Consider the following 56291-nt stretch of genomic DNA (forward strand, 5'->3'; position numbering starts at 1 on the left):
CTGGTCGGGCCGCTGATCGATGCCAGGGCCTATCAGGCGATGCAGACGGCGCTTGCTGCCGCGCAAGACCACGGCGGTGCCGTGGTCGGCGGCGAGCGCGTCATGGTTGGCGGCTGCGAACAGGCCTATTACGTGCGGCCCGCATTGGTGGAGATGGCGGCGCAGGCCGAGCCGGTGATGCAGGAGACCTTTGCGCCGATTCTCTATGCGATCCCGTATCGCGATCTCGGCGCGGCGATCGAGATGCACAACGCGGCGCCACAGGGCCTGTCTTCCTCGATCTTCACCAACGATCTGCGCGAGGCCGAGCTGTTTCTGTCCGCATCCGGCTCCGATTGCGGCATCGCCAATGTGAATATCGGCCCGTCCGGAGCGGAGATCGGTGGCGCCTTCGGCGGCGAGAAGGAGACCGGCGGCGGCCGCGAATCCGGCTCGGATGCGTGGAAGGCCTATATGCGCCGCGCCACCAACACCGTGAACTACGGCCGCACCTTGCCGCTCGCACAGGGCGTGAGGTTCGATATCGGGTGAGTTCGGCGCATAGACGGAAGGACGGGCGCCCCGGTCGCTTGCGCCGCCGGGCCATCAGTTCTGGGGAGATAGATCGATTCCAGCGAACGCGGCGCGAAATCCGGGATCGGCCCACAATTCACGCATCGCCTTGTGCATGCCACCCTCGGACAAATGGATGGCATCGACGAAATTGTCCGGATCGTCGTCGATCGGCGAGTGAGCGAGATCGAACAGCGGGATGCCCAGGCGAGCGAGCCACGCCCTGGTCTTCTCGCTTTCGAAGTCTCGCCAGGTGCCGGCTTGCGAATGGTAGGACTCGTCGTGGTCCAGCAGGTCGACCCCGGCACGGATCAGGGGCAGTTGCACGGCAATGAGCCTGATCCCGCGCTCGCGTGCGATTTCGGCAAGCTGCGCGATCGGCGTCTGCAGGCGCGCGGACATTGCGGCGCCGGCCGGGACCGAGCTCGCGAAGAAATCGGCCGAGCGATAGTGCTGATGGGCGGAGTCGATATGTCCTGCCGAATAGACATAGGAACCGTCGCTGCGAAATCCCTCCTCGGCGCGGACGCTTTCGGGGCCGATGAAATTCGTCGGAGCGCTGCGATAAGCCTCGAACGGGACACGATTGGCTGCGGCGTTGCGGAGGAATGTGCCGAGACTCGCCATTGCATAACGGAACGGACGGTCGTGGATCATCGTCCGCGTCGTCGCGAACCAGCGCTCCCATCGCTCGGTGAACAGGAAGTAGTCGAGCTCCAGGATCGCAACGCGTGGCCGGGACTCGCGGGTTGCCCGGTCGAAGACGTCCAGGAGCTGATCGGTGGTCCAGGCGGTGAACGACAGGTTGTAGAAGCGCGCGGGCCGGAACATCTCGGCGCGGAAGCCCCCGGCGCGCGAGCTGCCGAAACACATGATCTCGGGCTGCTGCTCTGCGACCCGGGCGAGCTTGAAGGCGGCATTGTAGCGCAGGTCGACCGGCAGGATAACGGCATCCGGATTGCGGGTCTGGATCGCTGCGAGTTGGGCCGGTGTCGCGAGCGCATGGAATGGATGCGCCACCCAGATCAGCGCCACCGAGAGCGGCAGAACGAGGATGAGGAACAGGACGGTGATCACCACGATATAGCGCCGAACGATGGTCGCGTCGGATCGGACAAGGGGCGTCGTGGCCGCATCGTCGGTGCGCTCGCGGGCGTCGTTCGATCTCATCAGAACCAATATCCTCGGTCCGCTGGGACGCGCAGCTTACGGCGATTCCGGCGGGCGACAAGAGCTCCGCGCGGCGCGCTCACCGGAGCCGGGCGAGGTGAACCCGATGGATTACGCCTTCTTCCGGCAGCAATGATGCTGGAACTGCTTTGGAGATTCGTGCGTTGCGCTCTGACGAAGGCGTCAAGGAGGTCGGTAATAGCCGCAGCAAGGTCGAGCGGCGGCGTTCGCGGTGAACTCAGTGCGGCCGCTTTGGCGGCTGCAGCGATCCTTTGGTCCAGCCGATCGCCTTCGGTGAGTACAGCGGATCGGGACCGTCGCAGGTCGGACAGATCAGCTCCGGCTCTCCGTCGTTCTGCTCGCGCGTGGCGAGCGGCCTGCCGCAGGTCGGACACGGCTTGCGTTGTGGCGGCTCCGGTGGCTTGGCCAAGGTGCGATCTCCCCATCGGGTATCGAGCGTAGGCGAGAGCGGCTCCGTTGTGGAATCACTTATGTGAGTATCCGCGGTGCCGGTCCTTGCAGCCGCCACAGCTGCCGGCTCGGTAGTATTGGACTGCCGTTCGGGTCCTCTGAGTCCGAACCGCGATCATGTCACGTCTTTATCGCAGTCCGGGCATGTGTCTCCGATGGAAGCCAGTACGTCTTCGACAGCAGCGATCGCCACTTCTTTAGAGATTCCCGGTGGCATCTCGTCGCAGGCCATGATGCGTGCGCGCGCACGGGTGTGCGGATCGGCGCGATCCTGCATCCAGCCATGCGTCTCGCATTCACGGATGGCGCCGGCCTCCAGCAACACCGTGATCGCCCAACGCTCCAAACTCTTCATCGCAGAGCGCTTACGATAGGCATCTGCACCTCGCTCCGAAGAGAATCTGCCGTGCCCCTCTGCTGTTCCTCCTCCGCACAGGGCAGGGATTCCCAATTGCAGGCTCCGCTCAGCGCGGGACGGAGCGACCGGTCTTACGAGGCGAAGGCGAGGCCCGCCATCATCAGTCCGATTGCAGCGATCCAGCCGCCCAGCGCCCGGAGCGCGATACCGCGCCAGGCTTTCGAACTGTCGGCGAGCGGTCCACGGAAGGCGAGCGTCAGCGCCATGATCAGGGTGATCGCGGCATAGCCGGCGCAGGCCAGGCCGGACGCAAACAGCAGCCGATCCGTCTTGGGGGCGAGGTCGCTGGCATTGGCCGCACCGCGCAGCACGGCCATCGCGAAGGCCATCACGCACAGCAGGATGGTCGGCACGCGTGCAGCAGCGGCCAGCAGCAGGCCGAGCACGACCGCAATAACGGCGTCAACCGCGGGATTGGCAGCGATCGCTCCGATTCTTTCGCCGAGCGCGAGGCCTGCCAGCAGCCCGATCGGAAACACCAGCACGAGCCAGCGCCCGCGCAGTGCACCTAGCGATCCCGCGAGCAGGCCTATGGCGAGCCAAAGCAAGACGTCCTGCAGGTCGGTAAGAGGGTGCAGCGCGCCGGCATAGAAATCGCCCAGCCGAATCGCGACGATATGGGCGTCCGCCGCCTGCGCCTGCGCGAGCAACAAGGCGGGTGCGATCAGGCCGGGCTTGAGAGCGCGCCTCATGCGAAGGCTCCGAGGCTATGAACGAGAAAATAGCCGCCGAGCAACGCGATGACGGCGCCAAGGCCCTGCACTACGCGCTCGCCGGCCGGCCAGCGCGTCAACGTGCCGATCACGATGCCGCAGAGATGCAACAGGCCGGTGGCGACAACGAAGCCGATGCCATAGGCAAGCGGGTTGGCGGAGCCGGGCAGCTCGGCGCCATGGGCGTGCCCGTGAAACACCGCGAACACTGCGACGACGGCCGCCGCAGCAGCAAATGGCAGCTTCAGCCGCAGCGCGACGACACCGCCAAGCACCAGCGCCGAGAGCGCGATCACGACCTCGGGCATCGGCAGCGCTACATGCATGATGCCGAGCACGCCGCCGAGGGCCATCACCAGCGGGAAGGTGATCGGCAGCACCCAGATGGCGGGCGCGCCGAGCTGCGCGCCCCAGATGCCGACTGCGACCATGGCGATCAGGTGATCGGCGCCGGTCAGCGGGTGCAGCAGTCCGGCGGCAAGGCCGCCGCCGACATCGGCCTGCTCATGCGCCAGCGCGGGTTGGGTGAGGAGAGCGGCAGCCGCGGCGAGCGGCAGCGTGCGGAGATGTCGCAGTGACATGATTCGATCGCGGGTCATGTGGAAAGGACGATGAGGAGGCGGCCGATGAACCAGAACATCGCGACCGATCCGATGGCATAGGCGGGCAGCGCCTCGCCCCAGTTCGGCAGCACCGCATTCAGCCGGCGGTGCGCCCAGATCAGCGCAAGCACCAGGAGCACGAAGGCGAGCTGGCCGATCTCGACGCCGATGTTGAAGAAGAGAAGCGCCGGTGGCAACAGGCGGCGCTCGAGCCCGAGGCCGGCGAGCGCGCTCGCAAAGCCGATGCCGTGCACGAGGCCGAAGGTGAAGGCGACCGCCCATGGGTAGCGCGCGGTCAGGCCGATCTCGCCCCGCTGCTGCTTGATGATCTCGACGCCGACAAAGACGATGCTCAATGCAATGCAGGCGTTGAGCGGGCGTTCCGGCACGCCGATCACGCCAAAGGCAGCGGCGGCGAGCGAGGCAGAGTGGCCGACGGTGAAGGCCGTGATCGTCTTCACCAGGCGCCAGCCGCCCTTCACGATCCAGATCAGGCCGAGCACGAACAGCAGATGGTCGGCGCCGAGCAGGATGTGATCGATGCCGTAATTGATATAGGTCTTGGCCAGCTCGAGCCAGGTGTCGAGCGTCGGCGCGTCGGTGCCGAGCACCGTGACCACCGGGTTCGCCGTCGAGATCGTGTAGCTGCGCGGCTCGCCTTTGAGCGGAATGATCTTGATCAGCGCCGCCGACATGTCGGCGCCGAGATTGCCGATCGTGATCTGGCCGACCAGCCCCTTCTCACCGCAGTTCAATTCGGGCAGGCGCAAGAAACAGTGGGAGGGGACCTTGAGGTCGACATGGTCGGCGCCGGCGGTCGGCTCCATCGTCCAGAGCCCGATGAAGGCGCCGGGCCGGACTTCGCGGAATTCGAGCACGCCCAGCGACGCTTCATGGGCGAAGAGCGCGCGAGGAACGGTCAGGGCCGTGAGAAGCAGCAGCGCGATCCGCAGATACCGAAGGCTGATCACGGCTCGTACCGCACTTTGTAGTTGGCCCTGAGCCGGGTCACCGCCTCCCACGCCTGCTTGCGCGTCTCTTCGGTGTGCCACATCTTCGCAGCATCGTCGCGGACATCGTCGAGTTTCGCCGGCGTGCCGGGCTCGCGCGAATCCAGCCGCACGACATGCCAGCCGTCCTTCGACTGCAAGAGGCTCCACTCGCCGAGCGACAGTTTCTGGAGCCCGTCGCTGAAGCTCTGGCCGAACGCGCCGGCAAGGCTGGCGACCGGGCGGCCGAGGATCGCGCGGGTCTGATCGCGCAGCTCTTCGGATTCGCGCTGTGCGCGGATGTCCTCGAGCTGTCGTTGCGCAATAGCCTGATCGGTCGCGGGCGTCAGGTAGAAGCCGACGCGCTCGGGCGCGTCGAAGCGGGCGTGGTTCTCGGCGAACCAGGCCTGCAACTGCCCTTCGGTCGGCTGCGGCACGCGGACCTGGTCGAAGATCAGAAGTTGCAGCTTGAACGCGACGCGATCACGGATCATCTCGTCACCGCGATCGACGCCGAGAGCCTTGCCCTCGCGATAAAGGATTTCACTGGCGACCCAGGCGTCGACCATCTTCTGAATGTCGGCGTCGCTGGGCTTGCGCTCCTTGTCCTCGTCGAAATTGTCGATGAAGGACTGGCGCATCGCCTTGGTGACGACGATGACCTTATCGTCCTTCGCAGGCGGGTGAAGAACCCTATCCCCCGCGAAGATCAGGCCGCCCAGCACTGCGAAATGCAGCAGCGGCTCGCGAGCGAGTTTCTGCATTGCTGCGTAGAACGTCGAGCGTGTGCTGCGCGCGATTCGCTCATCTTGCTTGCTGCTGCTGTGATCGGAGGGAACGGCAGAGGTGATATCAAAAGTGTGTGTCGCGTTCGACATCGCTGGCGAGGCCATACTTCTTACAATTCCGCGAGGGAGCAAGTGCGGCGCGTATATGCAACGGGCAAGTCGCTGTTGTCACCCGACAATCGGCGCTGTCATAAAAATTTCGCAAGCCCGTTCGGCGGTGCATTTCTCCACGAAGGCGGTCTTCCTAATAAAACCTTCAACAAACTGTCTCGGAGATTTGATTTGGTCCGGCCCGCGAAGAATTGGCGCGCCGCGTCTGCGTGGGCGCTTTCGTTTTGCACTCGTGAAAATACTGTAGGGGCGACTACATGGTTCCATCTTCCAGGAAGATCCTGCTGACAGCGGCCTCGGTCTCGCTGGCCTTGACGCAGGGTGCCAGCGCCGATGAGCGCTGGGGCGAAAAGCATGAAGGGCACAGGGGCAATCCCTATGTTGCCGGCGATATGCACAACCACAATACCTGCACCGACGGTTCGGTGGCGGCCGGCTACTCGATCGATCGTTCAGTCGGCACCGGCACGGCCGCCGCGGGCGGCAACAACTTCAACCTCGACTGGTTCACGCTCGGCAACCACGGCGGTTCGGGCAACCGCGACTGTCGCTTCAGCGATACCAGCGCGAACATCCCGGGCGAAACCACGACCACCTGGAGCCAGACGCTCGGCCAGACCATCGACGGTATCACCATCACCAGTCTGAAGGGCACGCCGAACGGCAGCGGCACCGGTCAAACGATGTGGCGCTGGCAGTCGATCAAGGAGGTCGAGTATCCGATCATCGTCAACCGCACCTCGATGTACGACAAGGTGCTGGTCGAAGGCCTGGAGTGGATCGTTCCCGGTCATGAGCACACCGACGTCGCGGTGATCGCGGGCCAGAATCCGCGCGGCTACGGCAATGCCGACAAGATGGCCGAGTTCGAATACCGCTATGATCGTGCGGACACCGACGCAATCGGCCCTGTCGACGCCAGCAATAAATCGATCTGGAGCGGCAAGGACAACGTCAACAATTCCGGTACTGCCGGACACGGCAAGGCCATCGCCGGCATTCAGTGGTTGCAGGCGAACTACCCGCTGACCTCCTATGCGGTTCCGACGCATACCGAGCGCCAGGGGCCGTTCAATCCGAACAGCTCGGCCGGCTACAACATCGAGCACTTCCGCGACTTCAACAATGCGGGCCCGACGGTGGCGTTCGGCATCGAATCGCCTGGCCATATGGCGCAAGGCGGTCTGAAGGGCGGCTCGGGATCCTACGGCACCGGCGCAGTCGGCGGCGGCACCTACGGCATGGCCGGCGTCTACACGGCCAAGGTCGGCGGTCTCTGGGATGGCATGCTCGGCGAAGGCCGCAACACGTTCGTCTATGTGAGCTCCGACTGGCACAATCGCGGCGCCTTCGGTGCGCGCGACGCTGCGACGACGTCGGACTTCATTCCGGGCGAGTACACCAAGCTCTACGTGCCGAACACGGAGAACTTCCGTGCACAGTCGATCATCGACGGCATGCGCTCGGGCAATTCCTACTCGGTCAATGGCGACATCATCGGACCTGACCTGAAGTTCCGCGCCAAGGGCGAGTGGGATTTCAACTGGAAGACGATGGGTGAAACGCTCCAAGTGTATCCCGGCGAAAAGATCGTCGTCGAGATGCAGCTGACGATCCCGGCCAAGAACAACAGCCCCTACAGCTTCAACAACCCGCTGTTGGCGCAGGTCGGCATCAACCAGCCGCTGAATCAGCCGTCGCTCGATCACGTCGACCTGATCACCAGCGACATCACCGGTGTGATCCAGCCGGGTGCTCCGGGCTACGCGGTGGCGAACGCCGGCGGCACCGCCGGTGCGGCGATCGTCTACAATGCTTCGGCCAAGATCGCCAAGCAGATCAATGCCACCACGATGAAGAGTCAGAAGCTGAAGGACGGGTCCACCCGGCTGAGCTTCACGACGACCTTCACCGCGACCAAGACGCCGTTCTACATCCGTGCACGCGGCACCAACATCCCGGTTGCGACGCCGAACGTCACGGACAGCGCCGGCAACCCGCTGCTCGACGTCAACAATACCAACGTCAGCTGCACGGATGCGGCCTGTCCGGCGCATCTCGACGTCGTCAACGGCGTCAAGAAGGTGACCTACGACGTCCAGGCCTACTCCAATCTCTGGTTCTACGCGAACCCGATCTTCGTCCGGCCCTTCGGCTCGCCGAAGCTTCTGGTCGAGAAGAATGCCGAGCTCGCGCGTAAGTTGGCCGGAGATCACCACCACCATAACGACTGGGATCATTGGGGGCATTCGGGTCAATGGGGTGACTGGGCCTCGAACGACCGGGACGACAACGACCGAGACTGAGTTCTAGAGCGTCGGATCCGGCGGGGCATCGTTGCCGGTGCCTCGCCGGATAGATGGTTTCACTTCCTGCGCCGGATTTGCGTCCGGCGCTTCTCTTTGGAGAGCGTGTCTTGCGAGAGCGTCCCGATATTGTTTGGAGAATACTTGCCGGTATCGTCTTTATGGCCGTCGGCGCAACAGCCTCGGCAGAGGAAGAGCCGACGCGAGAGGCCTGCGACGCGGCCGTATCGGAAGCTCGCGTGCTGGCCGAGACGTTCCCTGCCGAGGATGTGTCGCGCTATTTCGCCGAGCGGCACCTGCATCAGGCGCTGGTCGAGGCCGGCAATGGCGAGTTCGACGATTGCCTGGAGGCGGCCGAACGGGCCACCGTGGAGCTGCGCGAACGCCGCCACAGCCTGAAGCCCGGCGAGCGCCTCAACGTGCTGCAGGCGAACGAAATACCGCCGCGCTGAGAGCAAGGCATCGATGTGCGGCCGGGCTGCGCTGTCATTCGGGTGTCATGCTCCTGCGCACATTGTCCGCCCGAGTTCAATCCGCCGGACGCCTTGAATCATGGATCAGATCGAGCCGCTTTTTCCGATTCCCTTGATGCGCTCGCCCGGTCTGTTGAGTGCGGAGCTGAAGGACGCTGCCGTGGCGGCCATCCGCGGCGCCAAGATCGAGACCAATCTGCGGTCCGGGCAGCTGTTCCACACGCAAGTCGCCGATCCCAGTAACAACAACCTGTTTCAGACCATCGCGGAGCTGGCGGTTCCGAAGCTGGTCGACTTTGGCGAGCTGTTGTTCGGCGAGAAGCTGAAATGGACCGTCAAGGAGATGTGGACCAACATGCTGGAGACGGGCGGCAACCAGACTTTGCACGCCCATGCCAACAGCTTCATCTCCGGCATCTTCTATCTGACGCCGTCGCATCCAGCCAGCAATACAGTGTTCGTGCGGCCGCCCGGCGGCTATGACTTCTCCTTCCGGCATCATACGCGGAGTGCGGCAGTCGGTCCGTACAACGCCGGCAAATACATGGTGCCGGAGGTCGAGGCGGGCGACCTCGTGCTGTTTCCGAGCTATCTCTATCACGAGGTGCCGCGAAACCAGGGCGACCAGCGGATCACGATCGCCTTCAACGCCATTCCCGATCATCTCGATTGCTGGGGCTATCGGGTCACCTTTGCGCCATAAACCAATGAGCGCTTAGCGGCCGAACTCACGTGCCAGCAGCTCGCGCGCATCGCTGCGCGCCGGCGCAGCCGCGGCGATCGCCTGCAGCAGGTGCTGTGCTGCAACTCGGTCGGAGCCCAGCAATGACCTGGCCATGCCGATCAGCGGTCCATAGGCCGGATCGAATTCAGGGCTGAGGCGGAGCGCCGCCAGGAGACCCGGCGACGCGGCCTCGATCAATGCCTTGCCACGCGGGTCTCCGGGCAGGGCGGCCCCGGCCTCCAGGAAACGATCGCGGGCGCGCCAATAGGCGCGCAGCCTCTCGCCAAGGTCATCGCGCTGCGACTCCGCGAGCAACTCGGCGGGATCGGGCTGGATGGTTCTGATCACCGAGAGCAGCAGCGACCAGGGCGGCGCCGTCAATGCGACGACATTTCGGCGCGCATCAAAGGTCACGAAGGGATAGTCGTCGGTATTGTGCGGACCTTCGCCCGCAAAGGCGGTAAGCGCGTGCGGTCCGCCGACATACTGTCCGAGCAGATCGATCGGCGTCTCGAAGCCGAGCGGCTCCAGCACGGTGCGATGGCTGGGATCGCGCAGTCGCGCAGCTACCGCGGCGAGATCGAGATCACCCGCACCGGTCGGACCGATCAAGGCCAGCATCGGTGTGCGAACGCTGTAATGATTGAGCCAGGCCGATCCGTTCGGATAGATCGCCAGGAAGCTTCTGATGATCGCGCGCAAGGACGGCAGGTCGAGCTGATAGAGCGGCAGCCACTGGCAGAAGATGCCGCCCTGCGCGAGCCGGCGTTTGACAGCTGCAAAATGCTCGGTCGTGTAGAGCGCGCCGCTGCCATCGAGCGCCGGGTGAAACAGGTCGGCGACGATGACGTCATAACTGCGGTTGTCCGCAACAACATAGCGGCGTGCATCCGCGACCGTGATCGGCGGCATGCGATCGTCCGCCGCCGGATTGGCAAAGTAGGGCAACAGCTCCACCACTTCGCGCGACAGCTCGACGCCGTGGACGTTGACGCCCGGCATATGCGCAGCCCCTATCACCGTGGCGCCGGTCCCGATGCCGAGAAACAGCGCGCTGCGCGGCGCCCGATGCAGAAGCAGCGGCAACGTCGCCTGGCGATAATCGGAACGGCTCGAACTGGTGCCGCCCATCCGGAAATGGCCGTTGATTTCGAGATAGCGCGTGCCGGAGGCATCATCGACCACGCTTGCGGTGGCCATCGGTCCTTCGCGCATCGCGAGCAGCGAACCGCCCGCGGGAACGCGTGTGAGCAGCGGTGTCGGACGGAGCCCCAGCACCAGCGCGGCGAGGACGGGCGCTGCCGACCACGCCAGTGCCATCCGACGCGGCGGCAGGAGCAGGAGATAGCCGAGCGCGACGGGGAGCAGCGCCGTCCATGCGCCGAGCCCGGGAATCAGGATTTGTGCGGCAACCAGTGGCGCCAACGCCGCCCCGATGCTGTTGATGCCGACCGCCCATCCGAGCGACCCGCGCTGATCGCGCGCATGCTGGGCCAACTGCCCGAACAGCGCGCCCATCGCGGCTGCAGGCAGCAGGAACAGCGCCATCGCCACGGCAAGCTCACCGATGATCCCCAACTCACGCGCTAATTCCGCGATGTACGGGATTGCCGGAATGAGGAACGCCGTGACCAGACAGGCGAACGACGTTAATCCCAGCAGCCGGCCGTCACCGCCGTCGCGCGCGCCGCCGGCCATGCGCTGCCAGATCAGTCCGCCTCCCGCGGCGCCCAGCAGATAGGCCGCAAGCAGGCCGGCAAATGTATAGACCGTATCCTCGAGTACCTGGGCCGCGAGGCGCACCACCAGCACCTCGAATGCGATGCCGAGAAAGCCGGTCGCAAACAGCGTCAGCATGAGCCGCAGATCGCCGATGTTCCGGGGCTGTGTTTGTGCGTCTTTGGGCTCGACCGGCTGTGCGACTCGAGTCAGCGCAAGCACGCCGAATGCACAGAGCAGATTGATGCCGGCGAGAGATAGAAGCGTGCCGGAGAAGCCGACCGTAGGGATCAGCAGGAAGGTGGCGGCCAACGTGCCCGCAACGGCGCCAGCGGTGTTGGCACCGTAGACGCCGGCGCTGACGCGCGGATTGCCCTGCAACTCGCGCGTGATCCGTTCCAGGGCGGCGAGCGTGCCGCCCATCGCGACCGTTGCAGGCAACAGCGCGAGGGTTGGAAGGGCGAAGCTTGCAGCCCACAACAGGGCTGGCGCCGGCTCCGTGCCGAGCAGGGGGGCCAGCGCGCGGCCCGCAGCGGGCAACAGCCAGATTGCGACGACGCCCCACAGCCCGATGACGATTTCGAGTGCGGCATAGGCCAGGGCCGGCGAGCGCGTGCGCCGGATCAGGCCATCCAGCACGAAGGCGCCGAGCGCGAGGCCAGCAAAAAAGCCAGCGATCGCGCCGAGCACGGCCATCATCTCCGTGCCGAGGGCGAGGCTGAGCTGCCGCGTCCACACGATCTCGTAACCGAGCCCGGCAAAGCCCGAAGCAGCGACGATCGGGAGTAGGGCCCAGCTTGCCAGGGCTCCGCGCCTCTCAGATGCCGCAAGACTAAGCCCGGTTGCTTTGAAAGCTTGCGAAGCTGCCGAATTGCGATCGGTATCAGATGAGACGGTCGTCATGAGCGTGCTTGGGAACCTCACAGCGGCACGCTGCAACCCGCTGCGTATCCCGTGCGTCCGTGTCTTATGGGCGCGCCATTTGACAGAAATATTAAACGGCCGCTTGCGGTTGGCTCCTCCGCTCGCCATGCTTGGATATCGACAATAATCAGTGCAGGTTGCGGAGATCATGCAGATACGCCCGAGCGAGGATTTGCTGCTCGTCATCGACATCCAGAATGATTTCTGTCCGGGAGGGGCTTTGGCCGTCGGCGATGGCGATGCCGTGGTGCCCATCGTCAATCGCATCGCTCAGCAATTCGATCACGTGGCGCTGACCCAGGATTGGCACCCGGCAGGCCACGGCTCGTTTGCCTCGAGCCATCCCGGTGCCGCGCCATTCGAGACGACCGCCATGCCTTATGGTCCGCAGACGTTGTGGCCGGATCACTGTGTGCAGGGCACGCCGGGCGCCGCGTTCCACGCCAGGCTCGACACCGATAGAGCGCAGCTGATCATCCGCAAGGGCTTTCGTCGCGCGATCGATTCCTATTCGGCATTTTTCGAGAACGACAAGATCACCCCGACGGGCCTCGCCGGCTACTTGCGCGAGCGCGGACTCGCGCGCGTGTTTCTGGCCGGGCTCGCCACCGATTTCTGTGTGCACTATTCGGCGATGGATGCACGGCGGCTCGGCTTCGAGGCCGTCGTGATCGACGCCGGCTGCCGGGCAATCGATCTCGGTGGCTCGTTGGCGCGCGCCTATGCCGAGATGGGCGAGGCCGGGGTGCTGCGGATTGCCGATCTTGCCTGATCGAGAAGCGACGGCTTACGCCGCCGCATCGACATTCGGATCGGCGATCGCGCCGGCAACGCGCACACGCACGCGCAGCGCATTGCCAGGGAGATAGGCGATCGGCATGTCCTCGACATCGACCGTCTTCAGGCTCTCGCGCGCGGCGCCGGCCTGCACCGCGCGATCCTCGGCGATGCCGCGTGCCGCCGCAATCGCCTCCTCGCGGGAGAGATCGCGGAATACCTGGTCGGCCTCGCCGCTGACTTGCGCAATCGCCGCGCCCACCGCATTGGCGCAGTCGCCGTGCGGCACCCGCACAATCTCGGAAATGCCGGGCAGCCGATCGGGGACCAGGAAAGCGCCGCCGCCGACCGCGAGCAGCGGCACATCGCCGGCCTCGGTTTTCATGCGGTCGATGTCGTCGGCGAGCTTGCGATGGGCATCGGCGAGCGCGGCCTCGATCAGACCCCTGCCCAGCTGCGCGACGCGCGTGCGGTCGCCGATGTCGACGAGGCCTGCTGCAACCGCGATATCGGTGGCAGTGAGCCTGCCGCCGCCAAACACCAGCGCGTCCTCCGTCAGCCGGTAGCCGACACTGAGCGGGCCGACGCGGACCGGATCCTCATCCACATGGCTGCCGCCACCAAGGCCGATCGAGAGCAGGTCGGGCATGCGGAACAGCGTTCGGACGCCGCCGACCTCGACCACCGCATTGGCTTCGCGGGGAAAGCCGTGGCGCAACTGGCCGATGTCGCTGGTCGTACCGCCGACATCGACCACCATTGCATCGTCGAGGCCCGAGAGATAGGCCGCGCCGCGCATCGAATTCGTGGCGCCTGAGGCGAAGCTCATCACCGGAAAAGCCGTTGCGATCTCCGCCTGCATCACGGTGCCGTCGTTCTGGGTCAGGAACAGCGGCGCATCGATGCCGGAATCGGCTATCGCCTTGCGAAAGGCGGCCACGGTCGTCACCGCGAGATCGTGAAGCGCGGCATTCAAGAGCGCGGCGTTCTCGCGCTCGAGCAGACCGATGCGGCCGAGATCGTGCGACAAGGTGACCGCGACGTCCGGACAGATCTCGGCGAATATCTCGCGCGCGGTGGTCTCGCAGCTCGGATCGAGCGGCGAGAAGGACGAACTCACCGCGACCGAGCGCAGCCCCCGGTCCTTGACCTTCCGTGCAGCAGCCTTCAATCCGGCGACATCGAGCGGCATGAAGGGGCGGCCGTCATAGTCGTGGCCGCCTTCAAGCATGAACACTTCGCCACTCACCAGGGCGGCGAGATCGGCCGGCCAGTCGCAGAAGGGAGGCAGAGAGGCGGAGGCGGGCATGCCGATGCGGACCGCGCCGATCTTCTGCACGTGCCGACGCTGCACGACCGCATTGATGAAATGCGTGGTGCCGATCACCACCGCATCGACCGGCACCGCTGCCGCGGGCTTCGTGCGCAGCAGCTTCAGCGCGGCGAGAATGCCCGAGGTGACGTCGGCGGTGGTCGGGCATTTGACGGAATGAACCACCTTGTCGTCCGCAATCAGGACGGCGTCGGTGTTGGTGCCACCGACATCGATACCAATACGCTTCATCAATCAAACTCCGGGGGGCGCAAACAGCGACCTAAAATCGAGATCATAACCAAAGGCGCGCGGGCCGACGAATTCGAGCCCGCGAGGGCTGGTCAGCACCGCGGGCGCGGGCAGCGCCACCACGGTGACGCGCTGGCCGTAGCGGACCGTCTCAGTGCCGATGCCGTGGCCATTGACGCTGTCGAGCACGCAGATCAGGTCCGGCGACATCGCGATCGCCTCGCCATCGCGCCAGGCGACGATCCATTCGTTCTGGAACGACAGCTTCAGCTTGGTGCCGCGATCGGCATCACTGCCCTCCACGACCGCGCTGCCACGCAAAAAACCTTCGGTGGTACGGCGCGCCACGTCGACGATCTTGCCGGTGAACAGCCTCTGGCCGCCCTCGCAGGCAAGGACCGCCGCGATGGGATCTTCGTGACGATGATTGGCCTCTTGCACCGCTTGGCCGATGCGGATCGCCTTCGTGGTGGTGAAATGAATGCCCCAATCCTTGACCTCGCGCCCGGTGCGCGGCGCCTTGCTGGTGGAGGCGATCGAGCCCATTTCGACGCAGATCTTGCGGCTCGCCCGCTCCATCCACTTCCAGCTCGGGACCTTGGTGACGACGGCCTCGATGCCGCGGGGATCGTAGAGCGTGCAGGGGTAGGGGCGCAGGTCGCCGATTGCAACCGACGTCATCTGCGCCTCTGGGAAGGCGCGGCCCATGCAGTCGGCGTCGACCACAGGAATGCCGAGATGAGCCGCGGCCATCAGCGCCTGCACGCCGTTGCCGCCGCCGATCTCGACCGACATCACCGCACGGAACTTGATATTGTTGATCTCCTCCTGCATCCGCACCGCGCGCGCGATGCTGCGGCTGTCGGCGAGCCGCTCCTGGCCGACCAGCGGCGCGCCCATGTTGGAGACCACCGCGACCCAGTCATCATCATCGAGATCGAGCGGCGACATCAGCTGCACGCGATGGCCTTCGGCATAGAGCCGGCGCAGATTGAGCAAGCCAAGGTAAGGACTGCCGCCGCCGCCGGTGCCGAGAATCCACGCGCCGACCGCCAGCGCCTCGATCTCTTCGAGGCTGATCGTCTTCCGTTCGGCCGCGCTCACGAGATCAGCTCCTCGATAACTCGTGCGGCCGCCGCGATCGACAGGATCACCGGTCCCGGATAGTGCTGACGCACCCGCGCCTTGTTGGCGCTGCTGTAGCTCATGCAGTCGAGCACCACGAGATCGGGCTGTCTGCTCGCCATCTCTTGCGCGGCCGCGTCGACCGCCGCATCGTCCGAGCCGGGCTGCAGCGTAACGCCGACCACCTCGACGCCTTCGCGCTGCCATTTGCCGGCGATCAGCGCGGTCTGCTCCGGCAGTGGCGAGAACACGCCAAGCCGGCCCTTCGGCAGCACGGCTTCGACCATCCGATGCAGCACCGCGGAGGGCAGGATCACCAGGCCATCCGGCGCAAGGTTGGGGAATTTGCCGGTGCAGGCCAGCATCGTCACATCGATGCCCTCCTGTTTGAAGCGTGCGAGCTGCGCGTTGGCGCGACCTTCGACCGCCTTTTTGCTGATACGGACATTGTCGCCATTGGGCAGCAGCGTGAACAGCGAGTCGGCGCCATCAACCGGCGGGATCGCATCGATCTCCTCGCGGCTCATGCCATCGAGCGCACCGCGCAATTCGATCGCAATCCCTGGCGACAACACGGCGGCGATCTCCGCCTGCACCGAGGGCCGGGGGCTCTGTCCGATCACCACGACGCCCATGCGCCGGTGTTGAAGTGGCATGTTCATGTTCAGAACTAATCCTTGAGGATGACGAGATCGGCAGGCGTCCAACCCAGCGTGACCGGAGCGCCGGGTGCATAAAGCTGCGCTGCGCCCGCATTGGGCTGCTGCGCCAGGACGCGATGGCCGCTCTCGAGCGCAATGCGATAGAGCACGGCGCCGCCGAGGAAATTGGTGCTCTCGACCGTGCCGTTCGCCGCTGCGCCTTTGACTGATCCCGTCGCATCGTTTTGCGGAGCGATGCGGATCTTCTCCGGCCGCAGCGCCACCGACAGCACGCCGCCATCAGCGGCGGGGGCGTCGGGTAGTATCAGCACCAGGCCGTTGCCGGCCGCAATCCCGGCTTTATCGCCGATCGAGACGCACGGGCCGCGAAAGATATTGGTGTCCCCGATGAAGTCGGCGACGAAGCGCGTCTGCGGGCGATCATAGATCTCGACCGGCGTGCCGACCTGTTCGACCCGGCCCGCATTCATCACGGCGATGCGATCGGACATGGCCAGCGCCTCTTCCTGGTCGTGGGTCACGAAGACGAGCGTCAGTCCCAGGCTCTTCTGCAGCTGCTTGAGCTCGAACTGCATCTGCTGGCGCAGCTTCTTGTCGAGCGCGCCGAGCGGCTCGTCGCAAAGGAGCACGCGCGGCTCAATCACGATGGCGCGGGCCAATGCCACGCGCTGCTGCTGGCCGCCGGACAGCTGCGCCGGCCGGCGATCCTCCATGCCGGAGAGTTCAACCATGGCCAATGCGGCCTTCACCTTGGTCGCGATCGTCGCTTTGTCGACCTTGCGCATGCGCAGGCCGAAGGCGACGTTCTCGGCGACGGTCCGGTGCGGGAACAGCGCATAATTCTGGAACACCATCGCCATGTCGCGCTTGTGCGCAGGCATGTAGGTGATGTCCGTGCCGTCGACGCGAATTTCGCCCGAGCTCGGGGTGTCGAAACCGGCGATCATGCGCAAGGTGGTGGTTTTGCCGCAGCCGGACGGGCCGAGCAGCGAGAAGAATTCGCCCGCCCTGATATCCATCGCGACCGCATCGACGGCGCGGACGCCGCCGTCGTAGACCTTGCTGACCTCGGCGATCTCGATGGCCGCGCTCATGCCCGGAAGATCCGGTTGACGCGGCTGTCGATCGCATCCTTCTGGGCGTTGTACCATTTCCAGTCGACCTGGATCAGCTTGGAAACCTTCTCCGGCGTGGTCAGGAGCTTGGCGTCGTATTTGGCCTCCAGCTTCACCTTCTTGTTCGCGGGCGAATACCAGACGGTCTCGGCAAGCCGCTTCTGTACCTCGGGCCGCAGCATGTAGTTGACGTAGGCGTTGGCGAGCTCCTTCATCTTGCTGCCGGGCGTGATCGTCAGCACCTGCTCCAGCGATAGCACGCCTTCGTTCGGCGTGATGAAATCAATCGGCTGGTTCTGCCCGTCGTAGCGGTAGATGCCGGAATCGTGGATGACGCCGAGACCGACTTCGCCCGACAGGAAGAGCTTCTCCATCGCGCCGGTGAAGTCGACCAGCTTGATCGGCTTCAGCTTTTCCAGTGCCGTATAGGCGGCATCGAGATCGGTCTGCCCCTTGCCATAGAGCGTGCCGCACATCATCAGGAAGGCCTGCCCGAGGCTGTTGACCGGGATCACATACCCGCCGCGGACGCCGTTATACTTCGCGTCCCACAATTCCTTCCAGGAGGTGATGGGACCGTAGCCCTTATCGGTGCGCATTCCGAGCCCGATGGCGCTGGTGAAGATGCAGATTCCGGCGATCTTGTCGCTCACGGCATAGGGGTAGACATCGGCAATGTTCGGCACCAGCTTCGGATCGATCTTGGGTTCGACCAGGCCCATCTCGACCGCGGCCCACTGCTCGTTGGAGTTGGTATGCAGGACGTCATAGATCGGCGCAGAGCGCGAGCTCGCCTGCAGCTTCGGCAGGAACGGCAGCGCCGTGTCGGTCCTCAGCTTGCATTTGAATTCCTTCTCGAACGCCGGTCCGATCTCGGCGCTCATCACGTCGCCCCATTTGCCGCCCCATCCGGTGATGTTGAGCACCGGCTCCTCGGCGCGCGCGACGTAGGGCGCGGCGAGGAGGCCTGCGCCGAGCGAAGCGCCGGCGGCGAGCAGATGGCGACGGCTGAGATGCGGGCGCGATGAGGGCGTCATGTCCAAGATCTCCGTTACAGTTTGACGGTGGAGCGCAGGCCGACGGTACGGTCGAGCGCGATAACGACGAAGAAGGCGAGCAGGATGGAGACAACTGAGGCGGCGCCGATGGTGCCGTCAAGGTCGAACTTCAGATAGTTGAACAGCGTGATCGGCAGCGTCTCGTTGCCTGGCGACACCAGGAACAGCGAGACCGGAAACTGATCGAACGAGACGATGAAGGCGAAGATCGCGCCCGCGAGCACGCCCGGCTTGACCAGCGGCAACGTCACTTCAAAGAACGTGCGCGCTGGGCTCGCGCCGAGATTCTGCGCGGCTTCCTCCAGCCTGATATCGAAATTATGCAGCACGGCGAGCGTGGTGCGGACGACGTAAGGGATAGTGACCAGCGTGTGGCCGGCGACGAGGCCCCAGAGCGGCCGGCCGACATCGAGCAGCACATAGGCCTGGAAGAGGGCGAGGCCGGTGAGGATCGCCGGCAGCATCAAGGGAGACAGCATGGTGGCGATGATGACCCGCGCTCCCGGAATATTGCCGCGCGCGATCGCGAGCGCGGCAGAGGCGCCGAGTACAGTGGCCGCCACGGTCGTCAAGACCGCAACTTCCAGGCTGAAGATCAGCGCGTGCATGAAGTCGCGTGCCGAGAAGAACTTCTCGAACCAGCGCAGCGAGATGCCGACGGGCGGAAACTGGATGAATGGCGTGGGATTGAGCGCGAACACGAAGACGATCGCGATCGGCGCCAGCAGGAACACCAGGACCGCGATGTTGGCCGCAAGATAGATGGTGCGGCCGGTGCGCCGTGGGACAGGCCGACGGCTCGATGCCCGAACCGCGGGGCTCGCGGTCGCGAGTCCCTGTTGCGCCATGGTCCGCGAGGGCGTCACTGATGTCGTCATCCATCACCCTCTTACTGCAGCTCGCGCTGACCGGAGAACAGTCCAAGCATATGGTTGTAGGCGATGACGAGCATGAACGAGATCACGAGCAGCATCATGCCGAGGGCCGCGGCAAAGCCGATGTTGAAGTTCGCCGAAATCTGCTGATAGATCAGGATCGGCAAGGTCATGATCTGGAAGCCGCCGAGCAGGATCGGCGTCACATAGGCGCTGATCGCGAGCGCGAACACCAGGAGCGAGCCTGCGAGAACGCCGGGCAGGCTCAATGGCAAGGTCACCTCGAGAAAAGCGCGCAAAGGGCTGGCACCGAGATTTTCCGCCGCCTGTTCGAGCCGCTCGTCGATGCGGCCGATCACGCCGGTCAGGGTCAGCACCATGAACGGCACATAGATGTGGACCAGTCCGATGATGATGCCGGTCTCATTATACATCAGTTGCAGCGGCTTTCCGATGAGGCCGAATGAGAGCAGGATCTGATTGATCACGCCCTTGTCGGACAGCAACGTCATCCAGGCGAAGGTGCGCACCACGATTCCTGTCAGCATCGGTGCCAGCACCGCCATCAACAGCAGGGCATGCCCGGTCCGGCTCTTGATCCGCGCCATCCAATGCGCCAGCGGATAGCCGATCACGAGCGCGATCAAGGTGGTCCAGAGTCCGATCCGGATCGTGGTCCAGACCACGTCGAGATAATAGCTGTCCTCGACGATCCGCGCGTAATGCTTGGTCGTCCAGGCCACGTGAGGCATCACCACCGGATTGCCGGTGAGCAGGCTCATCACGGCCATGAGCCCGATCGGCAGAAAGAAGAACAGCGCGAACAGAAGCGCACTCGGCAGGATCAATAGCGCGAGGCCGTTGATGGGGGGCCCGGCGGTGCGGCGCATCAGGATGCCAATCCGGCGCGGCGCTCCAGGGGCTGTCCGAGCGGATCGCCGGTCAGGCGCCGCAACTTCTCGGCCATGGCGGCAAGCTCGCGGCGGACGATGGCGCGCTCGATTTCCGTCGTTGCCTGGACCGAGTAGGAGATCGCGATACCGATCAGCTCGCGGGTATCGCCGCTCGCCAGCGCGAAGCCCTGCGAGCCCACGCCCTCGATCGCCTCGTCGGCGGCATCGGAGACGCCGGTGCGGCGGATTTCGTTCAGGCGAGCCATTAGCTGTTCGAAATTCTGCGGCGAGTTCGCCGGCACTTTCGGATAATCGAGCGGCACCCGGGCGCGGATCTCGGGGTCCGACAACCGCGCCAGCATCGCGCGGCCGTTCGAGGTGATGATCGCGGGTGTTCGCTGCCCCGGCGGATTGACGACACGCAGCGGATTCGATCCCGGCACGATGCGCAGGACCACCTGCTGGTAGCCGTCAAGCACCGCGATGTAGCCGGTGTGGCCGGTGCGCGCGCAGACCTCGCGGAGCTCGTTCTCCGCCGTGGCGATCAGATCGTCATGGGCGCGGTGCAACCGTCCCAGCTCGAAGGTCAGCAAGCCCGGTCGGTAGCGGCGGCTAATCGGGTCCTGCTCCAGCAATCCGCAGTCCCGCAACGACCGGAGCAGCCGCGAGGTCGAGCTCTTGGGCTTACCGGTCAGCGCCTGGACGTCGGCGAAGGAGAGGTTCGGCCGCTTGGTGGAGAAGCAGCGCAGGATGTCGATAGCGGAGGTGAGGGCGCTCATGGTTGGATCCATTCAGTTCCAAATTCCGGAACGTGGTGCCGAATTCTAGGATTGAGGTAATGCGATCCGCAAGACGAAATATCCAGCAACGGGTGATGCACGATTGCGCAAGCCGCTGAACAACGTCCGCGTGTGGCGTGCGAGGGGCCGGTCAGGGCGGTCGGGTGGACCGGATCCGGCTGATCGTCGCAGCGATGTCCTGCCAGGCCGGCTTGTCGGGCGCGAATTGGCGGCGGAGATAGGAGACAAGATCGGCCAACTGTGCGTCGCTGAGATGCGCGCCGAATGCGGGCATGTAGCCGAGATCGGATGAAGCGGGCTTGGTGATGCCGTGCAGGATCACCTGGATCAGATTGTCGGGCGTTGCACCGTGCAGATTGCTGTTCAGTGACAGCGACGGACGGCTGCCGAATAGCGCCAGGCCACCGACCTCGTGACAGACCGCGCAGGCGCCGAGATAGAGCCGTGCCGCAGGGGAGGAAGCGGAGGTGACCTTGGTTTCGGCCTCGAGCTTCTCGGCGCGCTGCTGGAGTGTGGCGGTCCCGGGTTGCGCCTCCTGGAATGAGGCGAGATAGATCGCCATGGCGCGGATGTCAGCGTCGGGAACGCCGGTCAAATCCTTGACGATCGGGGCCATCGGTCCGGCCGCCACACCATGGAAGCGCGACTGACCGGTGCGCAAATACGCGTAAAGCTCGTCCTCGGTCCACGGGATCGGCGCTGCGGACAGCGAGGTGAGCGCCGGCGCCTCCCAACCCTCGGCAAAGCCGCCGGCAAGATAGGCGTTGCGCTGCTCGGCGCCGAGCGCGTTGCGCGGCGAATGGCAGGCGCTGCAATGGCCGAGGCTCTCGACCAGATAGAAGCCGCGATTCCACTGTTCGGATTTGGTCGGATCGGGCTTGAACGTGGCCGTGTCGTGGAACAGCGCGTTCCAGCCGGCGACCAAGGGGCGCAGATTGAAGGGAAAGCGCAGTTCGTTCTCGCGTGCCTGCTGACGCACCGGCGCCTGTGCCATGAGATAGGCGTAGAGCGCCTGCAGGTCGGCCTCGCTGGTCCGGGCGTAATGGGTGTAGGGGAAGGCGGGATAGAGCTGCCGGCCGTCCCGGTGCACACCCTCGCGCATCGCGCGCTCGAAGGCCGGATAGGACCAGGCACCGATGCCAGTCTCGGTATCGGGCGTGATGTTGGTGGTGAAGATGGTGCCGAACGGCGTCTCCAAACCGCGGCCGCCCGCATTGACGATTCCGCCGTCTGCGGTGTGGCAGACCGCGCAATTGCCGAGCGCCGCCAGTTGCTCGCCGCGCGCGATCGTCGCGGCCGAATAAACCGACGGATCGGGCGGTGCGATCGGAGCGATGGCGCGCCAGGGCATGGCCGCGGCGACGATGCTCACCGCCGCCGCACAGGTCGCGGCTATGCTTGCAACGAGCCCAGTGCGTTTGGCGAACGGCTTGGTCCAGATGGGACGTGATTTGTCTGCAGTGGGGCCGGCCAACGATTGACTTGCCGGCGTCTCCGCCGGCGCACCGCGCAGCCCTTGCAGGATGCGCTCCGGCGTGAACGGCGGTTCGCGGAACCGCACGCCGGTCGCATCAAAGATCGCGTTGGCGATCGCAGCTGCGCTCGGCACCGAGGCGGATTCGCCGACGCCGAGTGGCGGCTGATCCGGCCGCGGCAGCATCAACACGTCGATCTCAGGCACGTCGGGGAAAGTAATGATAGGGTAAGCGCCCCATTCCCGCGCCGCTACATGGCCGCGCGCGAACGGCACTTGTTCCATCAGTGCTCGGCTGGTCGATTGGATGACGTTGCCTTCGATCTGATGGCGTACGCCATCCGGATTGATCATCAACCCGGAGTCCTGTCCGGCGACGACGCGGGTGACGCTGACATCGCCGGTCGCGGTATTGACGGCGACGTCTGCGATCCATGCCGACCAGGCTGCGCCGTAGCCCGGAAATTTGCTGTGCACGTAGAGCGCATAGGCAAAGCCGCGTCCGCGCACGACATCGTTTTCAGGCGTCTTCTCTTCCCGTGCCGGCCGCGGCACCCAGCCGGCGCGCTCGGCCACCGCGTTGACCAGCTCTCTGGCGCGCTCGTCCTTCAGATAGCGCAGCCGGTATTCGATGGGGTCGGCACCAGCTTCTGCCGCGAGCTCGTCGATATAGGATTCATGCGCGAAGGTGTTCGGCAATGCCGAGACGCCGCGAAACCAGGAGGCGCGCACGATCGGCGGCATGTCATGCGCGGTGACGCGCATATGGTCATAATCATAGGGTGGGATCGCGGTGCGGTCGCCCATCTCCGACACGATGGCGTCGGGAGAGACACGGCCGGTCAGCAGCAGCGCCAGCGTCGGGGCGCCGTTCGAGGGATAGCGCGTGGCGAAGTCGTAGGCCGCGACCGAACCGTCGGCGGTGAGGCCGCCGCTGACGTCCATCAGCTGCGCCGTACCTTTGGGCTCCCAGAGATGCTCCTGCTCGCGCGTGAGTTGCACGCGCACCGGCCGACCCACCGCGCGAGAGAGCAGGAGCGCATCGGCGCTGACGTCATCGGCGCAGTTGCGTCCGTAGCAACCGGCCGCCTCGAGCCTGATCACCTCGATGTCGTGCTCCGGCCGCTCGATCAGCCGCGCGAGATCGCTGCGCAAAATGTGCGGGTTCTGGGTGCCGGAGTAGACCTGGACGTGATCCTTGCGATAGTCGGCGACCGCGCAGGATGGCCCGATCGAGCCATGCATCTGATAGGGCCAGAGATAGGTCCGCCGGATCGGCTTCGCCGCAGCGTCGATCGCGCTCTCGACGTCGCCCTTGTCGAGCAGCTTGCGCGGCCGCGAGGGATTGGCGCGCAGCGCGGTTTCGACGTCGCAGAGATCGCGCAAAGCGGGTGTTGGCTTCCAGCTGACCTTCAGCTTTTCAGCGGCGAGAGCCGCATTCTCCTCGCGCTCGGCGACGACGCCGACGAAGTCACCGATCACAACGACATCGATCAGTCCCGGGACGTCGCGGACCGAGTCTCGGTCCACGGCCTGCAGGCTGGTGCCGACGAATGGCCCCGCATCGACGCCGGCGTAGGGCGGCCGGATTACACGGCCATGCAGCATGCCGGGGACGCGCACATCGTGCACATAGGTCAGTTCGCCGGTCGCTTTTGCCGGCAGATCGACGCGCGGCATCGATTTGCCGACGATATTGTAAGCGCCGGCGAGTTTCACCGGCGTGTCATCGGTGAGTTCGAGCCGGATCGTCTCATCGCCGATCAATTCGCCATAGCTGAGCGTGCGGTTGTTGGGGCCGCGGATCAGGCCATCCTCGACCGCGAGATGATCGACAGCGATGCCGAGCCGTTCGGCGGCGCGCGCCAGCAGGAAATGGCGCGCCTGCGCCGCCGCCTTGCGCAGCGGTACGGCCGTGATCTGGATGGTTTCGCTGGCGATCGTCGCGCCTTGATTGGGCACCCGAGTGGTATCGCCGAGCACCACGACCACGCGCGCAAAGGAGACATCGAGCTCCTCGGCGACGATCTGTCCGAGCGCGGTGCGGATCCCGGTGCCGAGATCCACGTGACCATTATAGGCCGTGACCTCACCGGCGGCCGTGATCCGGATGAAGGTTTCGGACCCATCGCCACCAGCGGCCGAGCGCACCACCGACAGGAAGCCGGCGAGCGCGCCTTTCACGTCTGATCCGCTCTTCGTCATCGATCCAGCGCCTCGAGCGCATAACCGGCGGCGCGCATCGCAGCGCGCATGATCTCGACATGGGCACCGCAGCGGCAGAGATTATAGCGGAGCGCCTCGCGGATCTCGTCTTCCGAGGGCTGCGGGTTGACGGCGAGCAGCGCCTTCGCTGTCATGATCATGCCGTTGAGGCAATAGCCGCATTGCGCAGCCTGCTCGGCGATGAACGCCTGCTGCACGACGTCGGGGTGCTCACGCGAGCCGAGTCCTTCCAGCGTCGTGACGGTGCGGCCGACGCAGCCTTCGACGGGAATCACGCAGGAACGTGCCGCCCGGCCGTCGATCAATACGGTGCAGGCGCCGCATTCGCCGAGACCACAGCCATATTTCGGGCCGTTCAGCGTAAGGTCGTTGCGCAGCACGTAGAGCAAGGGCGTATCGGGCGCGGCCGCGACATCATGCGCTTGGCCGTTGACGGTCAGGCGGAGCGTGACTGGCGTCATCCCTTCGGTCTCAACATCTGCTATCGTTAACAAAGGTTGCGGCGCGGCTCATCTGCCGAGCGTATCGTTTGTATACTAACATGCAAGGGGCGCGTTTCGCACTGCAGCGTGTGCACGATTTCTCGTCATTGGGCGAGGCAAACTGATCGTTTATCCGGCAAAGCGGTTTTTGCGTTGCGGCGGCGCTTGACAGTCGGTCGCTGCGAACATCATCATTCGTATACGAACGAATTTGCCGCGGCAGCTTCGTTCGGTCACGTGACGATATCGCGTGACGACCATGGCTTCGATTGGGCTTTTCGCATGACGATTGAGACGGCGAGCGAGAGTGCTGGCGACAAGATTCGCTGCGATGCCTGCCCGGTGATGTGTTACATCAAGCCGGGCGCGGCGGGCGCCTGCGACCGCTACGCCAATCAGGATGGCGTGCTGGTGCGCGTCGATCCGCATATCCTCTTGGAACGCACGATGTCGCATGGGGGACGGCTAGTGCCGTTTCAGGCGAGCGGCGACTGGGACGGCAAGATCGTGCATCAGCCGGAACTGTTCGTGACCGCGATCGGCGCCGGAACCACCTATCCCGACTACAAGCCGGCGCCGTTCATCGTTTCCTCGGAAGTCGATGGTGTCGACATGGTCACCGTGGTGACCGAGGGCATTTTCAGCTATTGCGGCGTGAAGGTGAAGATCGACACCGACCGCTATCTCGGGCCTGAGGCCGCGACGGTGCGTGTCGATGGCGAGGCGATCGGCCATGTCACGACCAGCGAATATGGCTCGCAGATGCTCTCGCTTGGCGGTGTGCATCATCTGACCGGCGGTTCGAAGAAAGAGGGGCGTGTCACCTGTGACGCGCTGATGGACCTCAGCAACCGCAAGCCGGTCGAACTGGTCATCGACGGCGGTGCCGCGGTCGTGGTGCAGGCGGGCGCTCCGCCGGTCGTCAACGGCGTCAAGGAAGAGCGCATGCGGGTCGGCTGCGGCTCGGCCACGATTGGGATGTTCGCCAAGCAGTGGCAGGGCAAGGTCGACGAGGTTGTCGTGGTCGATGACCACATCACCGGCGTCTTGTCCGAGCATCAAGCCGGCAAGCTGCTCGATATTCCCGGAACGGGAATCAAGATGAAGGGTCGGCGCTCGACGCCGGGCCGCTATTTCCAGGTGGCCCATCCCGGCACCGGCTGGGGCGGCACCGATATTTCCGATCCGCTGTCGATCCTCGGGCCGTTCGATCCGAAGACCGCGCGCCCAGGCACGACCATGCTGATGGTCTCCACGACCGGCGAGCATGCGGGTTATTACGTGTTGGATGACGCGCTGAGGCCGGTCGAACAGGAGATGCCGCCAGACCTTAAATTCTCTGTCGAGCGCATTCAGGAGAATTGCGAGCCGGCGCTCTGCACCGTCCTGTTCATGGCCGGCGCCGGCGGTTCGCTGCGGGCTGGCGTGACTGACAATCCGGTCCGGCTGACGCGCTCGGTCAAGGACGCCCTGACGCGCGTGACCTCGGGCGGCGCGCCGGTCTATGTCTGGCCGGGCGGCGGCATCACCTTCATGGTCGATGTCACGCAGATGCCGGCTGGCGCGTTCGGCTACGTACCGACCCCGGCGATCGTGGCGCCCATCGAATTCACGTTGAAGCTGTCCGATTATGCGGCGCTTGGCGGCCACATGGACTATGTGCAGTCGCTGGCCTCAATGAAAGATGTCTCGAAGGATATCCGTCACTTGCCCTGGCCGGTACGGAGCGCATGATGAGACGGCCACAGATCGCATTGCTGCCCGACGGTTGCCGGCTGCATCTGCAGGATGGGCCGATCGATCTGATCATCGGGGCCGACGGTGACCAGGCCGAGATCGGCCGCGCTTATCAGGCCGCCGTGCTGCGCTTCACTGGCCTGCTCGACGAGCTCTGCACGGAATTGCCGGAGCTGCGCCAGGCTGCCGATCCTGTCTGCTGCAGGCTGCGCGGTGTCGTCGCCCGCCGTATGTACCATGCCGTTGCGCCTTACGCTGCGAACCATTTCATCACGCCGATGGCGGCGGTGGCAGGCTCTGTGGCCGAGGAGATCCTCGGTGCGATGCTTGGCGCTGCGAAAGTTTCGCGTGCCTATGTCAACAATGGCGGTGACATCGCGCTGCATCTTCTGGACCCCGCGTGCTTCAGCGTCGGTCTGATGGACCGCCCGGATAGTCATGGCGTCCTGCGGACGATGACCATTCGTGCCGACGATGCCAGCCGTGGCGTCGCGACGTCCGGCCGCCACGGCCGCAGCTTCTCGCTCGGCATTGCCGATGCGGTCACCGTGCTGGCGCGCACCGCCGCGCAGGCCGATGCCGCGGCCACCATCGTTGCGAATGCGGTCGATCTGCCCGGTCATCCCGCGGTCGTCCGTCGGCCCGCCAATGAGCTGCAGCCGGAGTCCGATCTCGATCACCGTCTCGTCACATGCGAGGTCGGCGCGCTCTGTAATGATGAGATTGCCGCTGCGCTTGCGCACGGCGAGGCCATGGCGCGACAATTGCTGGCAGCCGGGTTGATCGAAGGCGCGGTGCTGCAACTCGGCGGCGAGATGCGCCAGGTCGGTGCGCGGCCGATCGACATCGGCCGTCCGGACCGGTTGCAGGCGGCCGCGGCGTAAGGTTTGATACATGTGGGTTCAGAGGCAGGGTAGCGAACGATGAGTGCCGTCATCCGCAAGATCGTCACCGTAGTCGAGGAGGTCCATCTTGAGATGGGGAAGACGGTTTCGCCGCCGACCCGTCGCGCGGCCGCCGTGGCCGTCATCGAGAACCCGTTTGCCGGGCGTTATGTCGAGGATCTTTCGCCCTTGATCGCGATCGGTGAGGAACTCGGCGAACTGCTGGCGAAAAAGGCGGTTGCCGCGCTCGGCATCGAGGGGGCCTCGGCTCATAGCTATGGCAAAGCCGCTGCGGTCGGTGCCGACGGCGAGTTGGAGCATGCGGCCGCGATCTTGCATCCGAAGATGGGCGCGCCGGTGCGCAAGGTGCTCGGCAAGGGCGCGGCCCTGATTCCGTCGTCCAAGAAGCGCGGCGGGGTCGGCTGCACGCTCGATATTCCGCTCGGGCACAAGGACGCCGCCTTCGTGCGCAGTCATTTCGATGGCATGGAAGTGCAGATCAACGATGCGCCGCGTGCCAACGAGATCATGGTCGCATTGGCGGTGACCGACAGCGGCCGTCCGTTGCCGCGGGTCGGCGGTCTCACGGTCGCCGAGATCAAGGGTGACGACGGGTTGCGTTAATTTCCAAGTTAACAGTTGGAGGCTGAAGGATGCGACGGAGATTTCTGCTTGCGGCGGGCCTGGCCATCGCCGCGGCCGGCACGGCCAGGACGGCCCTTGCCGAGGACGTGATCAAGATCGGCGAGATCAACAGCTATTCGCTGCTGCCGGCCTTCACCGAACCCTATCGCAAGGGCTGGCAGCTCGCCGTCGAGGAAATCAATGCTAGCGGTGGCATCAATGGCAAGAAGCTCGTCGTCGTCTCGAAGGACGACAGCGGCAAGCCGGCGGACGCGCAAACGGCGGCCAACGAGCTGGTGTCGAGCGAGAATGTCGCGATGCTGGCGGGCACCTTCCTCTCCAATATCGGTCTCGCCGTCAGCGACTTCGCCAATCAGAAGAAGGTGTTCTTCCTGGCGGCCGAACCTTTGACCGACGCCATCACCTGGTCGAAGGGCAACCGCTACACGTTCCGCCTGCGGCCGTCGAACTACATGCAGGCGGCCATGCTGGTGGAGGAGGCTGCCAAGCTTCCGGCCAAGCGCTGGGCAACGATTGCGCCGAACTACGAATATGGCCAGTCGGCGGTTGCCGTGTTCAAGAAGCTGCTCTCGGAGAAGCGCCCTGACATCCAGTGGGTGGACGAGCAGTGGCCGCCGCAGGGCAAGATCGACGCGGGTCCGGTGGTGCAGGCGGTGGCTGCGGCCAATCCGGAAGCCATCCTCAACGTCACCTTCGGTGCCGACCTCGTCAAGCTGGTCCGCGAGGGCAACACCCGCGGCCTGTTCAAGGATCGCAAGGTGGTGAGCTTCCTGACCGGCGAACCGGAATATCTCGATCCGCTGAAGGACGAGACGCCGGAGGGCTGGATCGTCACCGGCTATCCCTGGTACAGCATCAAGACGCCGGAACATGATGCGTTCCTGAAGGCCTATCAGGCCAAGTACAACGATTATCCGCGGCTCGGCTCGATCGTCGGCTACGAGACCATCAAGTCGGCGGCGGCGATCCTGAAGAAGGCCGGCTCGACCGATGCGGACAAGCTGGTGGCTGCGGCCGAAGGGCTCTCGGTGCCATCGCCCTTCGGCGAGATCACCTTCCGCAAGATCGATCACCAGTCCACCTTGGGCGCCTTCGTCGGTAAGACGGCGGTGAAGGACGGCAAGGGGATTATGGTCGACACCGCCTATCGCAAGGGCTCGGACTATCTGCCGCCCGATGCGGAAGTCGCGAAGCTCCGGCCGAAAGAGTGAGCGCAGCAAGCTCGGTCGTTCGGGCAAAGCGGGGGCCTCATGGTTTGAGACGCGCGGCGTCGCCGCGCTCCTCACCATGAGGGTTTGAGAGCCTATTTCGTTGATCCTCATCCTGAGGAGGCGCGAAGCGCCGTCTCGAAGGATGAGGCCCGGACTTCAAGATTTCCTGACGCGGACCGCTCATGGCCTTCTACATCGTCCAGTTCCTGACCGGCCTTGCCAGCGCGGCCTCGCTGTTCCTGGTGGCGTCGGGACTGTCGATCATCTTCGGTGTCACGCGCATCGTGAACTTCGCGCATGGCGCCTTCTATATGCTCGGCGCCTACGTCGCCTTCACGCTGACCGAGCATTGGTCCGGCGCGCTCGGCTTCTGGGGCGCTATCGTCGCGGCAGCGCTGGTGGTCGCGGCCGTCGGCGTCGTCGTCGAGATCATCCTGCTCCGCCGCATTTATCACGCGCCGGAATTGTTCCAGCTGCTGGCGACGTTCGGACTTACTTTGATGGTCGAGGACCTCGTGGTTCTGATCTGGGGACCGGACGATCTGTTGGGGCGTCGCGCGCCCGGCTTGAAAGGCGCGGTCGATTTCTTCGGTCAGAATATCCCGAGCTATGATCTGTTCCTGATCGTGCTGGGGCCGGTCGTCCTTGGCGCGCTCTGGCTTTTGTTCCAGCGCACCCGCTGGGGCATCCTGGTGCGCGCGGCCACGCAGGATCGCGACATGGTGGCAGCGCTCGGCGTCAATCAGAAATGGCTGTTCACCAGCGTGTTCGCGGTCGGCGTCTTTCTCGCGGCGCTTGGCGGCGCGCTGCAGATCCCGCGCGACGCGGTGCATCACGCGATGGATCTGCGCATCATCGTCGAGGTGTTCGTCGTCGTCGTGATCGGCGGGCTCGGCAGCATCATTGGCGCGTTCGTGGCCGCCGTGCTGGTCTCCGAGCTCAATGCCTTCGGCATCCTGATTTTCCCGACCATCTCGCTGATCCTGGTGTTCCTGGTCATGGCGGTGGTGCTGGTGGTGCGGCCCTGGGGCCTGTTCGGCAAGAAGGAAGCCCCCGCGCGCCGCACACCGGGGCTCACCGTCATTCCCTGGCATCCGTTGACCCCGGTCGAGCGGCTGGTTGCGCTGGCTGCGCTCGCGCTTCTCGCACTGCTCCCCTTCGTCGGCGGCAACTACCTGCTGACGGTCGGTGCCGAGGTCGCGATCTTCGTGATCTTTGCCGCCAGCCTGCATTTCTTGATGGCGGTCGGCGGGCTCGCTTCGTTCGGCCATGCCGCCTATTTCGGGCTCGGCGCCTATGGCGTCGCCTTTCTGGCCAAGATGGCGGGATTGCCGATGGTCGCGTGTCTGCTGCTGGGGCCGTTGCTCGGAGCGATGGGCGCGATCGTGTTCGGCGCGTTCGCGGTGCAGCTCTCGGGTGTCTATTTCGCGATGCTGACGCTCGCATTCGCCCAGATCGTCTGGTCGATCGCATTTCAGTGGGTGGCCGTGACCGGCGGCGACAACGGCATTTTGGGCCTCTGGCCGGAGAAATGGGCTGCCTCGCCGTCGCACTTCTATTGGCTGGCGCTCGGCGTCGCTGCGCTGGTGGTGAGCGTGCTCAGGCTGATCACCTTCTCGCCGTTCGGCTACGCGCTGCGCGCGATGCGCGACTCGCCGCTGCGTAGCGAGGCGATCGGGATCAACGGCAAGCTGATCCAATGGACCGCGTTCGTCGTCGCGGGCACCACGGCCGGCGTTGGCGGTGCGCTGTTCGCCTATCTCAAGGGCAGCGTCTTCCCCGACAACATGGGCATCTCATTGTCGGTCGATGCGCTGGTGATGGTGCTGCTCGGCGGCGTCGAGACTGTGGCCGGCCCGATCTTCGGTGCCATCGTCTACAAGGCGCTCAACATCTGGCTGGTCAGCCAGACCGACTTGTCCAAGCTCGTGCTCGGCATCTTCATCGTGCTGATCGTCGTCGTCTTCCCGAAGGGCATCGTCGGCATGTTCGAAAGCCTTGCGTATCGGCGCCGCAGGACGGCGGCGAAACCGCCGGTGCTCGCGGCCAAGATGGAGAGCGCGCAATGAGCCTCGGCGTTGCGTTGCTCTCGGTCGAGGGCCTGACCAAATCCTATGGCGGCATTCACGCCGTCCGCGGCGTCTCCTTCATGCTGCAGGCCGGCGAGATCCTGGCGCTGATCGGCCCGAATGGGGCGGGCAAGAGCACCTGCTTCGACATGCTGAATGGGCAGAACGTGCCGGACTCCGGACGCATTTGCGTGATGGGTGAGGACACCACCGGCCGCAAGCCACGCGAGGTGTGGCGGCTCGGGGTCGGCCGCACCTTCCAGATCACCGCGACCTATCCGACCATGACGGTGCGTGAGAACATCCAGGTCGCGCTGGTGTCGTATCATCATCGTTTGTTCGACTTCTGGAGCCCGATGGCTTCGATCGATCGCGGCGAGGCCGACCGGCTGCTCGATCTCGTCGGCATGGCCGGCTATGCGGAACGGCCCTGCGGCGAACTCGCCTATGGCGACCTCAAGCGGCTCGAGCTTGCGATCGCGCTTGCCAACCACCCGAAGCTGCTGTTGATGGACGAGCCGACTGCCGGCATGGCGCCGCGCGAGCGGGTCGAGTTGATGCGGCTGACCGCGAAGATCGCGCGCGAGCAGTCGATCGGCGTGCTGTTTACCGAGCATGACATGGACGTCGTATTCGAGCACGCCGATCGCATCCTGGTGCTCAACCGCGGCACCTTGATTGCGCAAGGCTCGCCGGCGGAGGTGCGCGGCAACCGCGAGGTACAGGCGATCTATCTCGGCGAAGGCCTGCTTTACGATGCGCGCCACCGCGAGGGGGCCTCGGCATGAAGCTCGGCGTCTCCAATCTGAATAGCCACTACGGTCCGGCGCATATCCTGTTCGACATCGGGCTTGAGGTCGGAGAGGGCGAGGTGGTGGCGCTGCTCGGTCGCAACGGCGCCGGCAAGTCGACGACCTTCCGCTCGATCGTCGGCCTGGTCGAGCTGCGCGAGGGGCAGATCATCTTCGAGGGCAATGATATCTCGAAGGCACCGACGCACGAGATCGTGCGCGCAGGTCTCGGCTACGTTCCAGAGGAGCGGCGCATCTTCACCGACCTCTCGGTCGAGGAAAATCTCGAAGTCGGCCGCCAGAAGCAGCGGCCGAATGCGCCATATTGGACCCGCGAGAAGCTCTATCAATTGTTTCCCAATCTCGGCGAAATGAAAAACCGTCCGGGCGGGCGCATGAGCGGCGGCGAGCAGCAAATGCTGACGATCGCCCGCACGTTGATGGGCAATCCTTCGCTGGTGCTGCTGGACGAGCCGTCCGAGGGCCTGTCGCCCAAGATCGTCGAGCAGATGGTGGACGCGATCCTCACCATGAAGAAGGCCGGGGTCTCGATGATCGTGTCCGAGCAGAACCTGCATTTTGCGCGGCTGATCTCCGATCGCGCCTATATCATCGAGCGCGGCCGCATCTGCTTCTCCGGCACCATGGCCGAGCTTGACGCGCGGCCCGACATCCGCGACGCGCATCTGTCGATCTGAGGTAAGAAATCAAATGGCAAAGAGCGCCGCGCCGAAACGACCAGGTAAGGCTTCGACGAAGGTTCTACCTAAGACTGTGGCAAAGTCATCCCGCACGCCGTACGTCCTGGACGAGCAGATCGGCTTCATCCTGCGCCAAGTCTGGCAGCGCCATACCATGATCTTCGCGCGCGACATCGGCACCAATTTGACGCCTACGCAATGGGCGGCGCTGTCGAAGCTCGCCGAGACCGGACCATGCTCGCAGAACCAGCTCGGGCGGCTGACCGCGATGGACGTTGCTACCATCAAGGGCGTGATCGACCGCCTGACCGCGCGCGGCCTCACCGAGACCACGCGCGATCCGCAGGACGGCCGGCGACTTTTGGTGAGCCTCACCCGTGCCGGCCAGCAGCTCGCGGACAAGACCGCGCCGCTCGCGCTGGCAATCTCCAGGGAAACACTGGCGCCGCTCGACCCCAAGGAGCGCGAGACGCTGCTTTCGCTGCTGAACAAGTTGCGCTGAGTCCGTTGCGCCGTCATTGCGAGCGAAGCAATCCAGAGTCCGGTTAGAAATCCGGATTGCTTCGCCGCTTACGCTCCTCGCAATGACGTTGCTCACATCGGGATTTCCGGGTTCGCGCGCGCCCCGGAATGACGGTGCGTGGCGCCGAAGAACTACTTCGCCATGATCTCCGGCACCTTTTCCGCCGGCGGGGTGTTGCGGCTGCGCTGGGTGCGGACGATGCCGTCGATGATGGTCATCCCGACGCCCGGCAGGTCGCCGAGCTGCACGCTGTCGAGCAGCGTCTTGGCCGGCGAGTGCTGTGCCTTATCGAGCAGGACGAAGTCGGCGGAGCGGCCGACCTCGATCAGCCCGCAATCCAGCGCGCGCATCCGCGCCGTGTTGCCGGTGGCGAAGCAGAACGCGATCTCCGCCGGCACCTCGCCCAGCGAGGACAGCATCGAAATCATGCGCAAGATGCCGAGCGGCTGCACGCCGGAGCCGGCCGGCGCATCGGTGCCGAGGATGATCCGGGCGAGGTCGCCCATTTCGCGCGCGGTACGCAGGGTGTACAGCGCCGAGCGCTCGTTGCCGTTATGCACGAGTTCGAGCCCGCGCTTGCAGCCCTCGCAGATGCAGCGGATCTGATCGTCGGGGAGGGCAGTGTGTCCGCCGTTGATGTGGCCGACCACGTCGGTATCGGCCTCCAGCACGACGTCCTTGTCGATCAGGCCCGAGCCCGGGATCGAGGGCCCGCCAGTATGGATCGTGCTCTGGATGCCGTATTTGCGGGCCCAGCCGACCATCTTGCGCGCGGTCGGGCCGTCCTTGACGCCGCCGAGGCCGACCTCGCCGAGCAGCTTGACGCCGGCCGCCGCAAGCTCCTTGAAATCGTCCTCGACCATCTCGCATTCGATCACCGGCGCACCGGCATGCACCTTCACGCCGCCCGGACGCAGCGTCCAGAACGCGCGCTGCGCAAAGATCGCCATCGCCTTCAGCCCGACCACGTCGCGCGGCCGTCCCGGCATATGCACTTCGCCCGCCGAGATCATCGTCGTGACGCCGCCATGGAGATAGGAATCGATCCAGTTGATCTGGTTCTGCCGCGGCGTCCAATCGCCGGCCACCGGGTGCACATGGCTGTCGATCAGGCCCGGCGCCACCGTGGTGCCGTGCGCATCGACGATCGTCGTGGCGCCTTCGGTGTCCACGTCCTTGAAGCGGCCGACCGCGGTGATCTTGCCGCTCTCGGCAACGATGGTGTCGGCGTCCAGAATGGGCCGCTCCAGCGCGCCCGACAGCATCAAGCCGATATTGCGGATCACCAGCTTGCTGGGGCCGGTGGCTTGCGGCGCGTCATGGGCCATCGAACGTTCCTTTCCTCACGAAAGCGGTTGTCTCGGACTCTGCGCCGGGGCGCGGCGCAGCATCAAGCCGGATTGTTCATTCGTACACGAATGAACGTGACCGGCAAGCGGCCGTGCTGCATGAAGAATCGGCGCAGCCCGCCTGTCGGCGCGGCAATTCGTATGGTGCCGCTGGACGGCATTTGCGCGATCCGGCATCAACAGCCGAGACTGGTCATCATGGTGCGGGTAGGGACATGACGGACGACATTCAGACCATCTGTGCGGGCGGCCTCACGGCCAGCATCAAGGCCGATGGCGCCGAGCTGTGCTCGCTGAAGACACCGGAAGGGCTGGAACTGCTCTGGCAGGCCGGGCCGGCCTGGCCGCGTCATGCCCCCTGGCTGTTTCCCATCGTGGGCCGGCTGAAGGGTGACGAGCTGCATCACCGGGGCCGGACCTATCCGATGACCCAGCACGGCTTTGCCCGCGATCTTCGTTTCGCCTGGCGGGAGTGCGAGGCCAGTTCCTGCTCGCTGCTGCTGACCGACAGCGAGACGACGCGAGCGCGCTATCCATTCGCCTTCCGCCTGGCCGTGAGCTACCGGATCGAGGCCGCTAGCCTCGACATCGCCGTCACAATCGAAAATCCCGGCGCCGAGGTGTTGCCGGCCTCGTTCGGCGCCCATCCCGCGTTCAATTGGCCGCTTTCCCCGGAGGCGCCGAAAGACAGCTACCGGCTGATCTTCGCGCAGGATGAGTTGGCCCCGATCCGCCGCCTGGCCGGCGGGCTGACGCGTGTCGCGCCCGAACCCTCACCGGTCCAAGGCCGGGTGCTGCCGCTGCGGGAAGCCCTGTTCGCCGAGGATGCCGTCATCCTGGATCGGGTCGGTAGCCGCTCGCTCCGCTATGCCGGAGACCGCGAACCGGCAATCGGCATCGCCTGGGAGGGCTTCCGCGAGCTCGGCATCTGGTCGAAACCATCCGGCGCACCGTTCCTCTGTGTCGAGCCGTGGCGGGGCTATGCCAGCCCGGTCGATTTCGACGGCGAATTCGTCGATAAGCCCGGTCTCATGCATATCGCGCCTGGTGCGGCGGAGAGCTTGCGGCTTCGCATCGCGCTCTGCAGCGCGATCTGACGTCCTGTGAGCATCGCGACGACCGTGGGTTAACCCTGATTTTTAATCGCCGTCTGGAAATGGCCGGGGCGCAACTTAGATGAGTTGCGCAGCGGGGCCGTACTGATCGAGGGCGTCCAGAGGGGCCGGCCATCCGGGGGACTGAGCTGTTACTTGAACAACAGGCTCGGCAGGACCCCATCAGCACGTATGAGTGGCTGCTGCGGTGATCTGATTTCGCGGGGCGGGGCGCGTATTGCGGTACGCGTATTCAGGAGGAAGCGATGGTCCTGAAAATGTTTGCGGTTGTTGCAGGCGTCGCGCTGTTCGCCGGGACGGCGGCGTTGGCGGGCGAGTACCGCCCGGACGATTTCTTGCAGCTCGAACTCTCGAAGGCGGTGCTGTCGCCGACGCCGCTCGGCCCCGAGGCGCATTTCGAGCCGGTTCCGATCGAGGCCAAGGGTGATCACACGGTAGTCGCGGCACAGCCCGACACCAAGGCCGATGTGCCGCGCGCGATTGCCACGCGGCGGATTCACGTAGCCAAATCCCACGACAAGTCCCATGACAAGTCGCTTGCCGCCTCACGCCGTGCCTCGGCCGAGCCGGCGGTAACGCGGCCGCGCGGTGCGGCTCGCGCCCGGCTTGCCCACCGTCGCGGCAACCCATTTGATGCGGAAGCGATGGACACCCGGATCCAGACTTGGCCGTGCAGGCCCGGCAACGGCGCCATCTGCAACTGGAGGTGAGGGCGCATCCCCTGGAAGTGGCTCCGTGATGCCGATTGGAACCCCCTCGCATCATCTTGATTGCTATCTGCTGCACGAGCGCTTGATCTCTCAATCCGCTCGCAGGCAGATTGATCTGCACCCGCCAACACGTTGATTATCCAGCCAGTCGTCATCGCTTGCGCTTTGCACGTTCGGCGCTGCGCTTCCCGAGGGCCTCCATGGACAGCATTGAAACTCAGGGCATCCGCCTGCCGCGGCTTGGGCTCGGCACCTACCGCATGCAGGGCACCGTGTGCCGCGAGGCGGTCGAGAGCGCGCTCGCGCTCGGCTACCGCCATATCGACACCGCCGAGATGTACGCCAATGAGGATGCGGTCGGGGCTGCGCTGGCTGCGGCGGGGGTGCCCCGCCAGGAATTGCACGTCACCACCAAGGTCTGGCCGGAGAACCTCGCACCGGATTCGATCCGCCGTGCGTTCGACACCAGCCTGAAGAAGCTGCGCCTCGATTTCGTGGACCTCTATCTCATCCACTGGCCGGCCCCCGGCATGGATCTTCCGGCCGCGCTCGAGACGCTGATGTCACTGAAGGAGCAGGGACGCACCCGCGCCATCGGCGTCGCCAATTTTACCGTCGCGCTGCTCAAGCAGGCGGTCGAGCAGGTCAAGGCTCCGATCGCCTGCAATCAGATCGAGTATCACGTGATGCTCGATCAGAGTAAGGTCATGCGCTACATGGCCGAGCGCTCGATCCCCTTGGTCGCCTATTGTCCGCTGGCGCAGGGCCGCGCTGCGTCGAACGAGACCCTGATCGCGATCGGCAGGAAACACAATGCAGGTGCGGCTCAGGTCGCGCTGAAATGGCTGTTGGATCAGAAGGGGGTAGCCGCGATTCCGAAGGCTGCGCGCAAGGAGAGCCAAACAGCCAATCTCGACGCCCTCAAGCTTCAACTGGACGATGAGGATCGCAAGACCATCGCCGCGCTGCCCAAGGATCAGCGCTTCGTGAATCCTGGCTTCGCGCCGGAGTGGGACTGAATAGAATAAGTCCGAGGGTTTGCGCGCAAGAGAATGGCCCCTGCAAGGGGCCATTCTGGTTTCGGCGCTCGCGATCAGTAGCCGTGGCGGTGCCTGATGACCACGGTGCGGTCGTGGTGGTGGTAGAACGGCCGATGCCACTCGCGGTGCACGCGGTATTCGGCACGCGCGCCGTCCCAGTGATGACGATGACCGCGCTTGATGACCACGGTCTCCGCGCTGGCAAGTGACGGCAGCGCGATCACCATCGCGCCCAGAGCGGCAAGAGCCAAGCCAAGCTTTTTCATGTCGTCCTCCTCCTCAAGCTTTGGTGGACGATAAACTTCGCGTGTGGAGGAAACGTTCCGCTGGAACTAACAGCAAATTCCTGAACGCTTGTTCAGGCCGAGTGCGGTATTGCTTTAGCTGACGGAAGCCGGCGCGACTTGGTGCGGCGCCTACTCGCACTTGCGCAAGGACGGCGTGGGCTTGCCATTGGCAACGAAGCGGCCGTCGCGGATCGTGTAGCTGCCGTCAGTACTGCGATTGAAGATGGAGCGGATGCTGCCGTCGGCCTGCTTCGTGACGCCGTTCTCGCGCGTCTGCCGATAGCGCGGCATCGTGATCGACAGCACCAGCGTGTGATCGGGTTCGATCCGGGCGCCCGTAACCTCGTTGTTGTCGGAGGAGTCGAGATCCCGCCGGTAGATCAGGTGTCCCTCCGATGTGGCTTCGTAAGAAATCGTACTGCCTTGACCTTGTCTGGGCGGCTTTGCGCAATCGACCGCCCAGGTCCCGAGCAGCCCCCAATCGCGCGCGACCTCGACCGCAGTTTCCGCCGCGACGGGCGGCGCGAAACAGATCAGCAACACTGCGGCGGAGAGCGGTCGGGGATGCAACACGGGCAATCTGCTTCGTAGTGAGGTGAGCGACGAGAGCCAACGTAACGTGCCACGCCAACAGTGCAATGCCTCCGCCTCCGTTCCCGGATCCGACTTCGGTCGGACGCATTGCTGCAAGCGCTGTTGATCGCCTCTAGAGGCGCGTCTTATCCATATTTGCTGATCGGATTGGCACGCCGAACTCCTGGCGGCAGACCTCGGCAAGAATGGCCACGCCGTCGCGGATCTCCTGGTGCGAGGGGCTGGCAAAGCACAGCCGCAGCCGGCTTCCGGCATGAACCGGATCGGTCGACCATTCCGGTCCCGGATTGATCGCGACGCCTGCCTTCAGGGCCGCTTGGGCGAGCCTCATGGCATCGACCTGGTCCGGCAGCTTGACCCAGAGGAAGATGCCGCCGTGCGGCGCTGCGAATTCGGCCGCCGTGCCGAATTCTGCGTTCAGCGCGTCCATCAGGGTTTCCAGCTTGGCGCGCAGGCCACGGACGAGCCCTGGCACGTGGCTGTCGAAATGCGCCGTGCAGTATTCCGCGAGCAGCATCTGCTCCAGCGCGCCCGAGCCGGCGTCGGTCTTCAAGGCCAGCATGATCGACATGAGCTGCCAGGGTGCGACCACGAAGCCGACCCGCAGCGCCGGAGCGACGGATTTCGAGAACGAGCCGATATGAATGACGCCACCATGCTCGGCGAGCGCGTGGATCGCGCGCGGCCGCTGGCCGTCCCAGGTGAGATCGGCGTAGCAGTCGTCCTCGAAGATCGGGACACCATGTTGTTCTGACAGGCGCAGCAGCTCGAGCCGCCGGCTCTCCGGCATGACGGTGCCGGTCGGGTTCTGAACGGTCGGAATGGTATAGATATATTTCGGCCGGATACTGCGGGCCTTGAGCCCGGCGAGCGCCGCTGCCAGCGCGTCCATCCGCATGCCGTGCTGATCGAGCGGGATCCCCACCGCCTCGACGCCGAGCCTGGCGAGCCGGGTCAATGTGCCTTGATAATTGTCCCGCTCGACGATCACGGTATCTCCGCGTGCAAGCAGCGCCTGGTTGATGAGATCGAGCGCCTGCAGTGAGCCCGAAACCATCATGATGTCGTCGGCGCTGCAGGAGATCGCAGCGTCCCGCCGGAGCTTCTCGGCAAGGAAGGCGCGCAGGGGCCGATATCCCTGGGGGCCGTGCCCGAGCCCGTAGGTGGCAAGCCCGCGGCCCTCGCGTACGAGAACGGCGTCCGCCGCTGCGCGGAAATCCTCGACCGGGACGCCATCCGGATCGTTGTTGCCGCCGACAAAGCTGTATTTTGCAAGGCCGTTCCAGCGTGCCGCAGGTGCCGGCAGGCCGGCGGGCAGCAGGGGAGAAAAATCGAATAAGGCCATGTGCGGCGCCTCCCTTGTTCTTGTTTGCCGCCGATCCTAAACAACTCCGCGAAGATTGTCCCGACATGGACGTCGATGCGCGCGTTTCGCATGGCGGAAGCCCTGCCAACAGGCCTCTGGCGCCCCCCGGCGAACCCGGCTAAAGCACCGGGAACCAAGTGAGATCTGTGATGGCCGATTCAATCCAGGAAGTTTTGCAGGCGTTCGCCAGGGGCGAGCTCGTGGTCGTGACTGACGACGATGATCGCGAGGGCGAGGGGGATCTGATCGTCGCGGCGTCGTTCTGCACGTCGGAGAAGATGGCGTTCATCATCCGCCACACCTCCGGCATCGTCTGCGCCCCGATCACCACCGAAGAGGCGCGGCGGCTGCGGCTCGACCCGATGGTGGCGTACAATGATTCCGCGCACACAACCGCCTTTACCGTCTCGATCGACTACAAGCCGGACGGCGGTACCGGCATCTCGGCCGAAGAGCGCGCTTCCTGCTGCCGCGCGTTGGCCAATCCGAACGCGGGCGCCAATGACTTCGCGCGTCCCGGGCACATCTTTCCCTTGATCGCGCGTGATGGCGGCGTGCTGCTGCGCTCGGGCCATACCGAGGCGGCCGTCGATCTCTGCAAGCTCGCAGGGCTGCCGCCGGTCGGCGTCATCTCCGAGTTGATGAATGACGACGGCACCGTGATGAAGGGCGAGCAGGTCGTCCGCTTTGCCGCCGCCCACAAGCTCAAGCACGTCACCATCGCCGATCTGATTGCCTATCGGCAGGCGCGCGAGAAGCTGATCGAGCGGGTCTCGACCTTCACCACCGACAGCCCGATCGGGCCCTTGCAGGGCTATGCCTATCGCTCGCCATTCGACCCGATCATGCACGCAGCCTTCGTGTATAACGGGATCGGCGACGGCAGGAACGTGCTGACCCGGCTGCACAAGCCGAACATCGTCAAGGATCTCATCACCGGTCCGCAGCGGGTCCAGGAGGTGCTGCAGCACTTCAAGAAGGCCGGGCGCGGCGTGCTGGTGTATTTGCGCGACGGAGCGGCCGGCGTGCCCGTCGAGCCGGTCGGCGAGATGCAAACGGCGGAGGCGGATCGTCATCGCCAGTGGCGCGAGGTCGGCGTCGGTGCACAGATCCTGCGCGATCTCGGCATCACCTCGATCCGGAACCTCACCTCGTCGGTGCACGACTACAAAGGCTTGTCCGGATTTGGCATCGAGATCGTCGCCAACGAACGCCTTGAAGGCTGAAACCCGACGATTTAACCTCCATAACTGCCAAGATTAACTGCCAAGATACGCAGTCATGACGCGAAAGGATTTTTCATGAGCGTGCGCCCCCAGGCGAAGGACAAGCCGTCCCAGGCCGGCTTCCAATGGGATGATCCGTTCATGCTGGACGATCAGCTCACCGAAGACGAGCGCATGGTGCGCGACACCGCGCGCGCTTATGCGCAGGACAAGCTGTTGCCGCGCGTGACCAAGGCCTATCTCGAGGAGAAGACCGATCGCGAGATCTTCAACGAGATGGGAGAACTGGGGCTGATCGGCATTACGCTCCCGGAGGAATATGGCTGTGCCAATGCGAGCTACGTCGCTTACGGCCTGGTCGCGCGCGAGATTGAACGGGTCGATTCCGGCTACCGCTCGATGAACTCGGTGCAGTCCTCGCTGGTGATGTACCCGATCTACGCCTATGGCGACGAAAACCAGCGCAAGACATATCTGCCGAAGCTCGCGAGCGGCGAATGGGTCGGCTGTTTCGGCCTGACGGAGCCGGATGCGGGCTCCGATCCCGGTGGCATGAAGACCCGCGCCGAGAAGGTTTCGGACGGCTACCGGCTGACCGGCAGCAAGATGTGGATCTCGAACGCGCCGATCGCCGACGTCTTCGTGGTCTGGGCCAAGTCGGCCGCCCATGACAACCAGATCCGCGGCTTCATTCTCGAGAAGGGCATGAAGGGGCTGTCGGCGCCGAAGATCGGCGGCAAGCTCAGCTTGCGGGCCTCGATCACCGGCGAGATCGTGATGGACGGCGTGGTGGTGCCGGAGAGCGCGCTGCTGCCGAACGTCTCCGGACTGAAGGGGCCGTTCGGCTGTTTGAACCGCGCCCGCTACGGCATCTCCTGGGGCGTGCTCGGTGCGGCCGAGGACTGCATGCACCGCGCCCGGCAATACACGCTCGATCGCAAGCAGTTCGGCCGGCCGCTCGCCGCCACCCAGCTCGTGCAGAAGAAGCTCGCGGACATGGAGACCGAGATCGCGCTCGGCCTGCAGGCCTCGCTCCGCGTCGGCCGGCTGATGGACGAGGGCAAGATGGCCCCGGAGATGATCTCGATCGTCAAGCGCAACAATTGCGGCAAGGCGCTGGACATCGCGCGCATGTCGCGCGACATGCACGGCGGCAACGGCATCCAGATCGAATATCACGTGATGCGCCACACCGCGAACCTCGAGACGGTGAACACCTACGAGGGCACGCATGACGTGCACGCGCTGATCCTGGGCCGCGCCATCACCGGCATCCAGGCATTCGGGTAGGTTGTCGCTATCGCTCCGTTGCTCTTGCTGTCATCGCCCGGCTTGATCGGGCGATCCAGTAAACACCGGCATATCGAGTCTCATGCACGCCGCGGCGTACGGGATATCCCGCTTTCGCGGGATATGACGAGCCGAGAGCGGAGCGCCCGTTTGCCCCTCGCGTAAGAAGGTGCTGCAATGGCCGAGGACGACGTCCCATTCAACCGTAATTTCCCGCTCCAGCCAGGGGTGGTGGAAGAGGTTCGTCCCGGCATCCGCCGCGTCCTCTGCAACAATCCGAGCCCGTTCACCTTCACCGGCACGGTCAGTTACATCGTGGGCAAGGGCAAGGTCGCGATCATCGATCCCGGTCCCGACAACGAGGCCCATGCGGCGGCGCTGCTGAATGCCGTGCGCGGCGAGACCGTCACGCACATCCTCGTCACCCACACCCATCGCGACCACTCGCCGAACACCGGCCGGCTGAAGGCTGCGACCGGTGCAACGGTTTATGCCGAAGGGCCGCACCGGGCCTCGCGGCCGCGCTATGAGAGCGAGAAGCACAGCCCGGAGTCCGGCGCCGACCGCGACTTCGATCCGGATGTACGGGTTGCCCAGGGCGACGTCATCGAAGGTGACGGCTGGCGGCTGGAGGCCGTTGCCACGCCCGGCCACACTGCCAATCATCTCGCTTTTGCCTGGCCTGAGCGAGGTGCGAGCTTCGTCGGCGATCACGTGATGGGCTGGTCGACCTCGATCGTCGCGCCGCCGGATGGTTCCATGGTCGACTACATGGCCTCGCTGGAGCGGCTCGCGGCGCGGCCGGAGGAACTTTATTTCTCAGGTCATGGCCCCGAAATTCCCGAGGCTCCGCGCTACGTCCGGTTCCTGATCCGGCATCGCCAGGCCCGCGAGGCCTCGATCCTGCATCGACTCGGCAAGAGCGAGGCCGACATTCCGAGCATCGTGCGCGCCAGCTATATCGGCATCGATCCGCGGCTGACGACCGCGGCCGGCTATTCAGTGCTCGCGCATCTGGAGGACCTCGTCGCTCGCGGCGTGGTTGCCACGGAAGGCGATCCGGTGATTGGCGGGACGTATCGGTTGGCGAACGATTAGCTCGTCACTTCTTCACCGTCTTCGCCGGCAGCTTGGCAGGCGGCGGCGGGATCACCTTCTTGACCGGCTTCTGCGCCTCGGCGTCGCCGGCCGTGTTGAGATCCTCGATGAATTTCGTCACCCGCGCTGCGTTGCTGCCGAGGTCGGAATCGAAATAGCGTGAGGCCGAGCGGATATCGATCCGGGCATCTTCGCCGTCGGGTTGCACGCGAATGGAGATGTCTTCACGGAAGCCCATGATCGGGGTGCGCGCGATCGCCTCGATCCGCCCGATTCGGCGCGGCGGCTGCGGCGCCCGCTCGTCGACGATGAACCATTTGCGGCGGGTGACCAGCTTCAGCACGATCGCGTAGGCGCGCTCAGGCGACAGTTCGAGCTGCACCGGCTCGATATCGGGATAGGCCTTCTGCTGCTGCTCGGCCGCATAGAGCCCGGCATAGACCGCGGTGTTGGTGCCGTCACCACTGCGCAGAGGCGCGAGCGCCTCGAAGCGCGGGGGATCGATCGGGTCGGTGGTGATGTCGTAGATCTTCGGCAGCTTGCGGTATTGCAGAGTGAGGTAGGCGGGATAGGCGAGCACGGCCGCGTCGATCAGGAAGGCGAGCAGGATGCGTCCCATGCCGCGGCTGCCGTTCTGCCAGATGGCCACGAACGCGGCGAGCCCGACCAGGATCGAGAGCACCGCAAGCCCCAGTGCACCGAAGAAGGTCGCGAGCGCCGGCTTCATCTCGAGGAAGTCGAAGCGGACAATGAGGATCGAGACGAACACAGCCACCACCGAGAACACCGCGAGATTGCGGGTCCAGGTCGCCAGGCTGGAGACGGGCTCCGACAGATAGGGAGCGTGAAATCTGCGGGCCATCTGGGCTCTGGGCTGTTGCGTCGTGACGAAGGCGCTTCGACTGGTGTGAGACCACGTGGATCGGGTAAATTCAAGGGGGCATCAATCCGGCAGGAACTCCTGGCGGGCTGCGGTTGATCCGTACCGCGCTCAGGCGTGCCGGCCGATGCCGGGTTTCAGCGCGGTGAGCATGATCACGATCGTTGCCGCCGAGAATGCCGCACCTGCGGCAAACGTCGCCTGTGGACCGAAGGCGTGCCAGAGCCATCCCGCCAGCAGGCTTGCAACCAGCAGCGCGCCGCCCGTGACCAGATTGAAGATCCCGAAGGCGGTGCCCCGCAGATCGAGCGGCGCAGTGTCGGCGACCAGCGCCGAGAGCAAGCCTTGTGTCAATCCGAGATAGAGGCCCCAAAGTGCGACGCCTGCGGCAGTGCCGGTCAGGCCGGGCGCGAACGCCAATGTGAGGTCCGCCCCGGTGAGTACGACCAGTCCGCAGATCAGCAGGTTGCTCCGCCCGATTCGGTCGGAGAGCACGCCGACCGGCATCGCGACCGCGGCGTAGATCAGGTTCATCAGCACATAGACGAGCGGGATCATCGCGAGGGGCAGGCCGTCGGCCTGCGCCTTCAGCACCAGGAATGCCTCGCTGAAGCGGGCCAGCGCGAATACGGCGCCGGTGGCGACCACGATCCAGTAGAGGTGCGACAGCCGTCGCAGCTCCTCGCGGCGGATCGGCGACCGGCGATGCGGCTGTTCGACGCTCATGCTGGGCTCCCGAACGCCGGCGACGATCAACAGCACCGCGAGTGCAGCCGGCACCGCCGACCACCAGAACACGGCGCGGAAGTCGTCGGTATAAAGCGCCATCAGGGCGACCGCGATCAGGGGACCGGCAACGGCACCGGTCGTATCCAGCGCCTGGCGTAGTCCATAGCTCGCTCCCCGGATCGTTGCGGGAGTGACGTCGGCGATCAGCGCGTCGCGGGGAGCCTCGCGGATGCCCTTGCCGATGCGGTCGACGATTCGTGCCGCCAGCACCTGCCAGGCCGTGCTGGCCAGCGGGAACACGGGTTTGGTCGCGGCGGCAAGTCCGTAGCCGAGCCCAACCAGCAGCTTGCGCTTGCCGATCCAGTCCGACAGCGCCCCCGAGAAGACTTTGGTGATGGCGGCGGTCGCCTCCGCGACGCCCTCGATCAGTCCGACGATGACCGTGCTGGCGCCCATCGTCGTGACCAGAAACGCCGGCAACAGCGCGTGGATCAGCTCGGAGGAGATGTCCATCAGCAACGACACCAGCCCGAGCATCAGCACAGTGGTGGGGACGTCGCGCCAGGTCGCGGGGGCAGGCTGCTTTGCGTTCGTCATCACGGCCTTCTATCGCAACGACAGCCCAGGACGTTGCGCCACGTCAACGCGGTGTTCCGCAAATCATTGCGGCCTCCGATCGCTCGTCGCGAAGGGAGGCCGCCATGACTCGATAGAATTGGCTCGACGGAATTGAGCGCGTATCAGCTCAGTGCTTGACCAGCGGGCAGGCACTGTCGGAAAGCTTGCCGAACGCTTCTTCGCCCGACATGGTCTGCACGATCTTGTAGTAGTCCCACGGATATTTGGATTCCTCCGGCTTCTTGACCTGCATGACGTACATATCGTGCTCCATTAGGCCATCGGCGCGGATCTTGCCGTTGTCCGTGAACATGTCGTCGATCTTGATCTTGCGCAGCTGGTCCATCACCTTGTCGGAATCGGTGGTGCCGGCGGCCTTGACGGCGTTGAGATAGGTCAGGGTGGCCGAGTAATAGGCCGCCTGGTTCATGGTGGGCTCGCGCTTGGTCTTCTCGTAATAGCGCTTGGCGAATGCCCGGGTCTTGTCGTTGAGGTCCCAATACCAGCCGGTGGTGAGATAGAGACCCTGTGCGGTCTTCAGTCCCAGGCTGTGGATGTCGCTGATGAAGGCGAGCAGTGCGGCCGGTTTCATGGTGCTCGCGATGCCGAATTCGTCGGCCGCCTTGATCGAATTGGTGAAGTCGTTGCCGGCATTGGCGAGGCCGAGCACCTGCGCGCCCGAGTTCTGCGCCTGCAGCAGATAGCTCGAGAAGTCCGAGGTCGACAGCGGCACGCGCACCTCGCCCACCACCTTGCCGCCGGCTGCCTCGACCACCTTCGAGGCAGCTTCCTTCAACTGATAGCCGAACGCATAGTCCGCGGTCAGGAAGAACCAGCTCTTGCCGCCCTGTTTCACCATGGTCTTGGCCGTGCCATTGGCCAGCGCAGTCGTGTCATAGGCGTAGTGGACGGTGTAGGGCGTGCAGTCCTTGCCGGTCAGCGAGGCGCCGGCCGCGCCGATCGCGATGAACGGAATCTTCTTCTCCTTGGCGACGTTGTTCATGGCGAGGCTGACGCCGGTATTGGAGCCGCCAAGGATCATGGTCACGCCATCGCGGTCGGCCCATTCGCGGAATTTCTGCGCGCCGATGTCGGGCTTGTTCTGATGGTCGGTCTCCATGAACTCGATCTTGTTGCCGAGCACGCTGCCGCCGAAATCTTCGATCGCCATCTTGGCGGCCTCGACTCCGCCGGGGCCGATGACGTCGGCATAGAGTCCCGACATGTCGTCGATGTCGCCGATGACGACCTTGTTGCCGGCGGCATGAGCCGCGGTTGCCGCGAGCGAGGCGCTCACGAGCCAGGGCAAGAGACGGACGAATTTGGTCATATTGGCGTTTCCTTCCCGATTTTTATCGTTGAATGGCCGGGAACTTAGAAAGCCCCGCCGGCCACTCCTATTCGTCTTTCGTCGTGCATCCGGACGATATGGAACCGACGCTGATACGGTTATACCGGTGAACGCGTCGGCGCATCTCGGAGGCACGGCCTCTTCCGGGAGAGGCCGTGCCTGATACTCAGCACGTCGGAACGCTACGCCGCCGCGTTCGGGAAGCGGTAGCTCTTGAACTGATCGCGCAGCGCCGTCTTCAGGATCTTGCCGGTCGCCGTATGCGGAATGCCGTCGACGAAGGCGACGTCATCCGGCATCCACCATTTGGCGATCTTGCCGTCCATATATTTCAGGATGTCCTCGCGCGTGGCCTGCTGGCCCTGCTTGAGCTGGATGATCAGGAGCGGCCGCTCGTCCCATTTCGGGTGCCACACGCCGATCACCGCGGCCTCGGCCACGGCGGGATGGCCGACCGCGAGGTTCTCCAATTCGATCGACGAGATCCATTCGCCGCCGGACTTGATCACGTCCTTGGAGCGGTCGGTGATGCGCATGTAGCCGTGTGGATCGACGGTGGCGACGTCGCCGGTGTCGAAGAAGCCCTCGTCGTCCAGGATATTGCTGTCGACGTGGTAATAGGCCTTGGCGACCGCGGGACCCGATACTTTGAGGCGGCCGAAGGTCTTGCCGTCCCAGGGCAGCTCCTGGCCCGCATCGTCGGTGATCTTCATTTCGACGCCGAACGGAGGAAAGCCCTGCGTCTGCAGCACGTCGAGCCTGGCATCGCCCTCGGCGGCGAGGAACGGCGGCTTCAGCGTGGCGAGCGTGCCGATCGGGCTCATCTCGGTCATGCCCCAGGCATGGCGCACCCCGATGCCCATGCCGAGGAAGGTCTCGATCATCGAGCGCGGCATGGCCGAGCCGCCGCACACCACCATCTTCAGATGCGGCAGCTTCAAATTGTTCGCCTGCATGTGCTGCAGCAGCATCAGCCACACGGTCGGCACGCCCGCGGTGTAGGTCACCTTCTCGGTGTCGAGCAGCTCATAGACCGAGGCGCCGTCTAGCTTCGGGCCTGGCATTACCAGCTTGGTGCCCATCGAGGGCGCCGAGAAGGCGATGCCCCAGCTGTTGGCATGGAACAAGGGAACCACCGGCAGCATTGTATCTGCAGCCGAGGTGCCGAGCGAATCTCTCGAATTGGCCATCAAGGCATGCAGCACGTTGGAACGATGCGAATACAACACGCCCTTGGGATCGCCGGTGGTGCCGGATGTGTAGCACATCGCGGCCGCGGTGTTCTCGTCGAAGGTTTTCCAGGCGAAGTCGCCATCGCCTTGCGCGATCCAGTCTTCATAGGCGACCGCGTTCTTCAGCGAGGTCTGCGGCATGTGTGCCGCGTCCGTCAGTACGACGTAACGCTCCACGCTCGTAAGCTTGTCGCCGATCTTTTCCAGGATCGGTACGAAGGTCAGATCGGTCATCACGATGCGGTCCTGCGCATGGTTGATGATCCAGGCGATCTGCTCCGGGAACAGGCGCGGATTGACGGTGTGGCAGATCGCGCCGATGCCCATGATGCCGTACCAGGCTTCGAGATGGCGCGCGGTGTTCCAGGCGATGGTGGCGACGCGGTCGCCGAGCTTGATGCCGTCGCGCGTCAGCATCTGTGAGACCTTGAGGGACCGGTCGTGGATTTGTCGGTAAGTCGTGCGAACGATGGGGCCTTCGACCGACCGCGTCACCACCTCCTGCGTGCCGTGAATCGTGGCGGCGTGCTCGATGATCCGGTGACAGAGCAGGGGCCAGTCTTGCATCAAACCAAGCATAAGGTCGTTCCTCCAGGCGGTATTCGCTTGTTGCAGCGAGATATTTTGAAAGGTTCCCCGGAGTTTAGCGCGCGCTGGGCGCAGCGCAAATGGGCTTGTGGACGCAGCAATGCCGCAGGCTCGTCCATGGTTATCGCAGTGGCGTTCGCGTCTCTGATCGGGCTCGCGGCGCTGCCTCCCGCCGCCGCCAAATCCCGTCATGCGGACAAAGCGCGCCATGTCACGCCGCCGGTTCATCTGGCCAAGGTGCCGCTGCCGCAGCCGCGTCCGGCCGATGCCCCGCAACGGGATCAGGCCAAAGCTACCCCGGCGTCTGAGCCCGCCAGATCCGGATCAGCCAAGGCTGAACCGGCCAACGAGGAGGCGAAGGCGTCCGTTCCCCCGCCACCTTCGGCCTGTCGGGTTGCCCTGACCGAGGACATCGCGATTGCGCCGTCGGTTCCGGCGATCCACGGGCCTGGCGAGTGCGGCGGCGACGATCTGGTGCGGCTGGAGGCGATCGTGCTGCCGGACAAGAAACGCGTCGCGCTGACGCCGGCCGCGACGATGCGCTGCACGATGGCGACCGAGCTCGCAAACTGGGTCCGCAACGATGTGGCGCCGGAAGTGGCGAAGCTTGGCAGCGAGGTCTCCGCGCTCGACAATTTCGACGCCTATCAATGCCGCGGCCGCAACGGCAAATCCGGCGCGCCGCTCTCCGAGCACGGCCGTGCCAATGCCATCGACGTCCATGGGTTCAAGCTGGCCGACGGCCGCATGATCGAGCTCACCGATCGCACCGAGCCGCGCGAACTGCGCGAGAGCCTGCTGCATTCGGCCTGCACGCGCTTCACCACGGTCCTCGGTCCGGACTCCGATTGGTATCACGAGAACCACATCCACCTAGATCTGATGCAGCGGCACAACGACTATCGGATCTGCCAATGGGATGTGCTCGATCCCATGCCCAAGGTCGCACCGCTGCTGCCGGAAGAACGGCCGCAAGAGGCGCCGCCGCGCGCGGTTGCAGACGCCGGGCAGGGCGGTAACGGCGCCAAGGCTAGGTCCGGCGCCAGCGTGGGAGAGGCCGTCGGAGAGGCCAAGACTGCAAGCGGGAAGACCAGCCCGGACAAACCCCGCGACCAACAGACGGCCGGTAACGGAGTTCAACGACAACAAGCCTCTCCCGAAGCCAACGCCGACAAGTCGGCGGCGCCGAAGCTGACCTCGCCCGCACGCGGTGCCGAGCAGACGACCGGCAGCACGGGCGGGAGCGAGAAATCGATGAACAAGCCTTCGGTTGATTCGGAGCCGCGCAGTGAGGCCATTGCCGATATGGGCCGCCAGGCCAAGCCGCCGGCGCCCGATAAAGCGTCAGCCGAAAAGGTCTCGACGAACAAGGTTGCCATCGAGAAGACAGGGCGCAGAAAACTGGCTGCCGACCGGGCCGTACCGAGCAAACACCGCCGCCGGGCGCGTATCTGGAATCCGTTCGCGTCGTTCTTTTGATGTCACCCGCGGAAGGCGGTCGCCCGCTTTGCAGCAACCGGCTGCAAACCGGGTTCGCCCCGATGCTCCACACGTAGCCGGAGGCTGAAAAACAAAAAGCGCCGGAACGACCGGCGCTTTCGCAAGGATGGTGTACGCGTTTCTGTGCTTTGATTGGAAGCTTGTTTCTGCCGTCAGGCCGCTTACTGCATCGCGACCGTGTTGCCGCCGCCCTGCAGAGCCATTTGCGAGTTGAACGGCGAGTCGCCCTTGTGCGGCTCCAGCACCACCACGATGGTGCCGACCTTGACGCGGTTGTAAAGGTCGATCGCGTCCTCGTTGGTGAGGCGGATGCAGCCCGAGGAGATCGAGGCGCCGATATATTCCGGCTGGTTGGTGCCGTGGATGCGGAACAGCGTGTCCTTGCCGTTGGAATAAAGATACATAGCGCGCGAGCCCATCGGATTGTCCGGTCCGGGCGGCACAAAGGTCGGCACGCCGAGCCGCTCGATCTCGCCCTTGGTGGGATGCCAAGCCGGCCACTCGGTCATGGCGCCGACCTTGGCGATGCCCGACCAAGCCATGGCCTCTTCGCCGACGGTGATGCCGTAGCGGATCGCCTTGCCGTTATCGAGTACGTAATAGAGGTAATGATTGTCCGAATCGACGACGATCGAGCCCGGCGCTTCCTTGCGGTGATATTCCACGATGGCGCGCCGGAACGGCTCGGCGACCGGTGTGTTGGTGTAGCGGATCTTGGACAAGAGTTCCTTGTCCTTCGGCTTGAAGGCCTGTGCGTTGGTCGCCTCGTAGGTGGTGGCCTGCATGCAACCCGACAGCATCAGGCCCACGGCCAGAAGTCCGAATTTCACCTTCAGCGACATGGTAAATTTCCAGTTAAAGTTTGGGTTGCGCAAGCCCAGGTCGACGCAGCCCCAACGCGACGATTCCGTTGCTCATCATTATCGACAAATCGCATCACAATTCCAGCGCTGGCATGCCGATCGGACGTTGCAGCGCCGCTGTTGTTGCCTTTTTGCCGCAACATTTTCAGGGATGGCGGTGCCAGCTGTGCCGTCCTGGGCACGACCGTTCACAGTCTGAACGATTTTGCTCCAAACCGACCGCAATCACGTTGCGAAAAAGCCGATGGACCGGTCGGCAAGGCTGCGTCACAAGGCAGCAGCTCGAATCACGTTAGAAGCCCTTCAAAGGCCTTGTTTTTCTGGAGACCCGGATGTTCTCGGTGTTTGTTCCTGGCGAATCCGCGCTGAAGAAGGCGGCGATTGGGGATCTCGCGGCGCTGCCGGAGAACGCGGTCTGGATCGATCTGGTCAACCCGACCGGGGCCGAGGACAGGGCGGTGGAAAAGCTCGCGGGGATCGCGGTGCCGACCCGCGAGGACATGCAGGAGATCGAAATCTCCAGCCGGCTCTATATCGAGAGCGGCGCGCGCTACATGACCGCCACGTTGATGTGTCATTCGGACAGCGACATGCCGCGGACCACGGCCGTGACCTTCATCCTGTCGGCCCATCGCCTGGTCACGGTCCGTTACGATCAGCCCAAGCCGTTCGCGGTGGTGGAGGCCAAGCTTGCCCGCGGCTGCCCGTCGACGATCACGGGTGAAATGATCATGATGGAGCTGCTCGACGCGGTGATCGACCGCTGCGCCGATATCCTTGAGCGGATCGGAGCCGATATCGACCAAGTCTCGCACGACATCTTCGAGCCGCATGCCGAGCGGCACGGCCATGCCAAGCAATATTCGCAGATCCTCATCGCCATCGGCCGCAAGGGCGACCTGACTTCGAAGGTGCGCGAGAGCCTGGTCTCGATCGGCCGCCTCGTCACCTTCCTGTCCGCCGCGGTCGAGGGCGTCAAATGGTCGAAGGACATGCGCGAGCAACTCAAGACCATGCAGCGCGACGTCGCCTCGCTGACCGACCATGCATCCTATCTCGCCAGCAAGATCACATTCGTGCTCGACGCCATGCTCGGCGTCGTCAATCTCGAGCAGAACAACATCATCAAGTTGTTCTCGGTGATGGCGGTGGTGTTGATGCCGCCGACCTTGATTGCATCGATCTACGGCATGAACTTCAAGGTGATGCCGGAACTCGATTGGGTGCACGGCTATCCGATGGCGCTGATCATGATGTTGATCGCGGCGGTCGTCCCGTACTACATCTTCAAATTGAAGAAATGGCTATGAGCCCGGCAGAAATTGCCGCGAAGAGTTGGCATCAAAGCTAAGCGCCAAATTGATTGGTGCCCAATGCGCCTTATTCACGCCGGTTTTTCGCAACTAGGATTCACGATCGCTTCACACAGGTCGCATGAGCCCATGCAAATTCGCCTGCGCAGGCATGCCTGCAATCGCTGATCCAAATGCATGCAGCTGCAAAGCCGCCTCAATTCCTCAGGTAAAATTTGAGCGGTACGCTGAACCTTTGAAAGAAACTTCTCTGCGATAAGCCATGCATGAGCACGGCCGTGATGACGCATGCGCGTCTCCTCTGGAGCCCCGCTCACGAGCACGAAGGCGCGGTCACCGCGCCTTAGCCAAGAGGCAGGCAATGATTGAGAAACGCGTAACGGCATCGAACAACGTGGTCGAGCTTGCGGCCTATCAGCGTGGCCGTACCGGCGCGTTTGCCAGCTACGCGTTGTCGCCCCGATCATGCCGCTTTTGCGGCGCCGAACTGGAAGATGGCGAGCGCGAGGAGGAATGCTCCTCCGCGCTCAACGTCGAGACCGCACGCCTGCGCTGGCGCGCCGCCCAGATTTTGCGCGGCTTGGTGTGCGAGGGGTAGATTCTCCCACGCACTTATCGGCACTTCAAATTCAAGGCCGTACGCGATCAACAAGTTTACTGCTGCATCGCTGACGCCGAACTCGCAAACCCGACCTGCGGCCATATGACGCGAAGTTCGGGACCACGGCTGTAACGGTCCAGTATGACAGCCAAGGTATGACGGCCCAAATGTGACCGTCCAAATCAGTCACGTTGCCGTCGCCGAACCGTCTGTGCGGTCGCCGCTACCCCTTCCGTGACCAGGCCATTGTCGGCGAACGGCGCCAGCCGTGCCTCCACGTCGTCCAGCATCGCGGCGACCTCATGTGGCAAAGCGTCCCATCGCGGATGTTCATCCGCCGTTCAATCCGCTGGAGGATAGGATACGACGGAGCATGGAGCGAGTCGTCGCCGATCAGGCTTCGGCGCCACGTCCCCAGCCCAAATCGGGAATAGAGGAACTATTATCCGCGACCGCGGTTTTGGTCGCGGGGCGAATACCACATCGGAGAAGACTTTGGACAAGAAGATCGCCGGACTTTTGGGTGCCGCGGCTGCACTCGGCACATTTGCGTCATCCCAGGCTGCACCGCTGCAGGTCCCGGCCGACGCGCTGCGCGCAAACTCCTATGCCGAACTGCTGGAGCCGATCCCGAATGCCGGCGCCATCCTCCAGGCGATGGACCGCGAACAGGGGGCTGTATCGGACGAAGCACAGGTGATGGAGGTGCAGTATGGCCGCTATTATCATCACCACCATCATCACTGGCGTCGCCCGGTGATCGTGGTGAGGCCGCCGCGCTACCGCCACCACCACCATCATCACCATCACCACCATTTCCGTCGGTACTGATACGGACGAGGTCGTGCAGCGGCGCCGGAGCATACGCTCCGGCGCCGTTCGTTTGCGCGCAGGTTTCGGTCTGGTTGGCCAGGCGAGGGTGCAAGCGGGCGAGGCGATCGCCCGTCTCCGGTTCGAGGGCGGTCAGCCCTCACACATGCTGTCCGCCATTGATGTGGATCTCGGCGCCGTTCACGTAGGAGCTCGTCTCGGTGCAGAGGACGTAAACGATCTTCGCCACCTCGTCGGGGGTGCCGAGCCGATGCATCGGGATCTGCTCGGCGACGATCTTCTCGGTGCCCGGCGACAGGATCGAGGTGTCGATCTCGCCCGGGGCGATCGAGTTGACGCGCACGCCGACACGGCCGAAATCGGATGCCATCTCGCGCGTCAGCGCGGCGAGTGCGGCCTTCGAGGTCGCGTAGGCGGCGCCGGCGAATGGGTGCACCCGCGAGCCGGCGATCGAGGTGACATTGACGACCGAGCCTTTGACCGCCTTCAACTCCTCGATCAGTCCGCGCGCCATCATGATCGGCGCGAAGAAGTTGACACGGAAAACGTGATTCCAGGTGTCGAGATCGGTGTCGACGGTGCCGAGCCGCGCGCCGCCGGGCCCCTTCGGCGAGATCGCGGCATTGTTGACCAGCGCATGCAACTCGCCGGTATCGAGCCGGTGTTTGATCTCGGCGATCGCGCGCAAGGTGTCGTCGGGATCGGCAAGGTCGACCTGGATGTGATCCTCGGGTCCTGCCCCCCATGGACATTCCTCCGGAAAGGGGTGCCGCGAGCAGGTGATGACCCGCCAGCCGGCCGAGGAGAATCGAATCACGGTGGCGTGGCCGATGCCGCGGCTTGCGCCCGTCAGGAGCATCGTGCGCCGCGGCTGGTTGGATGAGGGAGCCATGGTACTTTCTTTCGTCTTTCCGCGTCGTCATGCCCGGGCTTGAGCACGCCTGCGGGACCGCAGTCCCTTCGGCGTGGCGGAGGCGCAGTCATCTGCGCCTTGGTGTTCGTGTCTAAGACGTGGATGGCCGGGCTTGATGGTCGGTCCGGCCATGACGTTGCGGCTACGGATACATCCTTACCTTCGTCCATCCCTGGTCCGGCGCATCGCGGCGGAATTCGATCCGGTCGTGCAGGCGAAATGGACGGTCGTGCCAGAATTCCATCCGCAGCGGCGTGATGCGCCAGCCGCTCCAGCCGGGTGGGCGCGGCACGTCGCCGATGATGTATTGCGTGGCGACCTTGGCGATGGCCTGCTCGAACGCGAAGCGGCTCTCCAGCGGTTCCGACTGCTTGCTGGCCCATGCGCCGAGCTGCGCCTGCTTCGGGCGGGTGGCGAAATAGGCATCCGCTTCCTCGTCCGTCACCGGTACGACGGGGCCCCGGATCCGCACCTGCCGGCGCAGCGACTTCCAGTGAAACAGTAAAGCCGCCTTAGGGTTTGCGGCGAGTTCGCGGCCTTTCTGGCTGGCCTTGTGGCTGTAGAACACGAAGCCGGCTTCATCATAGCCCTTCATCAGGACCATGCGGACATCCGGCAGGCCGGTGTCGTCGACGGTGGCGAGCGCCATCGCGTTGGGATCGTTCGGCTCGCTTTTGGCGGCCTCGGCAAACCACCCGGCAAACAGCGCAAATGGCTCGCCCGCCTGCGTGAAATCGGCGGAGTGACCCGATGTTAAGGTTGTCTGGTGTTTGATGGTCGTGGGGTCGGTCATGGAGGGGAGTCCGAGTTTTGCGTTCACTCGCGGCCAAGAGCGCGCAGTGCCGGTCTGTTCCGGCCCTATATAGGGCATCGGTGCGGTTTGGCCTATCGACGATCGGCTCCGCCGGTACCGCGCTTACACTGATTCTGATCGGGCTCTCCGCCGGCGGCTGCGCCATGTCTCGCCCCGAGACCGCATTCGCCAGGATGGAGGAGGCTCCCGTCACGGGATCGATCAGCGCGCCGGCGGCGGTCGAGCCGACCGACGGCGATCTGGCGTTTGCCCGCAATGCCGCCTCGGACGTGCTGACCAAGGGGGACAAGGATTCCAGCCAGCCCTGGCATAATCCGCAGACCGGGGCCCGTGGCTCGGTGACGCCGATCGCCAAGGTCTACACCAGTGATGACGGCCGGACTTGCCGCGATTTCCTGGCAAGCTATGTCA

General features: G+C 64.6%; 53 protein-coding genes (2 of these 53 only partly in view). 24 read left to right on the forward strand and 29 right to left on the reverse strand.

All coding sequences use genetic code 11. The features are described 5' to 3' along the window. Positions 1–531: the end of an aldehyde dehydrogenase family protein gene (locus tag QX071_RS12955; RefSeq protein WP_315706895.1), read on the forward strand. It extends 1020 nt beyond the left edge of the window; the window shows 531 of its 1551 coding nt (coding positions 1021–1551); its start codon lies beyond the left edge, outside the window; its stop codon occupies positions 529–531. 54 nt (positions 532–585) lie between these two features. Here the strand turns inward: QX071_RS12955 and QX071_RS12960 are convergent, their stop codons facing one another. The 7 genes from QX071_RS12960 to QX071_RS12990 all read right to left on the reverse strand — a co-directional run bounded on the left by QX071_RS12960 (position 586) and on the right by QX071_RS12990 (position 5679). After that, positions 586–1722 (reverse strand): hydrolase, encoded by a 1137-nt coding sequence (locus QX071_RS12960; RefSeq protein WP_315706896.1) that lies wholly within the window; start codon positions 1720–1722, stop codon positions 586–588. 238 nt (positions 1723–1960) lie between these two features. Further along, the gene (locus QX071_RS12965; protein ID WP_315706897.1) at positions 1961–2152 is read right to left on the reverse strand and encodes a hypothetical protein; all 192 of its coding nucleotides are present in this window, start codon (positions 2150–2152) and stop codon (positions 1961–1963) included. Positions 2153–2308: 156 nt separating this feature from the next. Beyond that, positions 2309–2548, reverse strand: coding sequence for a hypothetical protein (locus QX071_RS12970; protein ID WP_315706898.1), 240 nt, complete (start codon positions 2546–2548; stop codon positions 2309–2311). Positions 2549–2682: 134 nt separating this feature from the next. After that, the gene (locus tag QX071_RS12975; RefSeq protein ID WP_315706899.1) at positions 2683–3303 is read right to left on the reverse strand and encodes a HupE/UreJ family protein; all 621 of its coding nucleotides are present in this window, start codon (positions 3301–3303) and stop codon (positions 2683–2685) included. Then, entirely contained in the window at positions 3300–3905 is a 606-nt protein-coding gene (locus QX071_RS12980; protein WP_315706900.1) for a HupE/UreJ family protein, read from the reverse strand. The genes QX071_RS12975 and QX071_RS12980 overlap by 4 nt, the downstream gene beginning before the upstream one ends. 14 nt (positions 3906–3919) lie before the next feature. After that, a complete protein-coding gene (locus QX071_RS12985) occupies positions 3920–4894 on the reverse strand; it encodes a HupE/UreJ family protein (protein WP_409977612.1) in 975 nt (324 codons plus the stop codon). Continuing rightward, positions 4894–5679 carry a peptidyl-prolyl cis-trans isomerase gene (locus QX071_RS12990; RefSeq protein ID WP_409977611.1) on the reverse strand — a complete coding sequence of 262 codons (786 nt, stop codon included), beginning with the start codon at positions 5677–5679 and terminating at the stop codon, positions 4894–4896. Before QX071_RS12990 ends, QX071_RS12985 begins: the two co-directional genes overlap by 1 nt. Positions 5680–6071: 392 nt before the next feature. Between QX071_RS12990 and QX071_RS12995 the strand changes: the two genes are divergently transcribed. The 3 genes from QX071_RS12995 (at position 6072) to QX071_RS13005 (ending at position 9296) form a co-directional block, all read left to right on the forward strand. Next, a complete protein-coding gene (locus tag QX071_RS12995; RefSeq protein WP_315706903.1) occupies positions 6072–8120 on the forward strand; it encodes a hypothetical protein in 2049 nt (682 codons plus the stop codon). A 161-nt stretch (positions 8121–8281) separates the two neighbouring features. Further along, the gene (locus QX071_RS13000; RefSeq protein WP_315706904.1) at positions 8282–8572 is read left to right on the forward strand and encodes a hypothetical protein; all 291 of its coding nucleotides are present in this window, start codon (positions 8282–8284) and stop codon (positions 8570–8572) included. A gap of 100 nt (positions 8573–8672) precedes the next feature. Further along, a complete protein-coding gene (locus QX071_RS13005) occupies positions 8673–9296 on the forward strand; it encodes a 2OG-Fe(II) oxygenase family protein (RefSeq protein ID WP_315706905.1) in 624 nt (207 codons plus the stop codon). Between the two features lie 12 nt (positions 9297–9308). On the opposite strand, the gene QX071_RS13010 is transcribed toward QX071_RS13005, so the two are convergent. Continuing rightward, positions 9309–11939 carry a spermidine synthase gene (locus QX071_RS13010; protein WP_315706906.1) on the reverse strand — a complete coding sequence of 877 codons (2631 nt, stop codon included), beginning with the start codon at positions 11937–11939 and terminating at the stop codon, positions 9309–9311. Between the two features lie 169 nt (positions 11940–12108). Here QX071_RS13010 and pncA point away from each other — a divergent pair, with 169 nt between their 5' ends. After that, complete coding sequence (pncA, locus tag QX071_RS13015) at positions 12109–12732, forward strand: bifunctional nicotinamidase/pyrazinamidase (RefSeq protein ID WP_315706907.1); 624 nt, start codon at positions 12109–12111, stop codon at positions 12730–12732. A gap of 15 nt (positions 12733–12747) precedes the next feature. Here pncA and QX071_RS13020 read toward each other — a convergent pair whose 3' ends face one another. The 10 genes from QX071_RS13020 to QX071_RS13065 all read right to left on the reverse strand — a co-directional run bounded on the left by QX071_RS13020 (position 12748) and on the right by QX071_RS13065 (position 24990). Beyond that, complete coding sequence (locus QX071_RS13020) at positions 12748–14301, reverse strand: hydantoinase/oxoprolinase family protein (RefSeq protein ID WP_315706908.1); 1554 nt, start codon at positions 14299–14301, stop codon at positions 12748–12750. A 3-nt stretch (positions 14302–14304) separates the two neighbouring features. Then, positions 14305–15405 carry a DUF917 domain-containing protein gene (locus QX071_RS13025; RefSeq protein WP_315706909.1) on the reverse strand — a complete coding sequence of 367 codons (1101 nt, stop codon included), beginning with the start codon at positions 15403–15405 and terminating at the stop codon, positions 14305–14307. Then, positions 15402–16088: an AroM family protein gene (locus QX071_RS13030; RefSeq protein WP_315706910.1), complete on the reverse strand. Its 687-nt coding sequence runs from the start codon at positions 16086–16088 to the stop codon at positions 15402–15404. The genes QX071_RS13025 and QX071_RS13030 overlap by 4 nt, the downstream gene beginning before the upstream one ends. An 8-nt stretch (positions 16089–16096) precedes the next feature. Beyond that, positions 16097–17182, reverse strand: a complete 1086-nt coding sequence (locus tag QX071_RS13035; RefSeq protein WP_315706911.1) for an ABC transporter ATP-binding protein — start codon at positions 17180–17182, stop codon at positions 16097–16099. Further along, entirely contained in the window at positions 17179–18240 is a 1062-nt protein-coding gene (locus tag QX071_RS13040) for an extracellular solute-binding protein (RefSeq protein WP_315706912.1), read from the reverse strand. The genes QX071_RS13035 and QX071_RS13040 overlap by 4 nt, the downstream gene beginning before the upstream one ends. A gap of 14 nt (positions 18241–18254) precedes the next feature. Beyond that, a complete protein-coding gene (locus QX071_RS13045) occupies positions 18255–19139 on the reverse strand; it encodes an ABC transporter permease (protein ID WP_315706913.1) in 885 nt (294 codons plus the stop codon). An 11-nt stretch (positions 19140–19150) separates the two neighbouring features. Beyond that, complete coding sequence (locus QX071_RS13050) at positions 19151–20026, reverse strand: ABC transporter permease (RefSeq protein WP_315706914.1); 876 nt, start codon at positions 20024–20026, stop codon at positions 19151–19153. Continuing rightward, positions 20026–20808 (reverse strand): IclR family transcriptional regulator, encoded by a 783-nt coding sequence (locus QX071_RS13055; protein WP_315706915.1) that lies wholly within the window; start codon positions 20806–20808, stop codon positions 20026–20028. The genes QX071_RS13050 and QX071_RS13055 overlap by 1 nt, the downstream gene beginning before the upstream one ends. A gap of 151 nt (positions 20809–20959) precedes the next feature. Further along, a complete protein-coding gene (locus tag QX071_RS13060) occupies positions 20960–24508 on the reverse strand; it encodes a molybdopterin cofactor-binding domain-containing protein (protein WP_315706916.1) in 3549 nt (1182 codons plus the stop codon). Beyond that, entirely contained in the window at positions 24505–24990 is a 486-nt protein-coding gene (locus tag QX071_RS13065; RefSeq protein WP_315706917.1) for a (2Fe-2S)-binding protein, read from the reverse strand. The genes QX071_RS13060 and QX071_RS13065 overlap by 4 nt, the downstream gene beginning before the upstream one ends. Positions 24991–25293: 303 nt before the next feature. On the opposite strand from QX071_RS13065, the gene QX071_RS13070 reads away from it, so the two are divergent. The 8 genes from QX071_RS13070 to QX071_RS13105 all read left to right on the forward strand — a co-directional run bounded on the left by QX071_RS13070 (position 25294) and on the right by QX071_RS13105 (position 33551). Then, entirely contained in the window at positions 25294–26745 is a 1452-nt protein-coding gene (locus tag QX071_RS13070; RefSeq protein ID WP_315706918.1) for a 6-hydroxynicotinate reductase, read from the forward strand. Then, entirely contained in the window at positions 26742–27632 is an 891-nt protein-coding gene (locus QX071_RS13075) for a UPF0280 family protein (RefSeq protein ID WP_315706919.1), read from the forward strand. The genes QX071_RS13070 and QX071_RS13075 overlap by 4 nt, the downstream gene beginning before the upstream one ends. Before the next feature lie 39 nt (positions 27633–27671). Beyond that, entirely contained in the window at positions 27672–28256 is a 585-nt protein-coding gene (locus QX071_RS13080; protein WP_315706920.1) for an amino acid synthesis family protein, read from the forward strand. Between the two features lie 29 nt (positions 28257–28285). Beyond that, entirely contained in the window at positions 28286–29488 is a 1203-nt protein-coding gene (locus tag QX071_RS13085; RefSeq protein ID WP_315706921.1) for an ABC transporter substrate-binding protein, read from the forward strand. Between the two features lie 182 nt (positions 29489–29670). Further along, positions 29671–31557: an ABC transporter permease gene (locus QX071_RS13090; RefSeq protein ID WP_315706922.1), complete on the forward strand. Its 1887-nt coding sequence runs from the start codon at positions 29671–29673 to the stop codon at positions 31555–31557. Further along, complete coding sequence (locus tag QX071_RS13095; RefSeq protein ID WP_315706923.1) at positions 31554–32345, forward strand: ABC transporter ATP-binding protein; 792 nt, start codon at positions 31554–31556, stop codon at positions 32343–32345. Before QX071_RS13090 ends, QX071_RS13095 begins: the two co-directional genes overlap by 4 nt. Continuing rightward, positions 32342–33046 carry an ABC transporter ATP-binding protein gene (locus tag QX071_RS13100; protein WP_315706924.1) on the forward strand — a complete coding sequence of 235 codons (705 nt, stop codon included), beginning with the start codon at positions 32342–32344 and terminating at the stop codon, positions 33044–33046. Before QX071_RS13095 ends, QX071_RS13100 begins: the two co-directional genes overlap by 4 nt. Before the next feature lie 13 nt (positions 33047–33059). Further along, positions 33060–33551 (forward strand): MarR family winged helix-turn-helix transcriptional regulator, encoded by a 492-nt coding sequence (locus QX071_RS13105; RefSeq protein WP_315706925.1) that lies wholly within the window; start codon positions 33060–33062, stop codon positions 33549–33551. Between the two features lie 152 nt (positions 33552–33703). Here QX071_RS13105 and QX071_RS13110 read toward each other — a convergent pair whose 3' ends face one another. After that, positions 33704–34900: an amidohydrolase family protein gene (locus QX071_RS13110; RefSeq protein WP_315766818.1), complete on the reverse strand. Its 1197-nt coding sequence runs from the start codon at positions 34898–34900 to the stop codon at positions 33704–33706. 236 nt (positions 34901–35136) lie between these two features. Between QX071_RS13110 and QX071_RS13115 the strand changes: the two genes are divergently transcribed. The 3 genes from QX071_RS13115 (at position 35137) to QX071_RS13125 (ending at position 37765) form a co-directional block, all read left to right on the forward strand. Continuing rightward, complete coding sequence (locus tag QX071_RS13115) at positions 35137–36018, forward strand: aldose 1-epimerase family protein (RefSeq protein WP_316171773.1); 882 nt, start codon at positions 35137–35139, stop codon at positions 36016–36018. Between the two features lie 263 nt (positions 36019–36281). Continuing rightward, positions 36282–36746, forward strand: a complete 465-nt coding sequence (locus tag QX071_RS13120) for a hypothetical protein (protein WP_315706928.1) — start codon at positions 36282–36284, stop codon at positions 36744–36746. A gap of 200 nt (positions 36747–36946) precedes the next feature. Further along, entirely contained in the window at positions 36947–37765 is an 819-nt protein-coding gene (locus tag QX071_RS13125; RefSeq protein ID WP_315706929.1) for an aldo/keto reductase, read from the forward strand. Between the two features lie 74 nt (positions 37766–37839). Here the strand turns inward: QX071_RS13125 and QX071_RS13130 are convergent, their stop codons facing one another. From QX071_RS13130 to QX071_RS13140, 3 genes are all read right to left on the reverse strand, one after another. Next, a complete protein-coding gene (locus QX071_RS13130; RefSeq protein WP_315706930.1) occupies positions 37840–38052 on the reverse strand; it encodes a hypothetical protein in 213 nt (70 codons plus the stop codon). Between the two features lie 150 nt (positions 38053–38202). Continuing rightward, the gene (locus tag QX071_RS13135) at positions 38203–38646 is read right to left on the reverse strand and encodes a hypothetical protein (RefSeq protein ID WP_316171775.1); all 444 of its coding nucleotides are present in this window, start codon (positions 38644–38646) and stop codon (positions 38203–38205) included. Between the two features lie 133 nt (positions 38647–38779). Then, positions 38780–40012: a PLP-dependent aminotransferase family protein gene (locus tag QX071_RS13140; protein WP_315728370.1), complete on the reverse strand. Its 1233-nt coding sequence runs from the start codon at positions 40010–40012 to the stop codon at positions 38780–38782. 170 nt (positions 40013–40182) lie between these two features. On the opposite strand from QX071_RS13140, the gene ribB reads away from it, so the two are divergent. The 3 genes from ribB (at position 40183) to QX071_RS13155 (ending at position 43647) form a co-directional block, all read left to right on the forward strand. Continuing rightward, positions 40183–41259 (forward strand): 3,4-dihydroxy-2-butanone-4-phosphate synthase, encoded by a 1077-nt coding sequence (ribB, locus tag QX071_RS13145; protein ID WP_315706933.1) that lies wholly within the window; start codon positions 40183–40185, stop codon positions 41257–41259. A gap of 75 nt (positions 41260–41334) precedes the next feature. Next, positions 41335–42549, forward strand: coding sequence for an acyl-CoA dehydrogenase (locus QX071_RS13150; RefSeq protein ID WP_315706934.1), 1215 nt, complete (start codon positions 41335–41337; stop codon positions 42547–42549). Positions 42550–42726: 177 nt separating this feature from the next. Beyond that, on the forward strand, positions 42727–43647 hold the full coding sequence (locus QX071_RS13155; protein ID WP_315728368.1) for an MBL fold metallo-hydrolase: 921 nt from the start codon (positions 42727–42729) through the stop codon (positions 43645–43647). 4 nt (positions 43648–43651) lie between these two features. On the opposite strand, the gene QX071_RS13160 is transcribed toward QX071_RS13155, so the two are convergent. The 4 genes from QX071_RS13160 to QX071_RS13175 all read right to left on the reverse strand — a co-directional run bounded on the left by QX071_RS13160 (position 43652) and on the right by QX071_RS13175 (position 49036). Further along, on the reverse strand, positions 43652–44509 hold the full coding sequence (locus QX071_RS13160) for a DUF1499 domain-containing protein (RefSeq protein WP_315706936.1): 858 nt from the start codon (positions 44507–44509) through the stop codon (positions 43652–43654). Between the two features lie 129 nt (positions 44510–44638). Then, on the reverse strand, positions 44639–45853 hold the full coding sequence (locus QX071_RS13165; RefSeq protein WP_315706937.1) for an MFS transporter: 1215 nt from the start codon (positions 45851–45853) through the stop codon (positions 44639–44641). 148 nt (positions 45854–46001) lie between these two features. Continuing rightward, complete coding sequence (locus QX071_RS13170; protein WP_315706938.1) at positions 46002–47204, reverse strand: ABC transporter substrate-binding protein; 1203 nt, start codon at positions 47202–47204, stop codon at positions 46002–46004. 203 nt (positions 47205–47407) lie between these two features. Further along, a complete protein-coding gene (locus QX071_RS13175; RefSeq protein WP_315706939.1) occupies positions 47408–49036 on the reverse strand; it encodes a fatty-acid--CoA ligase in 1629 nt (542 codons plus the stop codon). On the opposite strand from QX071_RS13175, the gene QX071_RS13180 reads away from it, so the two are divergent. Then, positions 48983–50524 carry an extensin family protein gene (locus QX071_RS13180; RefSeq protein ID WP_316201062.1) on the forward strand — a complete coding sequence of 514 codons (1542 nt, stop codon included), beginning with the start codon at positions 48983–48985 and terminating at the stop codon, positions 50522–50524. The genes QX071_RS13175 and QX071_RS13180 overlap by 54 nt on opposite strands. 182 nt (positions 50525–50706) lie before the next feature. On the opposite strand, the gene QX071_RS13185 is transcribed toward QX071_RS13180, so the two are convergent. Next, on the reverse strand, positions 50707–51387 hold the full coding sequence (locus QX071_RS13185) for a L,D-transpeptidase (RefSeq protein ID WP_315706941.1): 681 nt from the start codon (positions 51385–51387) through the stop codon (positions 50707–50709). Positions 51388–51740: 353 nt separating this feature from the next. Between QX071_RS13185 and QX071_RS13190 the strand changes: the two genes are divergently transcribed. From QX071_RS13190 to QX071_RS13200, 3 genes are all read left to right on the forward strand, one after another. Then, entirely contained in the window at positions 51741–52718 is a 978-nt protein-coding gene (locus QX071_RS13190; RefSeq protein ID WP_315706942.1) for a magnesium transporter CorA family protein, read from the forward strand. Positions 52719–53082: 364 nt separating this feature from the next. Beyond that, on the forward strand, positions 53083–53319 hold the full coding sequence (locus tag QX071_RS13195; RefSeq protein WP_315706943.1) for a hypothetical protein: 237 nt from the start codon (positions 53083–53085) through the stop codon (positions 53317–53319). A gap of 498 nt (positions 53320–53817) precedes the next feature. Beyond that, the gene (locus tag QX071_RS13200; protein WP_315706944.1) at positions 53818–54153 is read left to right on the forward strand and encodes a hypothetical protein; all 336 of its coding nucleotides are present in this window, start codon (positions 53818–53820) and stop codon (positions 54151–54153) included. Between the two features lie 139 nt (positions 54154–54292). On the opposite strand, the gene QX071_RS13205 is transcribed toward QX071_RS13200, so the two are convergent. Next, complete coding sequence (locus QX071_RS13205) at positions 54293–55045, reverse strand: SDR family oxidoreductase (protein ID WP_315706945.1); 753 nt, start codon at positions 55043–55045, stop codon at positions 54293–54295. A gap of 163 nt (positions 55046–55208) precedes the next feature. Then, positions 55209–55859: a pyridoxamine 5'-phosphate oxidase gene (pdxH, locus tag QX071_RS13210; RefSeq protein WP_315706994.1), complete on the reverse strand. Its 651-nt coding sequence runs from the start codon at positions 55857–55859 to the stop codon at positions 55209–55211. A 164-nt stretch (positions 55860–56023) separates the two neighbouring features. On the opposite strand from pdxH, the gene QX071_RS13215 reads away from it, so the two are divergent. Next, on the forward strand, positions 56024–56291 hold the 5' portion of the coding sequence (locus tag QX071_RS13215; protein ID WP_315706946.1) for an RT0821/Lpp0805 family surface protein. It continues 95 nt past the right edge of the window; the window shows 268 of its 363 coding nt (coding positions 1–268); the start codon lies at positions 56024–56026; its stop codon lies off the right edge, out of view.

Origin of the sequence: Bradyrhizobium sp. SZCCHNS1022 (assembly GCF_032484835.1) — a bacterium.
Classification (GTDB): Bacteria; Pseudomonadota; Alphaproteobacteria; order Rhizobiales; family Xanthobacteraceae; genus Bradyrhizobium.

What these genes read in the sequence shown, in the direction of transcription:
- QX071_RS12960 (WP_315706896.1), bottom strand. Translation starts at nt 1,722, where the DNA reads ATGAGATCGAACGACGCCCGCGAGCGCACCGACGATGCGGCCACGACG.
- QX071_RS12970 (WP_315706898.1), bottom strand. Translation starts at nt 2,548, where the DNA reads ATGAAGAGTTTGGAGCGTTGGGCGATCACGGTGTTGCTGGAGGCCGGC.
- QX071_RS12975 (WP_315706899.1), bottom strand. Translation starts at nt 3,303, where the DNA reads ATGAGGCGCGCTCTCAAGCCCGGCCTGATCGCACCCGCCTTGTTGCTC.
- QX071_RS12980 (WP_315706900.1), bottom strand. Translation starts at nt 3,905, where the DNA reads ATGTCACTGCGACATCTCCGCACGCTGCCGCTCGCCGCGGCTGCCGCT.
- QX071_RS12990 (WP_409977611.1), bottom strand. Translation starts at nt 5,679, where the DNA reads ATGCAGAAACTCGCTCGCGAGCCGCTGCTGCATTTCGCAGTGCTGGGC.
- QX071_RS12995 (WP_315706903.1), top strand. Translation starts at nt 6,072, where the DNA reads ATGGTTCCATCTTCCAGGAAGATCCTGCTGACAGCGGCCTCGGTCTCG.
- QX071_RS13000 (WP_315706904.1), top strand. Translation starts at nt 8,282, where the DNA reads ATGGCCGTCGGCGCAACAGCCTCGGCAGAGGAAGAGCCGACGCGAGAG.
- QX071_RS13005 (WP_315706905.1), top strand. Translation starts at nt 8,673, where the DNA reads ATGGATCAGATCGAGCCGCTTTTTCCGATTCCCTTGATGCGCTCGCCC.
- QX071_RS13010 (WP_315706906.1), bottom strand. Translation starts at nt 11,939, where the DNA reads ATGACGACCGTCTCATCTGATACCGATCGCAATTCGGCAGCTTCGCAA.
- pncA (WP_315706907.1), top strand. Translation starts at nt 12,109, where the DNA reads ATGCAGATACGCCCGAGCGAGGATTTGCTGCTCGTCATCGACATCCAG.
- QX071_RS13020 (WP_315706908.1), bottom strand. Translation starts at nt 14,301, where the DNA reads ATGAAGCGTATTGGTATCGATGTCGGTGGCACCAACACCGACGCCGTC.
- QX071_RS13030 (WP_315706910.1), bottom strand. Translation starts at nt 16,088, where the DNA reads ATGAACATGCCACTTCAACACCGGCGCATGGGCGTCGTGGTGATCGGA.
- QX071_RS13035 (WP_315706911.1), bottom strand. Translation starts at nt 17,182, where the DNA reads ATGAGCGCGGCCATCGAGATCGCCGAGGTCAGCAAGGTCTACGACGGC.
- QX071_RS13040 (WP_315706912.1), bottom strand. Translation starts at nt 18,240, where the DNA reads ATGACGCCCTCATCGCGCCCGCATCTCAGCCGTCGCCATCTGCTCGCC.
- QX071_RS13045 (WP_315706913.1), bottom strand. Translation starts at nt 19,139, where the DNA reads ATGACGACATCAGTGACGCCCTCGCGGACCATGGCGCAACAGGGACTC.
- QX071_RS13050 (WP_315706914.1), bottom strand. Translation starts at nt 20,026, where the DNA reads ATGCGCCGCACCGCCGGGCCCCCCATCAACGGCCTCGCGCTATTGATC.
- QX071_RS13055 (WP_315706915.1), bottom strand. Translation starts at nt 20,808, where the DNA reads ATGAGCGCCCTCACCTCCGCTATCGACATCCTGCGCTGCTTCTCCACC.
- QX071_RS13060 (WP_315706916.1), bottom strand. Translation starts at nt 24,508, where the DNA reads ATGACGAAGAGCGGATCAGACGTGAAAGGCGCGCTCGCCGGCTTCCTG.
- QX071_RS13065 (WP_315706917.1), bottom strand. Translation starts at nt 24,990, where the DNA reads ATGACGCCAGTCACGCTCCGCCTGACCGTCAACGGCCAAGCGCATGAT.
- QX071_RS13070 (WP_315706918.1), top strand. Translation starts at nt 25,294, where the DNA reads ATGACGATTGAGACGGCGAGCGAGAGTGCTGGCGACAAGATTCGCTGC.
- QX071_RS13075 (WP_315706919.1), top strand. Translation starts at nt 26,742, where the DNA reads ATGATGAGACGGCCACAGATCGCATTGCTGCCCGACGGTTGCCGGCTG.
- QX071_RS13080 (WP_315706920.1), top strand. Translation starts at nt 27,672, where the DNA reads ATGAGTGCCGTCATCCGCAAGATCGTCACCGTAGTCGAGGAGGTCCAT.
- QX071_RS13085 (WP_315706921.1), top strand. Translation starts at nt 28,286, where the DNA reads ATGCGACGGAGATTTCTGCTTGCGGCGGGCCTGGCCATCGCCGCGGCC.
- QX071_RS13090 (WP_315706922.1), top strand. Translation starts at nt 29,671, where the DNA reads ATGGCCTTCTACATCGTCCAGTTCCTGACCGGCCTTGCCAGCGCGGCC.
- QX071_RS13095 (WP_315706923.1), top strand. Translation starts at nt 31,554, where the DNA reads ATGAGCCTCGGCGTTGCGTTGCTCTCGGTCGAGGGCCTGACCAAATCC.
- QX071_RS13100 (WP_315706924.1), top strand. Translation starts at nt 32,342, where the DNA reads ATGAAGCTCGGCGTCTCCAATCTGAATAGCCACTACGGTCCGGCGCAT.
- QX071_RS13105 (WP_315706925.1), top strand. Translation starts at nt 33,060, where the DNA reads ATGGCAAAGAGCGCCGCGCCGAAACGACCAGGTAAGGCTTCGACGAAG.
- QX071_RS13110 (WP_315766818.1), bottom strand. Translation starts at nt 34,900, where the DNA reads ATGGCCCATGACGCGCCGCAAGCCACCGGCCCCAGCAAGCTGGTGATC.
- QX071_RS13115 (WP_316171773.1), top strand. Translation starts at nt 35,137, where the DNA reads ATGACGGACGACATTCAGACCATCTGTGCGGGCGGCCTCACGGCCAGC.
- QX071_RS13120 (WP_315706928.1), top strand. Translation starts at nt 36,282, where the DNA reads ATGGTCCTGAAAATGTTTGCGGTTGTTGCAGGCGTCGCGCTGTTCGCC.
- QX071_RS13125 (WP_315706929.1), top strand. Translation starts at nt 36,947, where the DNA reads ATGGACAGCATTGAAACTCAGGGCATCCGCCTGCCGCGGCTTGGGCTC.
- QX071_RS13130 (WP_315706930.1), bottom strand. Translation starts at nt 38,052, where the DNA reads ATGAAAAAGCTTGGCTTGGCTCTTGCCGCTCTGGGCGCGATGGTGATC.
- QX071_RS13140 (WP_315728370.1), bottom strand. Translation starts at nt 40,012, where the DNA reads ATGGCCTTATTCGATTTTTCTCCCCTGCTGCCCGCCGGCCTGCCGGCA.
- ribB (WP_315706933.1), top strand. Translation starts at nt 40,183, where the DNA reads ATGGCCGATTCAATCCAGGAAGTTTTGCAGGCGTTCGCCAGGGGCGAG.
- QX071_RS13150 (WP_315706934.1), top strand. Translation starts at nt 41,335, where the DNA reads ATGAGCGTGCGCCCCCAGGCGAAGGACAAGCCGTCCCAGGCCGGCTTC.
- QX071_RS13155 (WP_315728368.1), top strand. Translation starts at nt 42,727, where the DNA reads ATGGCCGAGGACGACGTCCCATTCAACCGTAATTTCCCGCTCCAGCCA.
- QX071_RS13160 (WP_315706936.1), bottom strand. Translation starts at nt 44,509, where the DNA reads ATGGCCCGCAGATTTCACGCTCCCTATCTGTCGGAGCCCGTCTCCAGC.
- QX071_RS13165 (WP_315706937.1), bottom strand. Translation starts at nt 45,853, where the DNA reads ATGACGAACGCAAAGCAGCCTGCCCCCGCGACCTGGCGCGACGTCCCC.
- QX071_RS13170 (WP_315706938.1), bottom strand. Translation starts at nt 47,204, where the DNA reads ATGACCAAATTCGTCCGTCTCTTGCCCTGGCTCGTGAGCGCCTCGCTC.
- QX071_RS13175 (WP_315706939.1), bottom strand. Translation starts at nt 49,036, where the DNA reads ATGCTTGGTTTGATGCAAGACTGGCCCCTGCTCTGTCACCGGATCATC.
- QX071_RS13185 (WP_315706941.1), bottom strand. Translation starts at nt 51,387, where the DNA reads ATGTCGCTGAAGGTGAAATTCGGACTTCTGGCCGTGGGCCTGATGCTG.
- QX071_RS13190 (WP_315706942.1), top strand. Translation starts at nt 51,741, where the DNA reads ATGTTCTCGGTGTTTGTTCCTGGCGAATCCGCGCTGAAGAAGGCGGCG.
- QX071_RS13195 (WP_315706943.1), top strand. Translation starts at nt 53,083, where the DNA reads ATGATTGAGAAACGCGTAACGGCATCGAACAACGTGGTCGAGCTTGCG.
- QX071_RS13205 (WP_315706945.1), bottom strand. Translation starts at nt 55,045, where the DNA reads ATGGCTCCCTCATCCAACCAGCCGCGGCGCACGATGCTCCTGACGGGC.
- pdxH (WP_315706994.1), bottom strand. Translation starts at nt 55,859, where the DNA reads ATGACCGACCCCACGACCATCAAACACCAGACAACCTTAACATCGGGT.